The organism is Amycolatopsis sp. NPDC021455, assembly GCF_040640995.1.
Lineage (GTDB): Bacteria > Actinomycetota > Actinomycetes > Mycobacteriales > Pseudonocardiaceae > Amycolatopsis.
This window is the reverse complement of the sequence record NZ_JBFACT010000004.1, coordinates 284,026-335,978: the sequence shown is the minus strand read 5'-3', so window position 1 is coordinate 335,978 and position 51,953 is coordinate 284,026. Positions and strand designations below refer to the sequence as shown.

75 protein-coding genes and 1 tRNA gene (2 of these 76 only partly in view) are annotated in these 51,953 nt (G+C 66.1%); 25 read left to right on the top strand and 51 right to left on the bottom strand.

The genetic code is table 11. The annotated features are described in order from the left end of the window. Together AB0G28_RS09085 and AB0G28_RS09080 are read left to right on the top strand one after the other, a co-directional pair. A protein-coding gene (locus AB0G28_RS09085) for a hypothetical protein (protein ID WP_361085089.1) crosses the window boundary here: on the top strand, positions 1-148 show its end. 290 nt of this gene lie to the left of the window's left edge; the window shows 148 of its 438 coding nt (coding positions 291-438); its start codon lies off the left edge, out of view; the stop codon is at positions 146-148. An 821-nt stretch (positions 149-969) separates the two neighbouring features. Next, positions 970-1,308, top strand: a complete 339-nt coding sequence (locus AB0G28_RS09080) for a helix-turn-helix domain-containing protein (RefSeq protein WP_361085086.1) — start codon at positions 970-972, stop codon at positions 1,306-1,308. A 25-nt stretch (positions 1,309-1,333) separates the two neighbouring features. Here the strand turns inward: AB0G28_RS09080 and AB0G28_RS09075 are convergent, their stop codons facing one another. From AB0G28_RS09075 to AB0G28_RS08905, 35 genes are all read right to left on the bottom strand, one after another. Further along, entirely contained in the window at positions 1,334-1,669 is a 336-nt protein-coding gene (locus AB0G28_RS09075; protein ID WP_361085083.1) for a hypothetical protein, read from the bottom strand. A gap of 8 nt (positions 1,670-1,677) precedes the next feature. After that, entirely contained in the window at positions 1,678-2,619 is a 942-nt protein-coding gene (locus AB0G28_RS09070) for a GH25 family lysozyme (RefSeq protein ID WP_361085080.1), read from the bottom strand. Between the two features lie 4 nt (positions 2,620-2,623). Beyond that, positions 2,624-3,049 carry a hypothetical protein gene (locus tag AB0G28_RS09065; protein WP_361085077.1) on the bottom strand — a complete coding sequence of 142 codons (426 nt, stop codon included), beginning with the start codon at positions 3,047-3,049 and terminating at the stop codon, positions 2,624-2,626. A 290-nt stretch (positions 3,050-3,339) separates the two neighbouring features. Beyond that, the gene (locus AB0G28_RS09060; RefSeq protein WP_361085074.1) at positions 3,340-3,723 is read right to left on the bottom strand and encodes a hypothetical protein; all 384 of its coding nucleotides are present in this window, start codon (positions 3,721-3,723) and stop codon (positions 3,340-3,342) included. Then, entirely contained in the window at positions 3,720-4,277 is a 558-nt protein-coding gene (locus AB0G28_RS09055; protein WP_361085072.1) for a hypothetical protein, read from the bottom strand. Before AB0G28_RS09055 ends, AB0G28_RS09060 begins: the two co-directional genes overlap by 4 nt. Continuing rightward, positions 4,274-5,422, bottom strand: coding sequence for a hypothetical protein (locus tag AB0G28_RS09050; RefSeq protein WP_361085069.1), 1,149 nt, complete (start codon positions 5,420-5,422; stop codon positions 4,274-4,276). Before AB0G28_RS09050 ends, AB0G28_RS09055 begins: the two co-directional genes overlap by 4 nt. Continuing rightward, positions 5,423-6,598 carry a hypothetical protein gene (locus AB0G28_RS09045; RefSeq protein WP_361085066.1) on the bottom strand — a complete coding sequence of 392 codons (1,176 nt, stop codon included), beginning with the start codon at positions 6,596-6,598 and terminating at the stop codon, positions 5,423-5,425. Positions 6,599-6,602: 4 nt separating this feature from the next. Further along, positions 6,603-6,896, bottom strand: a complete 294-nt coding sequence (locus tag AB0G28_RS09040; RefSeq protein ID WP_361085063.1) for a hypothetical protein — start codon at positions 6,894-6,896, stop codon at positions 6,603-6,605. A gap of 26 nt (positions 6,897-6,922) precedes the next feature. Further along, a complete protein-coding gene (locus tag AB0G28_RS09035; RefSeq protein WP_361085060.1) occupies positions 6,923-7,867 on the bottom strand; it encodes a hypothetical protein in 945 nt (314 codons plus the stop codon). A gap of 10 nt (positions 7,868-7,877) precedes the next feature. Further along, a complete protein-coding gene (locus AB0G28_RS09030) occupies positions 7,878-15,044 on the bottom strand; it encodes a hypothetical protein (protein WP_361085057.1) in 7,167 nt (2,388 codons plus the stop codon). A 3-nt stretch (positions 15,045-15,047) separates the two neighbouring features. Beyond that, the gene (locus AB0G28_RS09025) at positions 15,048-15,344 is read right to left on the bottom strand and encodes a hypothetical protein (protein ID WP_361085054.1); all 297 of its coding nucleotides are present in this window, start codon (positions 15,342-15,344) and stop codon (positions 15,048-15,050) included. A 149-nt stretch (positions 15,345-15,493) separates the two neighbouring features. Continuing rightward, complete coding sequence (locus AB0G28_RS09020) at positions 15,494-15,898, bottom strand: hypothetical protein (RefSeq protein WP_361085051.1); 405 nt, start codon at positions 15,896-15,898, stop codon at positions 15,494-15,496. A gap of 29 nt (positions 15,899-15,927) precedes the next feature. Then, positions 15,928-16,140 (bottom strand): hypothetical protein, encoded by a 213-nt coding sequence (locus AB0G28_RS09015; protein WP_361085048.1) that lies wholly within the window; start codon positions 16,138-16,140, stop codon positions 15,928-15,930. Between the two features lie 76 nt (positions 16,141-16,216). Next, a complete protein-coding gene (locus AB0G28_RS09010; protein ID WP_361085045.1) occupies positions 16,217-17,155 on the bottom strand; it encodes a hypothetical protein in 939 nt (312 codons plus the stop codon). A gap of 60 nt (positions 17,156-17,215) precedes the next feature. After that, positions 17,216-17,593: a hypothetical protein gene (locus AB0G28_RS09005; protein WP_361085042.1), complete on the bottom strand. Its 378-nt coding sequence runs from the start codon at positions 17,591-17,593 to the stop codon at positions 17,216-17,218. A 4-nt stretch (positions 17,594-17,597) separates the two neighbouring features. Continuing rightward, positions 17,598-17,930, bottom strand: a complete 333-nt coding sequence (locus tag AB0G28_RS09000) for an HK97 gp10 family phage protein (protein ID WP_361085039.1) — start codon at positions 17,928-17,930, stop codon at positions 17,598-17,600. Between the two features lie 3 nt (positions 17,931-17,933). Continuing rightward, positions 17,934-18,257 (bottom strand): hypothetical protein, encoded by a 324-nt coding sequence (locus tag AB0G28_RS08995; RefSeq protein ID WP_361085036.1) that lies wholly within the window; start codon positions 18,255-18,257, stop codon positions 17,934-17,936. Beyond that, positions 18,248-18,721, bottom strand: coding sequence for a hypothetical protein (locus AB0G28_RS08990; RefSeq protein WP_361085033.1), 474 nt, complete (start codon positions 18,719-18,721; stop codon positions 18,248-18,250). The genes AB0G28_RS08995 and AB0G28_RS08990 overlap by 10 nt, the downstream gene beginning before the upstream one ends. 13 nt (positions 18,722-18,734) lie before the next feature. Then, positions 18,735-19,958 carry a P22 phage major capsid protein family protein gene (locus tag AB0G28_RS08985; RefSeq protein WP_361085030.1) on the bottom strand — a complete coding sequence of 408 codons (1,224 nt, stop codon included), beginning with the start codon at positions 19,956-19,958 and terminating at the stop codon, positions 18,735-18,737. 67 nt (positions 19,959-20,025) lie between these two features. Next, positions 20,026-20,589, bottom strand: coding sequence for a hypothetical protein (locus AB0G28_RS08980; RefSeq protein WP_361085027.1), 564 nt, complete (start codon positions 20,587-20,589; stop codon positions 20,026-20,028). Between the two features lie 65 nt (positions 20,590-20,654). Then, positions 20,655-21,452, bottom strand: a complete 798-nt coding sequence (locus AB0G28_RS08975) for a hypothetical protein (protein ID WP_361085024.1) — start codon at positions 21,450-21,452, stop codon at positions 20,655-20,657. Continuing rightward, positions 21,452-22,843, bottom strand: a complete 1,392-nt coding sequence (locus tag AB0G28_RS08970) for a phage portal protein (protein WP_361085021.1) — start codon at positions 22,841-22,843, stop codon at positions 21,452-21,454. The genes AB0G28_RS08975 and AB0G28_RS08970 overlap by 1 nt, the downstream gene beginning before the upstream one ends. A gap of 4 nt (positions 22,844-22,847) precedes the next feature. After that, complete coding sequence (locus tag AB0G28_RS08965; protein WP_361085018.1) at positions 22,848-24,134, bottom strand: hypothetical protein; 1,287 nt, start codon at positions 24,132-24,134, stop codon at positions 22,848-22,850. Positions 24,135-24,189: 55 nt separating this feature from the next. Continuing rightward, positions 24,190-24,531: a hypothetical protein gene (locus tag AB0G28_RS08960; RefSeq protein WP_361085015.1), complete on the bottom strand. Its 342-nt coding sequence runs from the start codon at positions 24,529-24,531 to the stop codon at positions 24,190-24,192. A 12-nt stretch (positions 24,532-24,543) separates the two neighbouring features. After that, positions 24,544-24,750: a hypothetical protein gene (locus AB0G28_RS08955; protein WP_361085012.1), complete on the bottom strand. Its 207-nt coding sequence runs from the start codon at positions 24,748-24,750 to the stop codon at positions 24,544-24,546. After that, a complete protein-coding gene (locus AB0G28_RS08950; RefSeq protein ID WP_361085010.1) occupies positions 24,747-25,079 on the bottom strand; it encodes a hypothetical protein in 333 nt (110 codons plus the stop codon). Before AB0G28_RS08950 ends, AB0G28_RS08955 begins: the two co-directional genes overlap by 4 nt. Beyond that, positions 25,076-25,462 carry a hypothetical protein gene (locus tag AB0G28_RS08945; protein WP_361085007.1) on the bottom strand — a complete coding sequence of 129 codons (387 nt, stop codon included), beginning with the start codon at positions 25,460-25,462 and terminating at the stop codon, positions 25,076-25,078. The genes AB0G28_RS08950 and AB0G28_RS08945 overlap by 4 nt, the downstream gene beginning before the upstream one ends. 34 nt (positions 25,463-25,496) lie before the next feature. After that, positions 25,497-25,862, bottom strand: coding sequence for an endonuclease VII domain-containing protein (locus AB0G28_RS08940; protein WP_361085004.1), 366 nt, complete (start codon positions 25,860-25,862; stop codon positions 25,497-25,499). A 115-nt stretch (positions 25,863-25,977) separates the two neighbouring features. Further along, complete coding sequence (locus AB0G28_RS08935; protein WP_361085001.1) at positions 25,978-26,307, bottom strand: hypothetical protein; 330 nt, start codon at positions 26,305-26,307, stop codon at positions 25,978-25,980. After that, positions 26,304-27,152, bottom strand: coding sequence for a hypothetical protein (locus AB0G28_RS08930; RefSeq protein ID WP_361084999.1), 849 nt, complete (start codon positions 27,150-27,152; stop codon positions 26,304-26,306). The genes AB0G28_RS08935 and AB0G28_RS08930 overlap by 4 nt, the downstream gene beginning before the upstream one ends. Before the next feature lie 4 nt (positions 27,153-27,156). Beyond that, entirely contained in the window at positions 27,157-28,602 is a 1,446-nt protein-coding gene (locus tag AB0G28_RS08925; RefSeq protein ID WP_361084996.1) for a hypothetical protein, read from the bottom strand. A 13-nt stretch (positions 28,603-28,615) separates the two neighbouring features. Continuing rightward, the gene (locus AB0G28_RS08920; RefSeq protein ID WP_361084993.1) at positions 28,616-29,053 is read right to left on the bottom strand and encodes a hypothetical protein; all 438 of its coding nucleotides are present in this window, start codon (positions 29,051-29,053) and stop codon (positions 28,616-28,618) included. Between the two features lie 9 nt (positions 29,054-29,062). Then, positions 29,063-30,127: a hypothetical protein gene (locus AB0G28_RS08915; RefSeq protein WP_361084990.1), complete on the bottom strand. Its 1,065-nt coding sequence runs from the start codon at positions 30,125-30,127 to the stop codon at positions 29,063-29,065. After that, positions 30,127-30,510, bottom strand: a complete 384-nt coding sequence (locus tag AB0G28_RS08910) for a hypothetical protein (RefSeq protein ID WP_361084987.1) — start codon at positions 30,508-30,510, stop codon at positions 30,127-30,129. The genes AB0G28_RS08915 and AB0G28_RS08910 overlap by 1 nt, the downstream gene beginning before the upstream one ends. Further along, entirely contained in the window at positions 30,510-30,716 is a 207-nt protein-coding gene (locus tag AB0G28_RS08905) for a hypothetical protein (RefSeq protein ID WP_361084984.1), read from the bottom strand. The genes AB0G28_RS08910 and AB0G28_RS08905 overlap by 1 nt, the downstream gene beginning before the upstream one ends. Positions 30,717-31,651: 935 nt before the next feature. Between AB0G28_RS08905 and AB0G28_RS08900 the strand changes: the two genes are divergently transcribed. From AB0G28_RS08900 to AB0G28_RS08880, 5 genes are read left to right on the top strand one after another with little or no spacing between them, the layout of a single operon-like run. After that, a complete protein-coding gene (locus tag AB0G28_RS08900; protein WP_361084981.1) occupies positions 31,652-31,936 on the top strand; it encodes a hypothetical protein in 285 nt (94 codons plus the stop codon). Next, entirely contained in the window at positions 31,933-32,196 is a 264-nt protein-coding gene (locus AB0G28_RS08895) for a hypothetical protein (RefSeq protein ID WP_361084978.1), read from the top strand. Before AB0G28_RS08900 ends, AB0G28_RS08895 begins: the two co-directional genes overlap by 4 nt. Then, positions 32,193-32,633, top strand: coding sequence for a hypothetical protein (locus AB0G28_RS08890; RefSeq protein WP_361084975.1), 441 nt, complete (start codon positions 32,193-32,195; stop codon positions 32,631-32,633). Before AB0G28_RS08895 ends, AB0G28_RS08890 begins: the two co-directional genes overlap by 4 nt. A gap of 1 nt (position 32,634) precedes the next feature. Beyond that, entirely contained in the window at positions 32,635-33,156 is a 522-nt protein-coding gene (locus AB0G28_RS08885; RefSeq protein WP_361084972.1) for a hypothetical protein, read from the top strand. Positions 33,157-33,172: 16 nt separating this feature from the next. Continuing rightward, positions 33,173-33,601, top strand: a complete 429-nt coding sequence (locus tag AB0G28_RS08880) for a helix-turn-helix transcriptional regulator (RefSeq protein ID WP_361084969.1) — start codon at positions 33,173-33,175, stop codon at positions 33,599-33,601. A 253-nt stretch (positions 33,602-33,854) separates the two neighbouring features. Here AB0G28_RS08880 and AB0G28_RS08875 read toward each other — a convergent pair whose 3' ends face one another. Then, positions 33,855-34,256 carry an HNH endonuclease signature motif containing protein gene (locus AB0G28_RS08875; RefSeq protein WP_361084966.1) on the bottom strand — a complete coding sequence of 134 codons (402 nt, stop codon included), beginning with the start codon at positions 34,254-34,256 and terminating at the stop codon, positions 33,855-33,857. Between the two features lie 944 nt (positions 34,257-35,200). Between AB0G28_RS08875 and AB0G28_RS08870 the strand changes: the two genes are divergently transcribed. The 13 genes from AB0G28_RS08870 (at position 35,201) to AB0G28_RS08810 (ending at position 42,161) form a co-directional block, all read left to right on the top strand. Further along, a complete protein-coding gene (locus AB0G28_RS08870; RefSeq protein WP_361084963.1) occupies positions 35,201-35,386 on the top strand; it encodes a hypothetical protein in 186 nt (61 codons plus the stop codon). Between the two features lie 102 nt (positions 35,387-35,488). Further along, entirely contained in the window at positions 35,489-36,025 is a 537-nt protein-coding gene (locus AB0G28_RS08865) for a hypothetical protein (RefSeq protein ID WP_361084961.1), read from the top strand. A gap of 78 nt (positions 36,026-36,103) precedes the next feature. After that, positions 36,104-36,976 carry a hypothetical protein gene (locus AB0G28_RS08860; protein WP_361084959.1) on the top strand — a complete coding sequence of 291 codons (873 nt, stop codon included), beginning with the start codon at positions 36,104-36,106 and terminating at the stop codon, positions 36,974-36,976. After that, positions 36,976-37,464 (top strand): hypothetical protein, encoded by a 489-nt coding sequence (locus AB0G28_RS08855; protein WP_361084957.1) that lies wholly within the window; start codon positions 36,976-36,978, stop codon positions 37,462-37,464. The genes AB0G28_RS08860 and AB0G28_RS08855 overlap by 1 nt, the downstream gene beginning before the upstream one ends. Before the next feature lie 73 nt (positions 37,465-37,537). Beyond that, a complete protein-coding gene (locus tag AB0G28_RS08850) occupies positions 37,538-37,858 on the top strand; it encodes a hypothetical protein (RefSeq protein WP_361084954.1) in 321 nt (106 codons plus the stop codon). Positions 37,859-38,288: 430 nt separating this feature from the next. Beyond that, positions 38,289-38,798, top strand: coding sequence for a hypothetical protein (locus AB0G28_RS08845; RefSeq protein WP_361084951.1), 510 nt, complete (start codon positions 38,289-38,291; stop codon positions 38,796-38,798). Between the two features lie 139 nt (positions 38,799-38,937). Then, the gene (locus AB0G28_RS08840; RefSeq protein WP_361084948.1) at positions 38,938-39,096 is read left to right on the top strand and encodes a hypothetical protein; all 159 of its coding nucleotides are present in this window, start codon (positions 38,938-38,940) and stop codon (positions 39,094-39,096) included. Further along, on the top strand, positions 39,093-39,746 hold the full coding sequence (locus AB0G28_RS08835) for a hypothetical protein (protein ID WP_361084945.1): 654 nt from the start codon (positions 39,093-39,095) through the stop codon (positions 39,744-39,746). Before AB0G28_RS08840 ends, AB0G28_RS08835 begins: the two co-directional genes overlap by 4 nt. Before the next feature lie 118 nt (positions 39,747-39,864). After that, entirely contained in the window at positions 39,865-40,554 is a 690-nt protein-coding gene (locus tag AB0G28_RS08830; RefSeq protein ID WP_361084943.1) for a hypothetical protein, read from the top strand. Between the two features lie 45 nt (positions 40,555-40,599). Continuing rightward, on the top strand, positions 40,600-40,896 hold the full coding sequence (locus AB0G28_RS08825) for a hypothetical protein (protein ID WP_361084940.1): 297 nt from the start codon (positions 40,600-40,602) through the stop codon (positions 40,894-40,896). A 191-nt stretch (positions 40,897-41,087) separates the two neighbouring features. Next, positions 41,088-41,555 carry a helix-turn-helix transcriptional regulator gene (locus tag AB0G28_RS08820; protein ID WP_361084938.1) on the top strand — a complete coding sequence of 156 codons (468 nt, stop codon included), beginning with the start codon at positions 41,088-41,090 and terminating at the stop codon, positions 41,553-41,555. A gap of 37 nt (positions 41,556-41,592) precedes the next feature. Continuing rightward, entirely contained in the window at positions 41,593-41,925 is a 333-nt protein-coding gene (locus AB0G28_RS08815) for a hypothetical protein (RefSeq protein ID WP_361084936.1), read from the top strand. A 162-nt stretch (positions 41,926-42,087) separates the two neighbouring features. Beyond that, positions 42,088-42,161: transfer RNA gene (locus tag AB0G28_RS08810), tRNA-His, on the top strand. 47 nt (positions 42,162-42,208) lie between these two features. On the opposite strand, the gene AB0G28_RS08805 is transcribed toward AB0G28_RS08810, so the two are convergent. After that, positions 42,209-42,355, bottom strand: a complete 147-nt coding sequence (locus AB0G28_RS08805) for a hypothetical protein (protein WP_361084934.1) — start codon at positions 42,353-42,355, stop codon at positions 42,209-42,211. A gap of 80 nt (positions 42,356-42,435) precedes the next feature. Between AB0G28_RS08805 and AB0G28_RS08800 the strand changes: the two genes are divergently transcribed. From AB0G28_RS08800 to AB0G28_RS08785, 4 genes are all read left to right on the top strand, one after another. Further along, positions 42,436-43,047: a hypothetical protein gene (locus tag AB0G28_RS08800; protein WP_361084932.1), complete on the top strand. Its 612-nt coding sequence runs from the start codon at positions 42,436-42,438 to the stop codon at positions 43,045-43,047. Between the two features lie 8 nt (positions 43,048-43,055). Further along, on the top strand, positions 43,056-43,520 hold the full coding sequence (locus AB0G28_RS08795) for a hypothetical protein (protein WP_361084929.1): 465 nt from the start codon (positions 43,056-43,058) through the stop codon (positions 43,518-43,520). A gap of 221 nt (positions 43,521-43,741) precedes the next feature. Further along, positions 43,742-44,002, top strand: coding sequence for a hypothetical protein (locus AB0G28_RS08790; protein ID WP_361084926.1), 261 nt, complete (start codon positions 43,742-43,744; stop codon positions 44,000-44,002). Between the two features lie 599 nt (positions 44,003-44,601). Then, positions 44,602-44,877, top strand: coding sequence for a hypothetical protein (locus AB0G28_RS08785; protein ID WP_361084923.1), 276 nt, complete (start codon positions 44,602-44,604; stop codon positions 44,875-44,877). On the opposite strand, the gene AB0G28_RS08780 is transcribed toward AB0G28_RS08785, so the two are convergent. Next, positions 44,878-45,240: a hypothetical protein gene (locus AB0G28_RS08780; protein ID WP_361084920.1), complete on the bottom strand. Its 363-nt coding sequence runs from the start codon at positions 45,238-45,240 to the stop codon at positions 44,878-44,880. It lies immediately after the preceding gene. Between the two features lie 193 nt (positions 45,241-45,433). Beyond that, positions 45,434-45,673 carry a hypothetical protein gene (locus AB0G28_RS08775; RefSeq protein ID WP_361084917.1) on the bottom strand — a complete coding sequence of 80 codons (240 nt, stop codon included), beginning with the start codon at positions 45,671-45,673 and terminating at the stop codon, positions 45,434-45,436. 108 nt (positions 45,674-45,781) lie between these two features. Between AB0G28_RS08775 and AB0G28_RS08770 the strand changes: the two genes are divergently transcribed. Next, positions 45,782-46,180: a hypothetical protein gene (locus AB0G28_RS08770; RefSeq protein WP_361084914.1), complete on the top strand. Its 399-nt coding sequence runs from the start codon at positions 45,782-45,784 to the stop codon at positions 46,178-46,180. 31 nt (positions 46,181-46,211) lie between these two features. Here the strand turns inward: AB0G28_RS08770 and AB0G28_RS08765 are convergent, their stop codons facing one another. From AB0G28_RS08765 to AB0G28_RS08710, 12 genes are all read right to left on the bottom strand, one after another. Continuing rightward, positions 46,212-46,913: a DNA cytosine methyltransferase gene (locus AB0G28_RS08765; RefSeq protein WP_361084911.1), complete on the bottom strand. Its 702-nt coding sequence runs from the start codon at positions 46,911-46,913 to the stop codon at positions 46,212-46,214. A gap of 235 nt (positions 46,914-47,148) precedes the next feature. After that, on the bottom strand, positions 47,149-47,865 hold the full coding sequence (locus AB0G28_RS08760) for a hypothetical protein (RefSeq protein ID WP_361084908.1): 717 nt from the start codon (positions 47,863-47,865) through the stop codon (positions 47,149-47,151). Between the two features lie 240 nt (positions 47,866-48,105). Further along, on the bottom strand, positions 48,106-48,270 hold the full coding sequence (locus AB0G28_RS08755; protein ID WP_361084906.1) for a hypothetical protein: 165 nt from the start codon (positions 48,268-48,270) through the stop codon (positions 48,106-48,108). A gap of 127 nt (positions 48,271-48,397) precedes the next feature. Further along, complete coding sequence (locus AB0G28_RS08750; RefSeq protein WP_361084903.1) at positions 48,398-48,940, bottom strand: hypothetical protein; 543 nt, start codon at positions 48,938-48,940, stop codon at positions 48,398-48,400. After that, a complete protein-coding gene (locus AB0G28_RS08745; protein ID WP_361084900.1) occupies positions 48,937-49,155 on the bottom strand; it encodes a hypothetical protein in 219 nt (72 codons plus the stop codon). The genes AB0G28_RS08750 and AB0G28_RS08745 overlap by 4 nt, the downstream gene beginning before the upstream one ends. Then, positions 49,152-49,403, bottom strand: a complete 252-nt coding sequence (locus AB0G28_RS08740) for a hypothetical protein (RefSeq protein WP_361084897.1) — start codon at positions 49,401-49,403, stop codon at positions 49,152-49,154. Before AB0G28_RS08740 ends, AB0G28_RS08745 begins: the two co-directional genes overlap by 4 nt. Then, positions 49,403-49,819: a single-stranded DNA-binding protein gene (locus AB0G28_RS08735; RefSeq protein ID WP_361084894.1), complete on the bottom strand. Its 417-nt coding sequence runs from the start codon at positions 49,817-49,819 to the stop codon at positions 49,403-49,405. Before AB0G28_RS08735 ends, AB0G28_RS08740 begins: the two co-directional genes overlap by 1 nt. Beyond that, entirely contained in the window at positions 49,819-50,100 is a 282-nt protein-coding gene (locus AB0G28_RS08730) for a hypothetical protein (RefSeq protein ID WP_361084891.1), read from the bottom strand. The genes AB0G28_RS08735 and AB0G28_RS08730 overlap by 1 nt, the downstream gene beginning before the upstream one ends. Continuing rightward, the gene (locus AB0G28_RS08725; protein ID WP_361084888.1) at positions 50,097-50,288 is read right to left on the bottom strand and encodes a hypothetical protein; all 192 of its coding nucleotides are present in this window, start codon (positions 50,286-50,288) and stop codon (positions 50,097-50,099) included. The genes AB0G28_RS08730 and AB0G28_RS08725 overlap by 4 nt, the downstream gene beginning before the upstream one ends. Further along, entirely contained in the window at positions 50,285-50,935 is a 651-nt protein-coding gene (locus AB0G28_RS08720) for an ATP-binding protein (protein WP_361084885.1), read from the bottom strand. The genes AB0G28_RS08725 and AB0G28_RS08720 overlap by 4 nt, the downstream gene beginning before the upstream one ends. Further along, positions 50,935-51,879, bottom strand: a complete 945-nt coding sequence (locus AB0G28_RS08715) for an HNH endonuclease (protein ID WP_361084883.1) — start codon at positions 51,877-51,879, stop codon at positions 50,935-50,937. The genes AB0G28_RS08720 and AB0G28_RS08715 overlap by 1 nt, the downstream gene beginning before the upstream one ends. Positions 51,880-51,937: 58 nt before the next feature. Further along, positions 51,938-51,953, bottom strand: the final stretch of a protein-coding gene (locus tag AB0G28_RS08710; protein ID WP_361084880.1) for a DUF6551 family protein. Its footprint extends 752 nt past the window's final position; the window shows 16 of its 768 coding nt (coding positions 753-768); its start codon lies off the right edge, out of view — the gene reads right to left on this strand; the stop codon is at positions 51,938-51,940.

Here is a 51,953-nt window from a genome sequence, read left to right as displayed (position 1 = left end):
CGTCGACCGGATTCCGTACCCCGAGGCGCTCCAGAGTGACGTCGAAGTGACGATGGCCGCCATCGATGCCGCCAACTACGCACTCCACCCGACCGTTTGGGACACCGATGACCCGGCAGAAGCTCGTGCAGGCATCCTTGGCGTCTGACCAACCGGCCGACGCACCCGACGCGGGCCACCTCCGGTTCCGCACGCACGCGACGCCTGGGCAGCGATCGGCCTACGCCTCCGGTCTTTCGACCTACCAGATCAGTGATCTGTGGGGAAACCTCGGTACTTCATGGGTTCGCCGGCGACTCATCGCCTCCGGTGTGACGCTGAGGCCGGTTGGTTCCAACCAGCGGCCGAGCGCTGCGACGGTCGAGCATTACCGGAGGGTGGCGCGGGACGAGCTGGCAGCGGAGGAGCAAAACTTCAGGGCGTCGATGGCGAGCAGGGTGGAAAAGGGCAGGATCGCCGTGCCGTTCCTGCCGAGAACACAAGAAGAGCCCCCGTCGCTCAACCCGGGGTCGTGTAGCCGGGGAGCGACGGGGGCTCAGGGTGGACCGGCCGAGGGGGGCGAGCCGGTCCGCTTGGAGGCGGATAGGGGATGCTAAGAAGCAAAGGGGGAACGTTGACACAACCGAGCGGCGAACGCGGGACCCCACGGGACCCGGAGGCGATGAAGGAGGCCCACCTCCATGGGGTTCCCGTTGCCGGTATCGCCCAGAATGCCGGACTTTCCTACTCGTGGACGCGTAGGAAAATGCTGAAGACTGGTGTCCGCATCAGAAAGCGAAAACCGCGAGATCTCCCCATCCCAGAGGAAAAGATCGTGGCGCTTTATCGCGACGAGGGGAAGAGTATCCAGGCAATCGCCGAAAGCCATCCAGACCTTTACTACAAGCGAGTCCGTAACGTGCTCCTCGCCAACAACGTGACACTGCGGCCATCAACTAGGGCAGTCAAGCCTCAACCTGGGTCGTCGAAATGAAAAAGCGATTCAACGACGACGAAATACTTGCCATTGCTCGCGACCGCGACGAGAACCGCCTTACGGATGGCCAATTGGCAAACAAGTACGGTTGCTGTAAAGCCACCATTCACAAATGGGTTCTTCCGCTCAGCAACTATACACCGAGAAAAGGGCGCCCGTTTGCGCTATCCCCAACCCAGGTGGACGAGATGGCAGAGTTGTACAACAGTGGATACAGCATTGCGCAGTGCGCCAGGAAGTTCCACGTCGGCAACGAAACCGCGCGCAAACGTCTGGTGGAGCACCCCGACGTGACGATGCGTGGGTTCGACGGCAAACCCCGACGCGCCTGACCAACGTGGAGCCCGCCAGTGCCGCTCAGACGGCTACTGGCGGGCTTTCTGCCGTGTTCCGGACCGCGTACACGAGGGCGGCACCAACGGCCGCGGTGACGAGCTGCCACCAGCTCGTCGGCCCGGCGTCGGTGACGAGGTTGGCCGCGGCGGTGAGGCCCGCCATGATGGCGGCGACCACGAACTTGGTCACCGCCGCCCCGGGTACGTTCGGGGCGGCGAACACGGTGAGCGCGGAGGCGATCGCGATCAGGACGTTGATCCACTCCAGCGGAGAGATCACCTGGTCTCCGGTGAGCGCAGCGAGGACCGCGGAGGCTCCGGCCGCGAGGACGGCGGCGGCGGCTTTGGCGTAGGTCATGGCGGCGATCACCGGAAGGAGAGGCTGCCGGAGCGTTCGGGGTGCCCGGCGCCGTAGGAGTAGATGATGCTGCCCTGCGTCGCGCCGTTGACGACGTCGATCTTCCAGGGGCGGAGCCGGTCGACGCGGAAGTCCTTCTCGTAGGACCACTTGTAGTCGAAGTTCGTGCCGTCCGGTAGTCCGTCGCCGGCCTGCCAGATGCCGTGCACGACGAGGTAATCCATCGGACAGTTGACACGAATCGTGCGGGCACCTGCGGGAATGTCGAACGACAGGCTTCGGTGGTCGCCAGGATCGAGCTTCATGATGGTCTCCTCGTCATCGGTGAGGCTCAGCGAGCTGCCGGCGGTGCTCGCGGTGCTGAGGAGCAGGGCGGGCAGGTCGGCGGTGTAGGACAGGTCGACGCGGCCGGTGGTGCCGGGCAGGGTTCCGGCTGAGGTGAACTGGTGCAGGTCGACACGGCCCCGGTACGTGCGGATTGAGCGGCGGATGCCGTCGTTGACGCCGTACTCGGCACACCAGGTGACATCCCAGTCGTAGGGCCAGGTGTCCGGGGTGAGGCTGGCCAGCCACGAGCCGGAGGCGTAGAGGGCGACCTTCGGGTAGCTCTGGTGGACGCGTTCCAGGAAGGCCCGCGCGAAAGCGGGACGGGCAGCGACCGGCATACCCGCGGTCTCCAGATCGAGGGCGGGCGCCAGCTGCCCGCCGAAGCGCTTGTAGAGGCCGATGAAGACGTCGGCTTGGCGGACCGGGTCGCCGGGCTGGGCGAAGTGGTAGCCGCCGTAGGGGATGCCCGCGGACTTGCATCCGGCCACGTAGTCGTCGGCAGGCACTGCCGCCGCGCCTTCGCCGTCGCTGTATTTGATGTAGGCGGCATCCACGACCGCACGCAGGGTGGACCAGCTGGTGACGGGGTTGTACCGCTTGTAGAGGTCGACGACGAGCGCCATGTTTTCACTTTCCGATCTGGCTGCAATCCCTGGGGGCGTACGCCTTTTCCATGTAGGCCCGAAAATCCGCGATCTGCTTCTTCCGATCCGGGGTTTCGTTTTGGGGCTGTTTCTCCGCGAGACTCAGGACGTAGTTCCAGAGGTCGCGGCTGGTCTGTCGGGTCGCGTTGCCGCTGTTGCAGCTGTCGATCTGGTAGTTGCGGTTCGCGTTGGCGAGTGAGTTGGCGTTGTTCGCCTGGCCGGCGACGATGATCACGACGACGGTGAGGATGAAGTCAAGGAGGAGTGAGACGGCGAGGGCCCAGATGTAGTGTCGGTTCCGCTTGCCGTAGGTGCGCAGCGCCCGCATTTCGTCGCCGAGGTGCTCCATGGACTCGTTGAGGCGCAGTGCGGCGGCGAGGGTTGCCTGCCGGTGAATGGGGTCCGTCATTTCTTTTCTGTCCTGTAGGCTGACTGGAGCATCGAACTCATTTCCTGAACGACGACGTCCAGCTCTTCGAGGATGAGATCCGCTCGCGCCGTGAGGCGTGCGACTTCGGCATCCTGAGACGCGGTCCTGGACGGCGAGGCATGCCGCTGGGTGTTCCGCCGAATCCATTTCATGGCTGGTCTCCCAGGAACATGCGCAGTCGCTGGGTCATCTCGCCCATGACTTCATGAAGTTCGTCGAGCAGCTTTGCGGCTCTCGCGGTCAGAGCCTCAACTTCCTCGGGACGATATTCACGGCCGACGCTTTTCGCGTCGTCGCTTTTCGGGGGTGGTGTTGGTTCCTTCATTCGCTCGGATAATCTCCTGAAGGATCGGGATCATGGCCTGTAGTTGCTGGAGCTGTTGAAGCACAGGAAGAAGCGCGCGCGTGGTGGCGATAAAGTCTCCGACCACGGGGAGTAGCTTTTCCTGGAGGACGGACGCCATCGCATCTCTTTGAGCGTCCGCGACTTCTTTCTCTTTCAGGATTCGGTCCCGTTCCTGGATGAGCTTGTCCACCGACGGCTTCGTCCAAAATGCACCGACAAGGAGGCCGACGACGACAAGGCCAAGCACGCCGTAGTTGACCCATGTCGTGACGTCGTTGATGCTGGCGGCATCGGCGAGGGCGATCATATCGCCGAGATGTACTGGAGGGTGATCAGCGAGTAGACGCCGAGTGATTGCTGGACCAGCGTGCCGGTCCCGCTGGTGTAGACGCTCCAGTACAGATAGTCGCCCTGGTACAGCGGTATCCGCGGGTTGACCGCGTCAAGTGTGGTGCCCTCGGGCGCGCCGCTGTTCTTCGCAGTTGCAGCAGCGATCGAGGGGCTCACAGACGCGGGGTCTTGGTGGACGTGGATCGCGAGAGAGTCGCTCGCGCCGGCGTTCTTGACGGTGGCGTGGTAGTGGATGGAGTAGTAGCCATCCGCCTGGATGACGAAGCGCGGGGGGACACTGAACTCGTCCACCCATCCCAGGTCGTCGAGGACGCCGGGCCGGGCTTGTACGCTGTCGGCGTTCAGCGCCCAGTGGGTGACGAAATTGTCCCCTGTGGACAGTGGCACGTCCTGGGTCATTCGAGCTTGGGCGTACGCGGGCCCGGGTCCTGGGGTCCGCTTCATCTCGGCGAGCTGTTTACGCAGCTCGTTGATCTGGTCTGCGAGGCTGCCGACGCCGGGGAGGGTCACAGAACCTCCAGCGTCGTTTCGAGGTCCAGGTTGATCGTGGCTTCGGTGTTGTCGCTGAATCCGATGACCCGGCGTCGGTACATCCCGTCGCGAATCCACGGGTGCCCGCTGACCCCCAGCAGTACCGCATCCCCGAGGCCGACCATGCCGATCACGGGGCTCGGAGACCACGCCTCGTCGGTGCTGTCAACGCGAATGGAGCACTTCCACGTCTCGGTCGGGGCGGAGAATTTCTTCAGGTCCGCCGAGGCGTACCCCCTCAGCGTGCCCAGCTCGGTGGCGGTGGTGTGGTCGCCGTCAACGAAGTCCGTGGCAGGGAAGCCCGAGCTGATCAGGGTGAGGTCGGTGGCGTAGCCGACCATCAGGGCGCGCTCTGACCCGCTGCCACGTACCCACACGGTCGTGCAGGGCGAGGCGGAGCCGTTGACGTCCACATCGATGGCGCCGAGTGCGCCGCCGTAGTCCCAGACGGACGTCGAGGACTGGTAGCCCAGCTTCCCCGTGGAGTTGCGGGCCACGAGCATGTCCCATTCCACATGAGTCCCGGCGGAGTCGAGATGGGGCGAGAAGTCCATCTCCGGGCCGTTGTCGCTCTTGGCCAGGTCGGTGAGCCGGTCCCACACGGTGGCCAGGTCGTAGCCGAGGTAGTTGCGGACGTGGGCACTGGATGTCGCCGGGGTGGGAATGTCGATCGGCAGGAAGTACCCGGAGCCCGCAACCGCGTTGGCAACAACCTTGAGTGCAATGTCTCCGAGGGTCTGCCCTTGGACGCTGAGGTCGTTGTCGACGTGCACGATGTTGGTGGCCGGGCCGGTGTACTTCCGCAGCACCCGCCGGTCGAGTAGGCCTTGGATGCCAGTGCCGGACACGCTCAGGTTGCGGGTGTTCTCGTCGTACTGGTAGGTGAAAACCGGTCCGCCTTGGACGATCTGGTCGTCGTAGAGCACCAGCCACGAGTACTTCCCGGCCGCGGTCAGCGAGTGCAGGTCCACGGAGACGTTGGCTCGGTCGTCGGGCAGGACGTTGATGGTCCAAGATCCCTTGTCGGTGATCTTCCTGCTCCAGCTCGGGAGATCCCTGGGTTGCACGTCGGCGACGATCAGCCCGGTGACGGTCTCGGCGATCATCGTCCGCCAGGTGCCCACCTACACCGCCGGCGGCTGAGCGATCGACGGAAACACCAGGCAGGAGATGACGTTGTGGCCGACGTCGTTGCCGCTGAACCCGAAGCCGGAATACTGGCTGTCGTTGGCGCGCATGCCGCAGGAGAGGACGACATCTGTCCCGGCAGTGAACGGCCCGTAATGCATTGGCGGAACGCAGGGAACGTGGTCGGTGTCGCCGGTGGCGCCGTAGCTGTCGAACCGAGTCCAGTTGACATCCGTACCGTTCGGACTGCCGATGTTGATGCGGAGATCGGCCGCGCTGCGGGCCGACAGTGTGAGCTTGGCCCGTGCGGTCGGGTAGACGAAGTACGGCACCCCCGGGTACGGGATCGTGACGCGGCAGATTTCGCGCTGGGCGCCGTAGCCGGAGGTGAAGATGTAGCCACTGGAGGGGGCGGCGGCGTAGTACCGCAGGCAGTTGATCGCCCCGCGCCAGCCGGTACCCGAGCCGTAATAGACCTGATGCTGGAAGCCTGGGGCATGAACCCAACGCTGTTCCCCGACATACGAGCCGGCTTCGGCGAAGGCTGTGCTGGTGGTCTTGGCGTCGTCGCCGTACAGCGCGCGCAGTCCACCGCGGGCAACCAGGCCTGGACCGCGCAGGTCGGTGATCATGGCGGTGGTGATGGTGCTGGTGTTCTTGTTGACCAGTACCGCGGCAAGGGGATGCCACCCGTTGGTCGGGTCCGGGGTCGGCTGGACCGGGGTGCCGCTCGACGGGTCGCCCTGCCAGATTTCGACGGTGAACTTTCGCTCGCCGGCCGCGGACGCGATCGCGGTGTTGAAGTCGTCGTAGACCCTCGCGACGATCAAATCGATGCGGTTGGTGGTGGAGCTGGCCGGAGTGAGACTCAGGGTGGCCTGACTATCCAGGGCACACATGTACGCACCCTGCCCGGGTGAGTTGATGACCGCGTTGCCCATTTCGACGGTGACGCCAAAGCTCCCACTGGCGGGCTTGACCTTCATGGCCATATGGCCGACGCTTCCGGAGTCGCCGGAGGCCATGATGCCGCTGCGGTAGTCGATGTAGCTGAGGTTCGGTCGCGGCATCAGGACCGAGTCAAGCGCCAGGCGGGCATCGGCGAGGCCGACGCGGCTTTGCACGGCCCACGGGTCGTAGGCGGACTGGACGACGGAGCCGAGGGATACCACGGACCTATCCCTCCTCGGGGAATGTGCTGATGATCGGGCGGAGCTGGCTGGCGCGCAGGACGGCATCCGTCATCGGGGTGGTGCCGTTGAGAAGCCAATCCCCGATGTGGAGCTGGTAGTAGCCGAACCAGCGGACCACGTCGCCGTCGAGGCGGGCGCCGGTGTCGGAACCGTAGGCGTGGTTGATCCGGTCGATGAACCATTGCGCCTGCGCGGTGTCGGTGTAGCGGACACAGTCGCGGGTGTCGACAACCTGGTAGTAGGTCGGCGGGTCGGGCTGGTCGGAGTACGTGCCCACTCAGGTCTCCTTGTGGGGATTGGGTCTCAGAACCAGCTGGTGCGGTAGGAGACTTGGACGTAGCCACCGGCGTTGCTGGAGCCGGAGTGGGCGAGGGAGACGGTGAGTTCCCCGGGCACTCCTCCCCTGGCGGGTGGGATGAAGAACTCGTCGAAGTGCGTCGGGTACATGGCGGCCCGCACGGAATACTCGCCGTTGTAGAGCACGCTCGGCGCTGAGGGATCAACGACGATGGAGGCGCCCGCGGCGAGAGAGTCGTTGTACTGCATGGAGAAGCCGGTGTTCGTGGTGAGCACCGGCACGTTCAGTGGGCCGTAGAAGGCGTAGACGGGGCTGGCGGGTGCGGTGCCGGCGTTGCTCAAGGTGATGAAGCCGGAGCCGCTGAACGTGCCGAACTGGAGCCCGTCGTCCGGTGCGCCGGAGCCGAAATACAGGCCGGGTTCGGTGTCGGGCGCCACGACGGCCGTGTAGTCCAGGCCGTCTCCGGAGTCCTGCGGAAGGCCGACGGTCTGGATTTGGAGGTCGTTGCCGTACTTGCGGGGGTCGGGCGCGACCAGTTGGATCGAGAATTCGATCCCCGGTTCGGAGACGACATCCAGTGGGGTGCATAGGATCGCGTCGTCGAGGAAGACATCCAGGCTCATCGGCCCCAGCTCGGAGTAGCAGGTGAGCTTCCCCGGGGCTGTCGGGTCGGACAGGACGCCGAGCAGATTCGTCTCGGCTTGCCGCAGCGTGGTGTAGTTCTCGGCGTACATCCGGCCCGTGAGAGTGACGATGCGTTCCTTTTTCCATCCGGGACTGCGGTAGGCGCCGTGCCGGTTCAGCCGGGGAGTGAGGTTCGCGTTCGTCGCCGGGGTGCCCCAGAATCCTTCCTCTTTGGTCAGAATCCATTGCACGCCTTGGGCGTCACGGATGTCGGGGCTGTAGTGGAAGGTGATGTCTTCGAGGGTCCACACGTGGGCGCCCTGCATTGGGCCCTCCTTACAGCCGAGTCCCGATGGCGAGGCGACGATCGATGACGCTGGCGATGTGCTCGGGAGAGGCGTCGGTCCTTGCGTTGACGGTGATGCTGCGGTTCCCCCCGCGATCGAGGCCGGCGAGGGTGCGGATGTCCTGCCACTGCTGCGGGGTCAAGACCGCTTCGGGCTGGCCGGTGTGGTTGCCGCTGACGCTCATCCCCGGGGGCAGCCACCCGCCATCGTCGTACCAGTGGGGGCTGCGGGAAAGCCAGGTGCTGTAGGCGTTCGCCGGAGTCCCGTACCGGTCCTTGATGTACCCGAGGCCCCAGAGGATCTGGGTGGCGGGGTTGGTGCGCCAGTCCGGGGCGACGCTGCCGTACTTCTCGGCCGGGAGCGCCTGGGCGATGCCGTAGGCGCCGGAACTCTTGTTGAGCGCCTTGTAGTCCCAGCCGGATTCCCCGTTCCACAGGGAGATCAGCGGGGCCATCTGGTCCTGGCCCCAGCCGAACCGCGCGAGCGCGCCGCGGGCGAAGTTCTGCGCGGCCTCGACCGCCGGACCGCCCGCGACGGTATTCACGGCCACCTTGTCCACCGCAACCTTGGACAGCTGATCGGCGGCGTAGTTGACTTCACCGCCACCGAGCTGGGCCATGATGTTGCCCGGGTAGCGACCCAGGACGTCACGCACCATGGCCCGGGTGTCGGTGAACGCCGACGCCACCAGCGCGGCCGGGTCGAACGTGCCGCCACCGGAGACGAAGGTTCCGCCGGCGATGGGCAGGCTCGACTGGGTGGTGAACTGCCAGTCATCCGCGCCGTGGGCGTCGGGCCCGAACCGGACTTTGTCACCGGTGCTCTCGGCGTTAACGCCGCCGAGAGTCCCGGCCGTGTGTACGGGGCTGGCGCCGAGCGAGAACGCGCTGGACAGACCAGGCACGAAGCCCGACCACGGCTCGCTGGCGGCCGTGCCGAGCCGCTTGTACGGGAAGTCCCCCCGCAAGACGTTCGTCAGCGCCGACATGAAGCCCGAGCAGTCGTAGCCTTGCGGGCCGACACCTCCCCAGATGTAGGGCTTGCCCCGCTGGGCGGCGGCGAACACCTGGGCGCGGGCGACGAGGGCGTTGAGGGCGCTGCCGGTGTCGGCCACGAGTCCGCCCTGGGCGTAGCCAGCGGCCTGGAGTGCTTCGGCCTTGCGTCCCCGCAGGGCTTCCAGGAACGGCAGGATCCGCTTGGTCAGGTCGGCATCGAGGACGTACTCGCCGTTGGACAGTCGCGCCAGGATGCTGTCGGAGGTGCCCGTCCCCGGGCCCTTCACCGGGCCACCCTCGCTGAACGGGATGGCCACGGGCGCGAGGTGGTGGTTGAGGCCGAAGGAGGCGTCAAGGTAGTTCCACGCGGCGATCAGACCGCTGTTCAGCGGGCCGGTGAGGATGTCGCGGGTCGGCGCCTGGGCGTACCCGCGCATGGCCGACCAGCTGGTGTTCACCCAGTCCGCGGTGGACTGGAACGCTTGCCCGGTCTGGCCGAGCCCGGCGCGCAGGATCGTCAGCTGTCCGGTGATCTGGGCGACCGATGTGGCGGTCGCGGCGACCATCGCAGCGGTGGTGGTCGTGACGGTGGTGTTGGTGACCCCGTACTGGGTCTGGAGCGGGGTCAGGGCGGCGGCGAGCGCATCCACGGCCGGGATGACGGCCTTGTCGATTTCGTCGACCTGCGGGGCGAGGGCGGTCGTGGTGTACGCGATGGTTGCAGCCTGGAGGGCGCCCAGGGCGGCGGTGAGCGCGCCGGCCGCGTCCGCCGCACTGGTCAGGGAGTCCGCGGAAGCCGAGGCGTCCGGCGTGGAGCTGGAGGACGGTGCGGTGGTCACTGATCCCGGAGCGGCCACCGCGCCGCCAGCAAACGCTAGCAGTGCCCCGCGGGCCAGCGGGGCGAGGGCGTAGCCCATCCGCTTCGCCGTCTCCATGAGGATTGCCAGAGACCGTGCGGACTTGTTGATGGGGATGAATGCCTCGTCACCGACGGGGCGATCACCGATGACACGCATCGTGTTCGGCGGAACGACTGCGGCGACGCTGGCAGACATCGGATTGAGCTGGTTGAACCCGCCGGCGGCGTAGAACTCGATGATCCGGCCGATGGCGTTGACCATCCGCAGATTGGTGCCGAGGATGCGGGTGTCGCCATCGACGCCGGTGTAGCCGATCTTCCCCGATCCCGTGATGAACGGATGCAGCTCGATGGAGTTGTTACGAGCCTTGAAGGCGTCCAGGTCAGCCTGAGCCTTGGCGTAGATGACGGCGAGTTCCAGCGTAATCGGCGTGCCGTCGTTGTGCGCCACGAAGTCATCGGCCTGCTTTTGGCCAATGTCGGTGTTGGAGAAGACCTTGAAGGTGCCGTCGGGCAGCCGGACGATGTGGTATCCGAGCTGGATCAGCGCTTCTTCGGCGACGCCGGTGAGGGCATCCACGTGCACCGGTACTTCAGGCGGAAGCTGCTTCAGCGAGGAGAGCACGTCGGAAACCTGGCTGGAGGCGGTCTTGTCCCCGGACAGCAGAATCGTCGTGGCAATGTCGGGCGGGACGAGGTTGTAGAAATCGAGCAGCCGGTTGATCTGCTTTTCGGTGAGCCCGTTCTGCTTGAGCGCTTCCTTGACTTTGTCTAGATAGGGGGCCATCGCGTCAACGGCGGCCTGGTACGCCTCCGGCACACTCTTGCCCATGTCGCGCGCCTGGTCGAACGCGGCCTTTCCGGTGGCCGCCATGTCGGCGGAGAGGTCACGCACGACACGGCGGAGGTCAGAGCCGGACTGGCTCGCAGTGTCGATCTCTCCGCTCGCGGCGACGAAGCCCTGGCTGAAGTCAACGACGTTGCCCTTGGCGTCCTTGAAGCCTTCAATCAGCGTCCGAATATCCGTGTTGATCTTGTCGGCTGCGTCGCTGGCGTCGGGCGCGTGCCCCTTGAGCTGGTCCAGGAAATCGATGACGGCCTTGCCCTGCTCGCCGACGTCCTTGGACGCGTCGGCGACACCAGCGAGCTTCTCCTTGAACCCGTCTGCGGCTGTCTTGGCAGCCGTCATCGAGTCGGCAACCTTGTCGGAGCTTGCGCCGGTTTCACCAAGGGCGGCGGCGAGGTTCTTGTTGTCCTGCACCGCACCCGCGAAAGTTCCCCCGGCGCCGTTGAGGATGTCCAGGAGCTGCTGTGCGGAGAAGCCGGTGTCGTCAAGGGCTACGGATTCGCCGTTCGCCGCGGTCCGGACGTGGTCGAGACCGGCGACGAGTCCGCCGATGGCGCTCGTGGCCGAGCTGTGCCTGTCCACGACGTCTTGGAGCTGCTTCCGGATGCGTCCCATCGCATCGTCGTTGCCGAGGTACGCGTCGGTGAGGTCGTGGACCGAGATGCCGAGTTTCCGTGCATCCTCAAGCAAGTCGCGGTTGCCGTCATGGAGTTTGAAGTTCTGGAGCGCAGTGGCGGCCTTCTTACGCACGCTGGCGTCGATGACGCCGTTGGATTCGCGCAGCGCCGCGGCAAGGTCGCGCTCCCGGTCCGCCTGTGCGGCGGCATCCTGGCTCGCGTCCTCGTGGGCCTGCGCGAGGAGCCCGAGACCAACCACGGCGCCGGTGATGGCGATGCCCCATGGGCCACCGAGGACGCCGAGCAATCCGTTCGGCCCGATGAGGGCGCTGCGCACACGGGTGCCGATCACGTTGGCGACGCCGCCGGCTGCCGAGGCGACGTTCGTCAGCCCGGTGCGCATGGCCTCCACGGGGCCGGCGAACCCAGTCCGGAAAGCGTTCCCCACCCCCGCCGTGACGTTGGCCAGGTCGGAGAACGCGCCGCGCAGCCGGGTGACGAACCCGCCGGTCCGGTCGAGGCTGCCGGAGACGGTCTGCTGGACGCTGTCGAAGTCACGCAGCCGCGAAGTGGTTTCCTGGTAGGCGTCCCGGGCGTTGATCAGCGGCTTGAGCACCGAGTTGGAGAGGGTGTTGCCAACGGCGTCGAGGGCTCGGTTGCTCTCGATCACGGCGCGCATGAAGCCGGTCTGGATGGCGTTCCCGAGGCCGTCGAGGGCTCGATTGCCGTCGATGCAGGCGCGGATGAATCCGGTTTCCAGGGCGTCGCGAACCCGGGTCGCGCCGCGCCCCATCGCGTCGAGTGCCTGATTGCCGTCGATGCTGGCCCGGACGACACCGACCTCAACGGCGTCGCGCACTCGCCCTGCCGTGCGCGTCAGCGAGTCGAAGCCCGCCAGGGTGCGGTTGATGCCGACAGCCAGCCCATCGAGCGGGTCTCCGCCACCGCGCAGCGAGCCGAAACTCCCGACGAGGTCCCCCAGCGCACGTCGGCCCGCTTCTGCACCGTTGGCGATATTGATGCCGATCGACCGGCCCAGACGTGCGGCGGTCGCGGTGGCCGTCTCGAACGAGTCGCCCAGCACGATCGACGCGTGGGCGAGCTTGCCGGTGATGGTTTCGACGGTCGAGCCGATGGCGGGCAGAAGCTGCGTTCGGAAGGCTTGGCCGGCCCGGCTTGCGGCGGTGTCGAGGCTGCCGAGGGCGCTGCGGGTGCCGGTGTTCAATCGCGTGGCGGCGTCGTTGGCCGCGTCGAGAGCTTTCCCCACGAGGCCCATCCGGGAATGCGCGTCGATCCATTCGCGCGTCCGCCGGGCACCCTCGGTGTAGTCCTTGGCGATGTCCTCAGCGGCCTGGCGCATCCGCGCGACCGGGTGAGCGATGGCGTCTGCGGCATCGGCGAACCGTCCGGTTCCGTCGGCGACTTCCTGCAGTCGCTCGCGGGCGTTGCGCAGCGGCCGGGTGAGAAGCCCGAAGCCCTGGGCACCCTTTCGGAACGCCCCGACAGTGCCGATCACGGACCGTCCGAGGTAGATGAACGCGGACGCGACGAGCCCCACGATCGTGATGACGTTTGTCATGATCGGGTGCGCACTGACGAACCCGTCCATCAGCCGGGCGATGCTGTCGATTGCCTTGATCAGGCCGGAGCCAACCAGCGGGCCGAGCGCGTTGGCGAGATCCCAGACGGCGACCGTGACGTCCTTGAGCGCGGTGAAGATTTCCTTCAGGCGGTCGCCCATGTCGTGGAAGAACCGCGTGAGTTCGCCGGAGTCGCGCTTCCCCTGAATGAATGCGTCGAACGCCGCCGCTCCTTGGGCCGCGATATGCGCGAAGTTGGTGAGCATGGGGCCGGCGGCGACGGTGATGCTGCGCAGGGCATCGGCGAGCGAGAAGGCCGTGGTGCCCATCGTGTCGATGAGCTTGTTGTTGTTCCGCGCGATCGTGGCGAAATCCTTGCGCCACGGGCCGCTGGTCACCATTTCGGCGCCCTTGATGGCGAGATCGCCGATGACGTCCGCGGTCGAGGTGAGCGCGGTCTTCACATCGGGCCCGAGCGTGATCAGCTGGGCCAGCGCGGTCTGCATCTTCGGGAGCAGGGTGGCCTGAACCGCGTCGCCGATGTCGTGCAGAGCGGGCTTCACGTCGCGCTGGAGGAACAGTGCGAACTCTCGACCTTCGGGCGTCAGCTTGGACAGGACAAGGTGGAGCTTGTCCATGGCGGCCGTGCCGTCCTCGCCCGCTTTCTGGGTGGCCTCGGCGAGGTTGCGCTGCGCGTCGGCAACCGCCTTCGTGGCCGCCTGGTTGGCCCAAGCGGCATGTTCCTGCGCCTGGCCGACGGCCTGAGCCGATGCGGCTACCTGCTCCTGGCTGCGGGCGACCTCGCGGGCGCCGTCGACCCGCAGTTGCGTCAGCTGGCGTTCGGCGTCTTGGACCCGCACGGTCGCGGCGTCGGCGGCCTTGTGGGCGGCAATGACCGCCTTGTCGCCCTCCACGCCGGTCTTCGCGGCGTGGTCGGACTGCTTCTGAAGATCGGCGTAGCGGGCACGGACTTCGTCGACCGACTGAGCGGCCTGGCGGGCGGCAAGGTCCGCCTCGCGATACTCCAAGGTGGATGGACCGACGCCGGCGTCCTTGAGTACCTGGAGCCGGGCCTGCGCCTTCTCCAGCGCCAGCGAGGCGGACTCTTCGTCGAGGGCGGCTCCCTTCAGGGAGATCTTGAGATCTTCGATGCGCTGGAGCGCTTCTTCGCGTGCCTGGTTGAGCGCCAGCTGGGAGTCGCGCGCGTCGGCCTGCGCCGCGGCAAGCGAGCGCTCCCCGTCTTCTACTCGGCGGGTGGCGGTCTCGCGGGTAACCGACAGCTGTTCCTCGGCTCGCGCGAGACTCTGCCGCGCGGCCTGAACCTGCTCAGCACCGGAGATCGCGGTGTGATCGGCGGACGCCTGAGCCGAGGCCAGGGAGCTTTGGGCGGAGGCGATAGCGTTGGTCTGGGTGATGCGCTGCCGGGCGTTGCGGGTGGCCCGCCCGATGGCTTCGTCGTCGACCGCCTGGTAGGCCTTGACCGCGTCGGAAACCCCGTTGAACGCGGCGAAGAGCGCGGTGAACCCTTGCCCTGCGGCGCTGGCAGCCGGGCCGATCGCAGCAATCGCGGCGGCGGCGGCCGGCGCGGCGAAGCCCGTGGCGGCGATGCCCGCGGTGAGCAGGGCCATGATCCCGATCGCGCGGGATGCCTCACTGGACTCGACTTGGACGTTGACCTTCTTGCCGTCCAGCCGGTCGGCTTCCTGGTTGACCTCCGCCAGGTCGGCCGTTGCCTTGGCGGTGTTCGCCTCGACGTCGACCTCGACCTTTTCGCGCCGCGCCTGGATGGCCGCCAGGTCGGCGTCGAGCTTCGCCCGGTTGAGGTCGAGGTCGACACCGATCTTGGGGGTCTCGGCGTCCAGGGCCGCGAGCCGTGCACGGACGTTCGACTCGTCGAGGTCGAGCTTCGCGAGGATCGCGACGTTCTTGGCGCTGGCCTCGCGGATCTTGGCATCGAGCTGCCGGGAGTCGAGGTCGACTTTCGCGGTGACTTTGAGATCACGGGTTGCTCGGGACAGTTCGCTGGCGACGACGGAGGTGTCGACCCGGGGCTTGCCCAGGTCGATCGTGGTGCCCTTGGCGGCGCGCCGCGCGGCGTCTTCGACCGCGGCACTGAGCTGGTTGGGGTCCAGCCGGGCCGGGATCTCAATGGGACGGAGCTTGGCAACCCAGGTGTTGATCGCCTTCTGGGTGTTGTCGAAACTCGGCAACACTTGCAGGAAGGCGGTTCCGACGTCATATCCTCCGCGGACGGCCACGGGCTACCTCCCCCCGGTCATGTGTTGGACGAGTCCTTCGAGGCGTTCGCGCTTGCGTCGGACCTTGAGTCGCTGGCTGGCGGTCTCGGGCCGTGGTGCGCGGTTGGGGAACTGCACTGCGGCCTTGCGCTTGGAGTTGACCGCGATGAGGGTTTCGTTGATGGCGTTGAGAACGTCGAAGACGTTGTCGAGCCGAAGGACGACTTCGTCGTAGCGGACGAGCGGAACCTTGGCTTCCCGCTGAGGTTCCTCGTCGAGCAGACGCACGGCCAGTTCGGCGTATTCGTCGTCGTCGTCCACGGCGGCGCGGTAGAGCGAGTGCCGCGGGAGGCGCTCCAGAATCCGCTCCAGCTGCCCCCATGGGCGACGACGACGGAATACGTCGAGCAGGTCCCAGCCTCGTTCGAACAGGTCGTACTCGATCTCCGGGCCGAACCGGTCGATCAGTTCTATGCGGCCGACGAGTTGGCGCGCGAGCTGCCACGCTTGCGCGTGGTGGTACGTCGCACTGGCGGCGCGGACGATTTTCCCGCGTCCAGCTCCTGTGGGGCATCCGGGTCTTCGGGTGCGAAACCGAAGGCACGCAGGACATCCAGGAGAAGTTCATCCAGGACGTAGCCCGGGGCGTCGGCGGACAATTCCGCGACGCGTTCCCCGCATTCCTTGCCCAGCAGGGCGACGAGGAGGGCGTCCATGTCGCCGGACTGTTGGGCTTCGGCAATCGCCTTGCCCTGGCGACGGGTGGGGTACTGGATGATGTAGCACTCATCGTCAGTCAGGGGCAGCTCGACGCACCGGTCGTTTCGGCTGCCCGATTCTGCGACGTAGGCGTCCCAGCCCTTCAGCTTCCGCATTGTTCGTTCCTTGGGTGGGGTGTGGGGGCTTACTGGTCGGAGGGAGCGTCGTCTTCGCGGACGCTCTCGTCCGGAGCCTCGGTCTCATCGGCGGTTTCGTCGGCGGTGTCGTTGTCGCTCTGATCGGCGTCGCCGACGGGGCGGTAACCGCGGCCGTAGATGAGGTCGTTGTATTCGCCGGGAGAGGTGACAGTGACGGTGCGCCCCTTGGGTGACACCAGGGTTTCTCGGTACTCGCTCATGGAACTCCTTCAAGCTGGGGGTGAGGGGGTTGGGGCGCCGGGTTCCCACCCAAGACCGGCCGGCGCCCCAACCAGATCAGGAGACGGTGACGCTCGGGCTGGTGCCGCCGGTGAGGCCGGAGCCGTTCGCGGTCATCGCCGGGACGTTGACGCCCGCGTAGGCGCCGCTGAAGGTCACCGCGTACGGGCCACCCGCCGAGCCGGTTACGGACACGTCGCCCGGAGCGATGTTCGACAGTGCCTCCAGAGCGGTCTGCACCGTGGAACCCGTGGCGTTGTAGGCGATCGTGCCAGTGGTCTGGCCGTCGAAGGTCAACGTGAACGTGCCGCCCGTCGGGGCGCCGGTGACGGTGACGTTCTGGACCTCGTTGGCGAAGCCCATGTCAGCCAGCAGGCTGGCGATTCCAGGGCCGCCCCACATTTCGCGCATGGCGTATCCAAGATCGTCATCGACGAAAGCGGTGAAAGTCAACGGATACCGAAGCTCGTCGCCCTTAGTCCAAGGCTGCTCGGCGTAGTCGGAAATCGCCGCGCGGGGGCAGAATCGGGCGAAGTAAATGGTGTCCTCGCCCGCGCCGTCGCTGGCGACGGCGAGCAGTCGCCAGTATCGAGTGGACGGCACCCGGGACCGGTTGAACGCAACCTCGTGCGTGGTCGAATCCGGCGTGATCGCCGTCAGGTCCACGTTGTGAAACATTTCCAGCGACAGGAGCTTCGTCTCCTGGGCCAGAACAACCAGGCCGGTGACATCCGAGGAGATGTCGCGTCGGGTCGGCTCACTGGAGCCGTGGGATCGGACGTCGTCGCTGGAGACGTCGCGAGTCCAGTTGATGCCGTCCGATTCGGTGTGGTGGCCCAGGGATCGCCACGCGGTCGGCAGGGTGATGAGGTCGCCGCCGGAGCCGGTCGTGATGGCGGTGATCGGGTCGGCGGACTCGGGAGCAGCGAAAATCGCCGCGTCCTGCGCCTTGCGGATCAGCTTCTGCTGACGTGCAGCGAGCGTTCCGATAGACATGAAAGCCCCTTTCGGTTGGGCTGAAAGAGACAGCCCCGAGTGGGGCTGGAATTGGCTGATTTACCGAGCGCGGCGAAGTGCCAGGCCGTACGTCGCGACGTACCGCTGGGTGTTGCGGTCGTCGTAGGCGACAAAGGTCGGTGCCGTCTCGGTCCAGGCTTGGTCGATGCTGGCGTGCCCGATTCCCGTTGCGGGAGAGGCGAGGATGATCTGCCTGCATGTCTCAGCCAAGTCCGCCGCTTGCCGGCGGGTCGAACCGAAGACGTCGACCTGGATGCGCGGGGTGTCGGTGATCACGTCATCGAATCCGCCGGTGCGGCGGATCACGATGAGCGGAGGTGTGATCACTTCGGGTGTGGCGAGAACTGTGGGCCCCGCGGGCTCCAGCAGTTCCATGGCGAGATCTTCGATGTCCGGGAACGCGCCGAGCAGCTCCACCACATCACCTGACCTGGTGCTTCGGGTCCGCGGCGCGGATGCGGTCCAGGAGCTTCGTCATCGGCCGTGGCGGGTTCTTGATGTGGGTGTTGCCGTGCTCCAGTGCGGAGGCGTAGCTCACCCGCGCGGTGATCTGAACCCCAGCTCGCGGCAGGCCTTTCACTTCGGCGGTGATGGCGTGCACGGTGATGTTGCTGGCGTAGGCGCCGGTGTCGTGTGGCGCGGACGCGCGGAGTTCGGTTGCCCAGTACTCGCCGATTTCCAGCATGTGCTGCCGGACCTTGCGTCCGGTGGCGAGGCGGGTGAACCCCGCCCGGTTTGGTACGTACTTGCCCATGGTTCACCCCCGGGCACGGTTGAGGTGGACAAGGACGCCGGCATTCCAGGAGCCGGGGTATGGGGAGTCCCAGCGAGCGGGCAAGCCGGTGACTTCCCATGTGGTGCCGTCGGCCAGCTCGATGACGTCCTGGGGCTCGACACCGATCCAGTGGGGCGCGTACAGGTCAGCATCCGCGTTGACCGTGGTGGAGCGGTTGTCCACTTCGGTCGAGTCGCGCGGGGCGAACATGCACTGCCCGACATGGAATTTCGCGATGAGATGGCGGTCGCCGTACTTGTCGAGCCGGTACCGGGAGACCGTGACGGTCTGCGGATTCACAGCCACGGCTGATCCTTGTCGTAGCCGACGGGGAACGGTTCCAGCCCGTACTGGTCATCCATGTAGAGAGTGGAGTCGTAGTCCTCGCCGCGGGTAGTCCGCATCGTCCACAACCCGCTGGAGGTCTGCCGGTAGCGGCGGCAGATCTCCACCTCGGCCGGCGTCAGGTAGACCCCGACGTCGGCCGATTTGATGGTGCGCGAGAAGGGGCCCGTGGTTTGGCTGATCTCCCCATCGGGGTTGCGAAAGGTCCGTTGGGCCGCGCCGAGAGTGACCCGGATCAGCGATGGCGGGGCAACGATCTCCCCCCCAATGCCGACCCAGTCCCGGCGCGTCTCTTCCCGCACCAGGGCGGAGGCGTCGTCCAGAGCTGCCTGCGCCCGGACGCGTTCAGCGCCAAACAGCTCGCCCGGCTCCAGGCCCAGGCGCGCTTCGAGATCGTTCAGCGTTGCGAGCGCAGGCAGCAGCATCGAACTCTCCCTACTAGAGAGTGAACTTGATGGCCCGGACGAACTGACCCAGCGCGTCACCGCCGGTCTGGGTAGCGACCGCGACGGCCGGCGAGGTCCCGCCGGTAAGGCCGGAGCCGCTGGCGGTCAGCTGCGCGGCGTCGATCCCGGAGAGGTCGTTCTTGAACGTCACGGTGTACGGGCCGCCCGCGCTGCCGCTGACCGCAACGTTGCCGCTGCCGATGGTGGACAGCGACGCCAGCGCGCTCTGCACCGCGGTGGCGGAGGCGTTGTAGGCGATACCGGAGGTGGTCTGCCCCGAGTAGGTCAGCGTGTACGTGCCACCAGTGGGAGAACCGGTGATCTGCACGGTCTGCACTTCATTCGTGGCGCCGTCGGCGACGTGGTTGGTACCCGCATAAAGATCAATCAGCGATCGATCCTGGACCGCCCGAAAGTCGTAGTCGCGAATCCACCGCATCGCGAGTCCCGCATAGCTCTGCGAGGATCCGTAGGAGGCGCCATCGGGCACCATCGGCGCCTTCATGGAAAGCACATACGCGGTCTTGTGGAAGCAGAACCCCACATCGGGCGGGAGCGCGTTGGACACGTAGATCGGACCGAATCCCGCGACGCGGCCGATGGCGGCGTCGCGCAGCGCCGAGTCCGAGCCGGACTTGTCGGCCATGCTCAGGTGCTCGGACTTGAGGAACACGCCTTCCAGGTCCGCGCCCACGACGCAGGTCCGTTCCGCCATGGGGACGTTCGCCTTGTTGAGCGCCACCCGGGCATCCACCAGGGTCTTGTACGGGTCGGCGGTGTCGACGTCGAGAGTGGTGGCGTAGGTGGCGCTGACCATCTCGTTGGCGAGCTTGTTTTCCAGGCCCTCGGCAACGGCGCGAACCTGCGGCGCGAGGATTTGCTGGCCGAAGTTGGTGATGTCGAGGGCGAGTTCCTCGTCGGTGATCGGGACGGCGTTGTAGATCGCCTCGTCCAGCGTGACGTCCACCTTGTGTTCGGTCAGCTCATCCATGGTGATGATGCCGTTGCCCTCGGACGCGGTGGGGCGCGCTCCGCGGAGAGGCCGGGTCCGCGCCTGGGTGCGGGCCGGGACGCGGATGGAGATGGTGTCGCCGCCGGCTCCGGCGAAATCACCGCCCGCGTCCCGCCACACGAGGGCGGGGAGGATGATTTCACGCTCCAGGAGACCGAGCGCCGCGGCGGCGATCTTGGTCCCCTTGAGGTAGTTGTTTGCCACGAGAGACCTCCTTTGAAAGGTCGTCAGGACCGCCAGCGGCCTTCGCGGCTAGCCGTGCGGTGGAGATTCAGTGGCGGCCGATCAGGTCCGCGAGCTTCCGCGGGTCCTTTTCTTCGGGCTCTTCACCCGGATCGCCGCCGCCGGAGAGGTTTTCCTTCGGCTTCCCCGGCAGTGTCTTCTTGGTGTCCTGAGTGGACGGTGCGAGCAGGGAGAACAGCTCGTCTGCGTCGGCTTCCAGTTCCTCGTCGGACTCGCCGTGCAGCCGCTTTGCGACGGCCTTGATCTGGGCGAGGGAGGCGCCTTCGGGTGCGCGTTCGATGGCGGTTTGGAGCTTCCGGGCGTTCGTCTCGGCCTTTGCGGCACGAGACTTGGCCTCCTCGGCGGTTTCCTGGAGTCGCTGAGTTTCGGTCTTGTCCTTGTCCTCGAACTCCTTCAGGCGGGCCTTGAGGTCGTTCATTTCCTTGCGCGCGGCGTTGCGCTCGCGCTTCATGGCCTCAAGTGCCTTCTTGCCGGGGTCGCCGAGCTTGTCGGCGTCGCCCAGGTCTTCGTCCGGCGTCTCCTCCGGCTTGGTGTCGGGCTTGTCGTCCGGCTCCACGTCGGGCTTGTCGTCGGGCTTGCCGTCGTCGGCCATGGGTTTCCTTCCCATTGCGGGATAGCCGCGCGTCCATTGCGGACGGCGGCTCGTCGGTTAGGGGGTCAGCTGGTTTGCAGAGGGATGCCGGTTCGCCGGCTTCCCTCGTAAGCGCGGCGGAACGCGTTCAGCGCGTCGGGTTCGTTCTGGATCGTCTTCCAGAGGCGCTGGAATTCACGCCCGCGGCCGGGCCATTCGGCGGTGCGGGACAGCTGCGGTTCAACGGTGCAGTGGCAGTTGTCGTGGTACTTCTCGCCGGGCTGGCGGCTGGGGGCGCCGGCGGTGGCGTAGAGCGCGGAGGCGCGGGAGAGGTAGACCGGTCCGCGGCTGGCGAGCATCGCGCAGAACGCGCACGGGTTGGCTGCGGTGACCCGGAACCACTTGATGTGGCGGTTCTCGGTGTCCCCGGCGGCGATGAGGGCGTCCCGGCCGCCGTTCTGGACGTGCCGTGTTGCGGCGCCGGTGACAGCCGTGACGGCGGCTTGCTGGGCTTGCTCGGGTGTGCGGCCGATGCGGGTGTCGTGCTTGATCTTCGCGGGGCCGGTGGCGATGAGGGATGCCCGGATGGTGTCTTCGTTGGCGGGGATGCTGCGGAGGATCGCCGGCTGATCAAGGGTGCGGGGGCCGATCTCGGCGGCGCGGAACCGCTGGTAGTAGTCCAGGGAGATCACGGCCGACTGGGTGCGGTAGCCGGCGATGAGCGCGAGGACGGCGTCGACCCACCCGGCCGCGGTGCGGTCCAGGCGCAGCGGGTCGAGCAGAGGCCAGTACCGAAGAAGCTCATCCAGGAACAGCGCCTGCATGGCAAGCTGGTGGGTCCGGTGCGCCTCGGTGAGCTGCGCCCCGGCGAGGGTGGCAGCCACTACAGCTTCGCCGGAACCGTGGGCGGCGGGGCGTCGACGGGCTTGGCCTTGGCCATGAGGTTCGCGGCCATCGCGGCGACCGGGTCTGCCTCCTTGGCCATCTGCTCCCACTCGTCCACGTCGCTCTTCTCCACGCCGGGGATGCGGCCCCAGAGGGCCTTCGGGGGGATGTTGAGCATCTGCGCGGCCTTGCCGAGGGCATCGACGGCTTGGGCGATGGAGCGGATCTCCATGTCCTGCCAGGTGACCCGGCCGAAGACGTCGTCGGCGTAGTCCTGGTGGCCTTCGAGCTGGGCGGCGAGCCGCAACGCCTGGACGTGGCTGCGGCCGAAGGACTTCTGGCGTTCGGTGACCTTCTGTGTCAGGGATGCACGAGCGGCGGCCAGGGCTTCCGCGCTCAGGTTGACCAGCTGGCCGGTCAGGGCGTGCGTGGGGGTCTGGCTGACCGCGGCGAGCGCCTCGATGTCGGCGCGCCAACTGTCGATGAACCCGTTCAGTGGAGTTTCGTCGAGGACGCCGAATTTCGTGTCGGGGTCCTCGGCAACCAGGAGATCTTCCTGGCGTAGTTCGAGCTTCTTGCGGTTGGCGGCCTCTTCGTCGTCGGGCTGGGCCATGCCCGCGACCGTGCGGATCTTCCAGGAGGAGAAGTGCTGGGTGATCAGCCGGTCGAACGCGGTCTTGTTGATCCGGGAGGCCGCGGAGATCAGCGGCTCCACTTCGCCGTCGCAGCGGCCGTCGAGGTCGAGCATGTTGGCGTAGCGCACCCACGGGCAGACGCCGGCGTCGTGGGTTTCGACGCTGATCCACTCGGGCTTCGCCCCGACCCCATCGATGGAGACGTAGTGGACGTCGGTTTCGTCGTAGAACTTCACCAGGGCCCCGCCCTTGGGGGCCTTCTCCACCTGGATCGCGTACATCGGCCAGTCGTCTTCGGCGGGATCGGCGTAGACCGCGAACGCCCGCCGTGGGGAAACCCCGCGCAGAACGGACCGCTTCCCTTCGTGGTCGGTACCGGGGAGCACCTTGACGAAGCTGTAGCCATAGGCCAGCGCCGCACGATGGACGGGAATTTGGCGTTGCCCCATACCGTTGGCGTGCCAGGTCCGCCATGGCGGGGACATCTCGGTATCCAGTGCCTCGCCATCCAGGGGTGAGCGGTAGCCATCCACGTACATGCACTGACTCGCGCTGGACACGACCAGTCCCAGCCAGGGAACTTTCGACATTTCTGCGAGCCGCTTCAGCTCCGGTGTGGCGCGGCGCGGAAGCTTGATGTCCTCGGCCTTCCAGCGGTACCAGGCGTCGATGCGGTCGAGGCGGTCCTTTTCGGTCTGCCACTTCGGGTACAGGCTGTCCCGGACCAGCTCGACAACGGCCTGGCGCTGCATCATCTGACTACCAGACCTTCCCGCTTCGGAGTCTCTTCTTGTCGGGGTTGTTCAGGACGAGCCTGCGCAGCATCCGGGCCCCGACCATGCAGACGGCGAGGTCGATCTTCCGCTTGGATTCCCGGTGTCCCTTCCACAACGAGACCCCGTACTTGTTGGGGTAGCGCTTGGCGTTGCGGGCGTGGGCGCGGAGCCGGCCGTCTCCGTCGTGGAGCAGGGTGTGTTCGCCGATTTCGAGGGCGCACCGCTCCGCGGCGGCGGTGAACTGAGCAGTCCTGGCGGGGCTGGTCATATCCCACATGATCGAGTGCCCGCGGTGGGCGCCGCCTTCGGCCCAAAGCTGAAGTTTGTGGGCGAAGCGACGGTGCCAGTCGTCAAAAAGACCGTCCCAGTAGCGTTCCTGGGTTTCGTCATCCAAGACGTGGCTCGGATCGCCCCAGAACGCGACAACCCGGTAGGTGCTGAACGCCGACTCCACGACCGCATCCACGGCGTGGCGGGGGGTGATCCAGCCGGCGCCGCGTAGGCCGGGCGGGCGTTGCCACATCCCTAGGACAGACACCAGCCCGTCGGAGAGCCGGCAGGCAACGACCCCGGTCGCATCGTCGCTTTTGGACATGTCGGCGAACAGAACGACCTCGTCCTTGGGACCGAGGGGTGGAACATCGTTGCCTGCTAGGCAGAGGTCGAAGTCGCGCGGGTCGATCCAAGAGTCCTCGCTGGCGACAACCTGGTTGTACCAGAACCTTCGGGAGCGGCTGGGCGGATTGCGGCGGTCCATAATCGCCGCAACGATCCGTCCGGTGTCGAGCCAGTACGCATCGCCGCGGACCGCCTCGATGACCGCAGGCGCCGCCTCGGCGTTCAGCGGCGCCTCCGGAGGCGCTTCGAGTGAGTCATACATGATGCCGGCATCGATGCCGAGCGCGCTGGCCTCTTCCCAGGCTTCCCGGGTTTGCTGAGCCGTGGAATCCTCGGCGGGCTCATAGGCGTTGGTGATCCCGACGATGCGGGCCGAGCCGTCGGCCGACTTGGTGGCGTTGCGGTCGATGACACTCGCCATCTCATGGCCTTCGTTGTTCGCCAACCAATGGTGGGTCTCGTTCTTCACGACGAAGGTCGGCCGGCCCCCTTCGAGAGCCCGCGGCGAGGACGTCACGGCTTCAATTCGCGCGCGGCCGTGATCGGCATAGATGATCTCCTTGCCGAGGTCGATGCTGTAATGCTTGAGCGCGCGTTTGGTGAAGATTTGCGGAAAGAGCGTAAAGGTATTCCTGGTTTGGTCTTTTGACACCGCAGCTACTTGGACCCACGCCTCAGGATGCGGTTTCGCGACCGGTTCACCGTTGTCATCGAAATGGGAGAAGCGGCACGGTCCGACGAATTCTACGGCACACCAGGTCGAGATGAGGGGATCTGTCCTTGCCCCATCCTTTGAGGCGCTGCACCACCCCCTCGCGGTACAAGAATCGACCGGTGTCGTCGATCGCGTACCACCAGAGCGTCAATCGGGCTTGTTCGTCGGTGTAGCGCCAGGGTCGGCCGTCGCCGTGCTGGAGCCAGTCTGCGGTCCAGCCGAGAACCTGCCATCCCAGCGTGAGCTGCGGGAGGATGAACTTGCCATCCTCGTCGCGTTTCCAGCTCGGACCTAGAGTGACCGGGACGTAGACGGGCTCTGCGAGCGCGGTCATGGGACCTCCGCGCTATTCGAGGAATCTGGCTTCGGTGGCGCCGTTGTGGCCGTGGATGGCCATGGCGTCTTCCAGGGACGGCCAGACGGCGACGCTGGAGTGCTCGCCGAACCAGCAGAGGGTGACCTGGCCGTTGGACCACTGGACGCCTTCGGCGACCACACCGGTGCCACTGAGGCCGGTGACGTCCTCGTGCCGGACGAGGTGGAAGGACTTCACGGCAGGACCGGCCAGGTCCAGTACCGAGGGCCGGAGCCGCATTGGACGGAGGTAACCCAATGCAGGTCGTTGCCATCGAGGTGAACCTGTCCGTTGACCGCAGACTCGGGCCGATCACCCCAGACGCGCACGATGACCATCGGGTAGACGTCACCCTCTTCGGCACGGTTGCCGGTGTGAATCAAGGCGCCGAGATTCTGGCTGGCCAGGGTGACTCCGGCGGCGTTGAGCTTCGTCGCGCCTGCCCGACGAGCGTTGATCGCATCCGCATCGGCCTGGGTCAGGGTGTAGTGGACGGTACGTCCGATGGTGGGAACGGGCCCGATCATCCGGTGATCCGCTTCTTGTAGTCGTTGATGGCGGTGACGCCGAGGTTGTTGGCAGGGGTGTCGCGTCGCTGGAGTTCCATGCGCAGCCGGCGGCGCGCGCCTTCGGTGGAGAGCAGCTCCGAAGCCGCGGACATGATTTGGCCGAACATGTTGGCGCTCATGTATTCCCGACTGACGCAGCGGGACATGGCTTCGGCGACGAACCGGGCGGTAGCCCAGTCCGAGGGCTGAAAGAATGCGTGCTGTCCGGATTCGCCGAGGCTGACGAACCAGTCCCGGGCGATCGGGTGCCAGCACTCGTCGGGCTCGGGGATGGGGACGGGATCGGGACTGCCGACTCCGGTCTGGCGGTCGGCGAGTTCGGCCTTGGACCGGTGGCCCATGACTTCTTCGCTGCGCTTCGGGATTGGCCCTCGACTACCCACGAAGACCACCCGCCTCGACGAGCACATCCTTGGCGGCCATCAGGTACATCGTCGCCGCGACGAGGAGACCGACGTTGTCCTGGAACAGGCCAAGGCACCGATTGCACTGAGGGCAGAGCAGGCCGCGGATCTCACCCGTGTCGTGGTCGTGGTCAACCACCAGCTGGCTCTCCTTGGAGCAGATCGCACACCGCCGCCCCTGGCGCTCGGCAAGCTCGTCGAGCTGTTCCAGGGTCAACCCATACGTTTGGCGGTAGTAGCGGCTGCGCGCGCCGGGCTTCCGGCAGGAACCGCCGTACTTCTCGCGTTCGTACGCAAGAACGCACGGCTTGCAGTAACTCTGCAATCCGCTGGCCATGCGCGTGGAACGGTAGAACTCCGTTGTTGGCTTATCGGTCTCACATCGAGGACAGAGCTTGCTGTCACCTCGTTGGCCCATTGCGGTGCCTTTCGTCGAGCAGCGATTGCCGCTGCTAGTACACGATCACGTGGTTCTCCGCGCGGAGAACCGGAGTCAGCTCTTCGGCGGTGATGCGGATCCACACCTGGTAGGTCCCGGCGTCGCGCTGACCCGCCGGCGAGCCGGGGCCGACGGTGAAGATGACGCGGACGGCGCGGCGGGCGGTACCGAGCACTTCCCAGTCCGCGGCGTGCCAGTCCTCGTCCGCCGGGTCGGTGCCGGTGGGTGTGATGGCAACCTCCACCGGCCACTGGGACGGATCCAGTGCCTCACCGGAGTGGAAGGCTGTAACGGGGAGGGCCAGGTCCTCCAGGGACAGGCGCGACACGGCAACGTCCGTCATCGCCTCACGCTCCCGAGGTTCCAGTTGCGGCGGTTGATTCCGGCGATCCATTGCGCGGCAACAGAGCCGGCCACCATCGTTGCGGTGGTGACTGCGCGCCCGCTCGCGTGCCAGCTGCTCGTGGCGGTGAGGTCGAGATCGGCGAGGACGACGCGGACTGCGATGGACTCCCAGGTGCCCTCGGCGGTGAAGGTCGCCGCGACGAAGTAGGTAGCGGTCGCGGGCGTATGAAGGGTGGCCTCGGCGTCGAGGTCCGCCGCCGTCGTCGTCTGCCGAAACGCCTGAGCGCCGAGTACGGACATCCCGGCGAGGCCGATGACCGGGAAGCGGATGGCCGTGGGCGACGATCCGAACACCGCGGTTGCGGAGAAGTCGCCGGAGGCAATCGTTGCGCGGCCCAGGTTGGCTGTGACCACACCCGAGCCGGTGAGGTCGCCGGCGGCGTGGTGGATCGCGAGAGCGGTTGCGGTAACCGAGGCATCCGCCGTGAGGTCCAGCACGGCGCGAGCCGCGATGGTGCCGGTGGTGCCGAATGAGGCGGTGGCGGCGAGCTGGCAGTTGAGGAACCCTTCCCGGCCACTGGCAGAGGTCAGCGACGCGGTGGCGGTGAAAGCGGCCGACGCCGGGGCCGTGAGCTTCGCGGAAGTGCTGACCGTGCCGGCTCCGGCGAAGGTGGCTGACGCCGCCCGTACCGGAAGGGCTGTCGCCGACGTGGCACCGGTTCCCACGAGATTGAGCGCGCCGGGCGCGGTCCTGACGGCCTCCGCGGGGAATGTACCGGCGGCATGCCAGGAAGCATCGGCGTCGACCTGCTGGGCCGACGCGAGGAGCAGGGTGAGCGTCATCGGACTAAATGATCAGCATTCGGAACATGGTTGTCGGCAAACCGTAGGTCAGCTGATAGAGCCATCGGATGGTTGTGGTGCCGTCGGTGTAGCTTGCGATGCAGAGCTTCCCGGAGTTGTTGTTGATCGACGATGAACCCAAGTTCGTCGAGGTGAATGCTTCCATCACATTGGTGACGCAATTGAACCGGAAAAGCGTGTACGGTGCACCTGTCGAAATCGGCTGACTGAAATAGATGTACTCACGTTCGATGACGGAGGACCAGCCGTTACTCGGCGAGAAGCTTTGGATATTGGTTGCCGTGCCACCGCCACGCCCATAAGCGGTTTGAATGTTGTTCCACGAATTTGCTGCAATGTCGTAGATTGCAAGGTTCGCCGAACCGGCACCGGCGAAGCTGTAGATGTATCGACAGTTCTTGATGTTCGTCTCGTCCGCCCACGATCCGGAGCCGGTGTCGGAGGTGACGCCGACGAATGACAGACAGCCGCCAGAACCCGCGGTCGTTGTTCGCGCGACCGCGGGTGAGAGCGTAGACCACGTGTTTCCGGAGATGCTGTAGCGGTAGAGCGCAACCGCGTTGTTCCCCGCGGCGTAGAGAAAGTCGTCGTTGGGCTCGATGACGTAGGTGCTGGTGGCATCCGGCGTGGTCGTCCACGCGGCGACGGTGAGCGCGGTGGCGGTGTTCGCGGTGATCGTGCGGACCTGTCCCGCGCCTGCCCCTCCGGTGATGCGAACCTGGGAGTTCACGAACTGCGAAGCCGACCAGTTTCGGGTGGAGTCCGTGAGCGTGGTGGAGGTCGCGGCGGTCGCGGTGCTGGTGACAACCGCGTTTCCCAGCGCCGGGGTGGCGCAGAAGAGCAGGTTGTTGGTTGCGCCCATGCCAGTGACGGAGAGGGCGCCCGACCACGTGTTGGTCGCCAGGTCGTAGTAGCGCATTCCGGCGGTGCCGGAGCTGTTGAGGCACCACCAGCGTCCTGAGAGGATCAGGTAGACGCTCGTGTTGTCGGGGGTGACGCTCCACGCCGACGTAACGGTGACGACGGAGTTCGCGCCGTAGGTGTTGCGCAGGATGGTGCGTTCCTGACCCGCGCCGGTTCCGGCGGTGATGCGTATCGTGTATCCGGCAAGGCTTTGCGCGAGGTTCGCCGTCGTCGTCACGGTGGTGCTGGTTCCCGCGCTGGCAGTGCCAGTGGGCCCGCCGGGGTGGTAGACGACGGCGCACGCCCAGGTGGTCCAACTCGTCAGTGGGGAGGCCGGCAGGGCAGAGACCGCGTCCTGGCGCGGGTCGTACAGAAAGACGCTGCTGGTTCCGTTGACGTAAACCTGGAGCTGGTCGAACTGGGTTGATGCGGCGCCGAGTGCATCGAGTTGCCCCGCTGACAGCGTGCAGCACATCTCCCACTGCTTGCGGTGGAGCAGGGGGCGAAGGTTTACGGTGGTGGCCATGTCGCATTCCCCCTCACTGAACCGCTATTCCCCGATACAGGTCCGAGGCTGGGCCGTTGATGGTTGCCATCCCAACCAGGTCCGCGGGAATGGTGACGGTGCTTGACGATCCAAGGCTCGCTAGGCGGGCAACTGTGGTGACTGTGGTCACGGCAGGAATTGCGAGCGACGTATTTCCGATGGTGTCCAGCGAGACTCGGGTACGGCCCGCGCTGTCCGGTACCTGCCCGCCTGGTCCGCCACGAAGGATCTGGAGCGTTTCACAGAGTTCTTCCAGGACTGTCAGTAGCGCGCCCCCGTCGATGGTGACGGGCATGGGGGCGGCGGCGGATACGTCGGTCGCGGTGCCGTCAGCGCCGAAGGTGTTCTTCACTCGCTGGTAGAGGACTCCGCCGATCTCGTCGGCGGCGACGGATGAGCCGGTGGCAGGGAGGGTGACGTTGTCGACCATGGCGCCCTCCTAGACGGACAGGATGGTGTCGATGCCGTAGGTGATGGACCCGGAGACCGTGGCGGTGACCAGCACCGTGCGGGGGACCGGCTCGGCGGCGGTGGCGCCGCTGGCGGCCGTGAGGTGCGGGCAGATCCGGTACACAGTGACTCCCGTCGTGGTGACGGCGCTGCCAGTGATCAGGGGGTAGGTGTAGCTGCTCACGGTGCTACCGGTGATGGTGAGGGTCACCGAGCCGCCGGAGACCGCGGAGACGTTGAGGACGATCGTGAGGCTGCGCGCGTTGTAGGTCGTGACCGACTTGCCGGTCTGCGTCGTGGTGGTCCCGGCGGCGACGAGGGCGGTGGACACGTTGTTCCGCATCCGGTCGATCGCGTCGTTGTTCAGTCCGTTGTGAACCATTGGCACCATCGAGAGCATCGGCCGGGCCGTGCCGATGGTCCCGCCGTCCACGGTGCCGCTGGTGTACCCGGAGATGGCGACAGAGGGGGTTCCGTTCAGGGAAACGGTGGTGGTGTTCGGCGCGGCGGGCTGGGTGTGAAACAAGACAATGCCCGTCGACGTGCCGGACCCGCGGACTCGGAAGTACCGGGTCGGGAGCACGCCGGTGAAGCCGCCGCCGGAGAAGGTAGTGGAGGACACCTGACCGCTGGCCGACGAGGTGACCTCGGCGACGTACTGAAGGGTGACGCCGAACCAGTTCGTTCCGTCGTTGCTGCCCTCAAAGTAGATTGTCCCCGCGTTGCTGACGATTTGCACAGTCACCGTCCGGAAGTTCCCGGCGTCGGTGCTCGCGTAGTTCCCGGCGCCGGAGGCGGTCCACGGCACGGAGAGGTAGGCGCCGGCGAAGAGGGCGGCGTTTTGCCCGGCGGAGGTACCGTCTGATCCTTTGAGGACGTTGGCGGTGTTGGTGTTGTCCGTGTGGGTGGTGGGCAGGCCGCTGGTGGTGGTGACGGGCGTCATCACGCCGTCGGGGCCGAACGTGTTCTTCACGTTCTGCACCTGGACGCCGCCGCCGAGATCGTCCGTGGAGACGATGGCACCGGAGGCGGGGAGCGTGATGTTGTCGACCATCAGCTGAGGCCGACCGTCAGCGCGCTCACCGCGAAGCTGAGCGTGTCCCCGGCGCCGGTGGTCTTGGAGGCCGCGAGCGAGCCGAACCAGGCGCGGCGGGGCGTGCCGGAGCTGTCGTAGATCTCAGCGCCGACCACGGTGGCCGCGGGCATGTTCGTGAAGTTGATGAGACCGGTGTTGGACGCGGTGCCGGCTGAGGCCGCGGAGAAGGTCACCGACTGTCGGGCGTAGCCGCCTCCGGTGACCTCGGTGCCCGCGGAGGTGGCGGAGCCATTGGCGGTCACGAGAGCCAGCTTCACCGGCGCAGTGGGGGCGGTGAACGGGGCGGTGCCCAGGCTGGCGTCGAGGAGCCGGTTGGCCTCCGCCTCAACGAGATTGGACATCAGATGCCTTTCGTCTGGAGGTAGGCACGGAGTTCGGCGCCGGTGAGGCCGCCCGCGTCGACGAGCTGGTCCGTGCACGACGGACAGCCGGCGATCTTGTGGCAGTCGAGGTGCCAGGTGACTTCGACGTCGCCGGGCAGGGCGATGACGTGGCGCGGGTCGGTGTCGGCCTGGCCGCAGCCGATGCAGGTGCGCAGCAGATCCACACATCCCCCTTTCGAATGACAAAAGCGCGGTCGGCTACGGACCGTGAAATGGGTGAGGTATCCGGCCGGTGGCCGATCCACAATCGAGTGAGTGGCCACCGGCGGAGACGGGACCGGCGGCTCAGCTAAGAAGACTCAGCGTGAGGCAGATATTGAGAGCCAGGTTCAGCATCGGTCACCCCCTCACGCCTTATCTCCAGGAGCGTGCCCGGGGGCGGCACCAGTGGCCATTTCGTGCAAGACGTTGCACATTCCCTTGGGGTCGACCACGTACTTCTCCAGGTGGTGAACGCACCTTTCGAAGTCGCCAGGGGAATTCCAGCGGATCTTCAGGGCGCCTTTGCCGAAAGCCCAGTACCGCTTGAGCTGTGCAGCGTCACCCGGATGCGTGTCAGCCACGGAACCTCCCTTGGGGCGGTACGCTCCGCGAATGCGACAAGGCACCGCGCGATGCGAAAACTGGGTGATCGACGAAATGGGGCTGGAGCACCTGGACGGCGTGCGTTGGCACGAGGCGCCCTTACCTCGGCGTTGGCACCGGTGCCGGCCGCAGACCCGGGCCGTCAGCGGGGGGCACCGGATCTACCGATGCGCCTGTGGCGGCTTCAGCTACGACGCAAAGACCTGGGTGACGAAGAATGACCGACGGAAAGGCCGGCTTATCCGTGTGTAGCCCGTGGACAGACCTCACGAGGTCGCCGGACGGCAGATATATGTGCGGTATCTGCTTCGACTGGTTCGAGCTGGATCAGCTGTACGTGGACGAGAATGGACAGAAGTGGGACATGTGTCGGCCATGTGGACGACGCGAAGATCAACAGCGCCGTGACGTGACCGCGGGGTAATGAAGAACAAAGGCCCACGTCAGGCATTCGCCGTCGAACATGGGTACGCTCCCGTCTGCGAAGCCCACACCTTCTGTCGAACGGAGAAATGTGACACCCATCGACGACGAACCCGCGGAAGCCAACCTGGTCATCTGCGAAGCCAACGGGTTGCCGTACGGGACGGTCCGGCGCTCACCCGTGGCCGCTTTCGCACACGCGATCCTGTGCTGGCAGGAAACCGCCACGCCGTGGCAGTGCGTCGATCTGTACTCCGCCTTGGAGATGCTCACCGACGAGGCCGTCCGAGACTGGCCCATCGTGGACATCCCTGCATCAGACAGCGTGTGGGAACGTATTGCCCCGGGGACGCCGGAGGCCCAGAGACCCGCATGAGGGAAGCGGAAGAGCTGCTCGCCCTGATCGGACAGCTACCCCAGATGCTCGACGCCGCACCCGCGGACGTGGACGTCGACCAGTTGCGACGGCGGGAACGAGAAGAAGTGCACCGGTGCCTGCGATGCGGTGGCCTCGCCATCGTCGCCCTGGTCGCCAGTACCACCATCGGCGCCCGCTGGGTCGATCTGTGCAGCGACTGCTACCGCTGGCTCCGCCAGTACTACGACCAACCACATGCTCCTGGAGATCCCGCATGACCGACACGCCCGAGATCAACATCATCCGCGTGGGTGACAGTGAGAACCGCGGTGGCCTCTACAACATGCTCATCCCCGGCGGCTTCGAGCGCGCGGCGGCGCTACTGCCGCTGATCGACATCGACCCGGAGACCGGTCCCGCCTTCCGACTGCGCGACGCCTGGCTGGAAATCGCCCCCCTCGTCGCCTCCGGCATCGTGGTCCACGTCTACACCCGCATCGGCGGCAACAACCGCCCCGACTACGAGAACGAGATCGAGCAGCTGCGAGGAAAGCCCACCTACCTGCGTGATGCCGATGACTCGTTCGATAGCACGTACGCATCGTTCTACTTCGGGTTGCCGACCGAGCACGCCGCCGCATGGCGGGACGTCGCGCAAGATCCGATCGACACCGGGAAGCGGTGGCGCACCTTCCTGGCGGCCCTGAAGGGATGACATGAACGAGCTGGATGCCGCCGTGGCCGCAACCCTCGAACTGGTGAAGGTCGGTGTGGTTGTCGTGCGCGGCCCGGCCGCCGTCGTGGACGCGCTCGCCGCGAACTGGGCGCGCGACCGTCGCAACGATTTCGACATCGAGGTGTCGGCGGATCTGGTCCCGTGGCGCAGACGCGGCGGCGTGGACCTGCACAGCCTGACGCCCGTGTTTCTCCAGGCGCTCCGCGGCTGGGCTTGGCCCCTCCCGGAGACCTTCGCCGGCCGGGTCGCCGAGTATCGAGAGCAGGCAGCCCGAAGGAAAGTGCTGATCCGGCTCCGCAACCCCGATCAGGCGGCCCAGGTCCGGCCCTGGACGGCGGGCTTGCCGGGCAGCGTGGTCCTGGTAACCAGCCGCCGCCTCCTGGGCGGGCTCGTCACGGAGGGAGCCGCGTTCCTGGACCTGAACTTGCCGGAAGGCCACCCTGACCGCCTGACCTGCGGAAAGTATCCTTTCCACACGGGCGGGAGGGTCAAGCGAAGTTGACGGCCGAGGGGATTTGATGGCCAGCAATCGAACAGCCGGCGAGCTGATCCGGGAGGCCATCGAGAACGGACCGATCGGCCTCTCCCAGAAGACCGTCGCGCGCCGGGCTGGCATTTCGGAGAAGCACCTCAGCCAGATCATCCGAGGCGGGGTCCGGATGTCCGCCCGCGTCGCCGTCCGGCTCGAAGGCCCCCTGGGTGTACCCGCGATGGACTTGTTGGTCGCGCAGGCCCTGGCCGACGTCGCCGTGGCGAGGGCGAAGCTAACCAGCACCCCGCCGCCCGAAGGCGCAACCCTCGTCCTATGCACACCCCTGCCGGACGGACGCTGGCACGCGAGCTACGAACACGGCGCCAACGAAACCCACGTGCTGCTGCCAAGAGGCGTCAAGCCAGCGAAAACGTGGACCGCCGACTTCCAAGCCGAAGCCGAAGCCGGCTGGTGATGTAGGGAAGCCAAAAGCCGGCGCCACCAACGACGCCCCCGGGGAACTTCCTCGGGGGCGTCGTCGCGTCGAGCCCGAGTTAGGGCACCCTACGTAAACGCGATACCTGGGGGCAAGGTCAACAGCTATGCCGAACGGTCTGTGTTTTGGCTGGTGGGGAGGGGTCCCCCACCCTGTTTGTGCTGGTCGGCGGGGTGGTGCTTGATCACTGTCGTGTGTGGACGGTGTGATCAACTGGTGTCGGGTGGGGTGATCACTGACCGGGGTGGTTGTCGCGTGTGGACTCCGCTGTGTCTTCTGCGGGTCCCGGGGTGGCCGCCTGGTGTGTTGACCCTCGGGTAGCGGGTGATCTTGTTAGCGGGCTGCTGAGGCGGTCGAGCGGGTGCGCTTCGGGGGGCCGGTGGCGGAGTGCGCGGAGCCGGGCTCGGGCCGCGATGGCTTCGGTGGTGGTCTTGGCTCGATGGCACTCGGTGTGGGCTGGGCGCAGGTTGCTGAACCGGTGATCATCACCAGGGATGACGTGATCCACTTCGGTGGCTCCGGTGTGGCCACACAGGTGGCACCGTCCTCTGTGGACGCGGAGGACGGTGGGCACGATGCGGGTGGACCAGTCGGCCGGTAAGCGGCTTCGACGGTTACTGCTCTCCCAAGCCATAGGCCTTTGACCTGCGGTTTCTGAGTACGTTGGTAACGGCCTGATAACAGTGGCAACTGGGATGCAACGTGTTGCCACGCTGCGGCGACTACACCAACGAACAACAACTCAACACCGCAAGCCGAGGCCGAACGGCCCGCCCGGAGCCAGCCCCATCACGCGGGCCCGCTCCACCAGGACCAGGACCCCCCGACTTGCCGAGCGGAGCGGTTGTTTGCGCTCCACACCCGCGCATCGGGGTCCGATTCCCCGGAGCAGCGGAGGAGCAAACTACAGAGAAGGTTGCTGAGCGCTAGCGCGTGAGAAGTAGTGCGAGTGCGTGAGGGCTTGAGTCCAGGGGCCACCCTGGAAATTCCGTCCCATTGCGCGCATGAAAGCCAGTGAGCGCTATCGATAAAAGGCCAACGGTGGGTGCAGAGCCCCCAACCCGTGAGGGTGACTTACTCAGCAGCGACGCGGCCCGGGAGGGACGCGGCAAGCGTGACGCGGTGAGCCCGTTAGATCACGTGATAGCTATCGCCGGAAGATACAGGCCATGCGGGTTTCCTGCGTGGTGGCGACGCACGGGGCAGGCAAAGCCCCGGTGTAGGGAACGAACGGCGAACCGGTTAAGGGCATCCGGGAATGCAAAAATGCCCTCGCCGGTGCCGGTGCCGCGTTGTGACAGAACGCGCGCGGCAGGCACCCCGGCGCACGGGTCCTACGAACCCGGTTCGATGCAAGATCACTGGCCATTCTGGCGAGACGTTGACCAGGGCGCGCACGGTGTGCGCGCGTCCGTTTCGCGGGCCATTCGCCGAACTGTCAGGTGTAGGGACAAGTGTGTCCGGTTCGCAATGCTCACGGTGGAGTGCGGGTCAAGCGTGACTAGGTGCTAACGCTCACGGTCACGCGGTACCCGCACTCACGCCGTGTCCGTTGTGGACAAATGAGAGGAGAAAGACATGTCCGGTTACCCCTGCACCCGGAGTGTCCGCGTCGAGTTTCCCGACGACGTCTTCGTGGACGGAATCGACGGACTGAACACCGGTCACGCGCTCTGGCGCGCCCGGTGCAACTGGGATGGCGCCGTCATCACCGACCTGGGGCCGTTCGACTCGGCGGCGCACCCGTTCAAGTCGGTGAACTGAACGCAACGCTCTCAGTGGGTGACGGCTTGCCCGTCCCCCGCCGTGTCCGTTGTGGACAAATCGAAGGGAAGAATTCTCATGGCACTGGAGAACAATGGGTTCGTGACCATCGCGGGTATCGACCCATCGGCGGAGAATGGAAGCGACATCTTTCCGGCACACGTCGTGGACCACGGCACCCCGCACCCCGGCTTCGACCGTGCGACGGCCGAACGCGTCGTCGAATGGACCAACCGCGCCAACGACAACGCGACGTGCGGCGAGCGGGCAGCGTGGGACGGTGACACGGTCGTCCTCACGGCGTTCGACGACTGCGCGCCCGGTGAGGATCTGGGCGTCACCAGGCACGCGCCGGACGAGCACGGGCGGTACTGGATCGGGTCCAACGGATGGGTCTGGGAGTGGGTCAACCCGAAGTGGACGAACGCAGACGACGACGCGCGCTGGTGGGAGAGCACCGGATGTGACGGCCTCTTTCTCCTGTTCAACACCTCCGCCCACCTCAACGACGGCGTGCCCGAAGTCCAGCCCGGGGAGGTTCAGGCGCACATCGCGGAATGCGAGGCATGCGCCGGGAACGGCCTCACGGTGTCCGTGGACGCCGACGACGTGACGGCCACGCTCGAAGGGCTGAGCTAGCCGCTTTGGTCGCGCGCATCGGGGGTGCGCGCGGGCCATGGCTGCTAGGCGCAGACAAGCCGAACGGAAAGGTATGCAATGGAAACCCTTGCCATCGCGGGTATCGAGTTCACGGACGCGCAGGTGTCCACCATGGTCGAACTGTGGGAGAACCTGATCTCCGTGGACCGGGTCGTGGGGTCGACGCGCGGCTACTACGGGACCGACATTCACCTCGCGTCCGAAGTGACGACGGACTACCCCAACGGGAACGCCTATCGGATGCCGAACGCGCGGGAGATTCGCGCGCTCGTCCTCGCGGACGGCGAAGCCACGAAGTACCCGGCGGAGTCCGGGGACGACTCGAACCCGTGGGGCCACACCGACGGCATGGAACCCGTCACGCTCACCCTGATTTCCTGCGGGGACTACCACGGGTCATTCGAGGACGCCGCGAACAACCGCGCGTTGGACGGCATGCCGGGCGTGAACGTGAGCTACCCCAACACCGGCGGCATGGGGTCCATCGAATCCGAGTCCACGGTGGAACTGGGTTCGGTGTCCGCGCTGGTGCACGGACTGGACAACCCGACGGCCGACGACGTGGTCAACAACCTGCGCGCCATCGCGGACACCATGGCGGGACTCGAAATGGGCGAACCGCTGCTGGACCAGGAAAAGTACGACGCGTACGTACTGGAGCAGGCCCGGGAGTGGTGGGACAACGGGTTGGGCCGCGACGTCACCCACGAAATCGAGGCGATGAACCCGGCGGGCAGCTTCGAAGAGTTGCCCGAGCTAACGGGCGGTCGCGACGTGGACGACGCCATCCGTGAGGCGTACTTCGGTTACGACGGCACGGACTGGCAGCCCACGGGCCCGAACACCGCAACCGGTGTGTACAACACCGCGCACGAAGACGCCGTGAAGCACGTGGCCCGGGAGCTGTTCGGCTGGGCGGCATCCGAATGATGGGCTTCGGCGTTAACGACTTCGGCGTGTCAGTCGACGGCGAATCTCTGTACCTCCTCGAGGAGGCCACCGGGGCCATGACCGTGACTGCCACGGCACACGGGTACACGGCGGAGAACGGCTACACGGCGGACACCACGCCCGGATTCTGCTGCGCGGCATGCAAAGAGCCGCTGCGTGCCGTCGCCGTCGAGGGATACGACGAACCCGACTACCTCGACCGGGACGACAAGCCCGAATGCCCGAGGAATCCGGATGTTGTCGACGCGGATGCCATCTACGGCCCGCACACCCCGGAACCGCACCCGCTGATCTGGCTTCGAAACGCCAGCATCGAACTCGACGCGGACGCGGACGCGGTCACGGTGACGATCGAGACAAACGACCCGGGGAACGCCATCCGGGTGAGGATCGCAAACGTGGTCGACGACCGGGAGAACGAGCCCGCCGGCCACTTGGTTACGACCCTGCTGCCAGCCCGTGCGTGACATCGGCGCGGCATGGTCCATTGCGGACCATGCCGACGCCGTGACCGCACGGGTCAACTAGGAAGGGAAGTCAATGCCAGCCACAATCAAGTTTCGCGGTAAGCCTGAAGAGGTTTACAACCTTGACGACACGTTCGCTTACGCCGAAGTCAAAGTGCCGGTGCCCGCTGCGCATCACTGTGACATGCGCAAGTTTCGGGCGCACCGAACCATCGGGGCGTACGCGAACAGTGACCTGTTCCCTGCCGTTCTTAAGGGCGTGCTCGCCAAGATGGGGGTACGCGTGGGCGGGCGCCTCCGCCTGGACCAGCTCCCGAACGGCGTCACCGTAGACACAAGCAAGTTTCTCGCAACGGTAACCATCACGGTTGCGGATGACGCGACGTGGCGTTGAGCGTGTGCCATCGGTGGTGAACGTCCCGTGTGGACGTTCTCTCGCCGTGACCGCATGGTCAACGGAAAGGGAGTTTCTACATGTCACTATTCAATGGGCCTGCCGAACACGCCTCGAACCGGCCGGAGACGTGGGTTGTCGCTCGCGTCGGGCGTCAATGGGCGCTCCAGACGGCGGGAGGGACAACGCTGGGCCGGGCCGAGACGCGGGGCGCCGCCGAATCCCTCCGCACGGAGGGGTTCATTGCGAACCTCTACGCCAAAGAGACGCGCTGGTACGCCGGAGAACCGGTGCCGGGATGGCAGCCGTACCGCGAACGTCCCAAGGTGGACACGGGGAAACCCGCATAACCCGTGCGCCATCGGTCGCGACCGTCTACCCGGACGGGCGCGTGCCGTGACCGCACGGTCAACACGAAGGGAGGGCAGTCATGCCCGGAATGTACGTACGGCGTCTTGCGGAGTCCGGTGTGTGCACCGATTCCCGCACGGCCGAAGAGATGGCAGCGATGTTGCGGGACGGCTTGCCGCAACCGTGGTCGGAACAGGTCTACCGGATCGACGCCCGCACCGTAGGCGTCCGGCGCGCGGACGGCGGCGAGGACAACCCCGCCGACGTCTTCCGCTGGGAGGACCCGGCGGACGACCCGTACGCCGTGATCTTCGGCAAGGTGGACGGCGCCCGAAAGGTGCACATGGCGTACGCCGAAAGCAGAAAGCTCCTGTGCCGCAAGGCCACACATGCGGACGTGGTGCTGTGCGGGCCGGGCGGCATGTACCCCGCACCGGCGGCGGAAGGACAGGAGGGCACCATTGCCGCGCTCCTCATGGCGGACGTGTCGCCGTCGAACCTGTGCCGTTCGTGCTTCTACCCTCGAACCGTCCTCGTCTACGCCGCCGCATATCGAAAGAAGGATGAGAGCGCCGAAGAGTCCGCGTGACCTCGTTCCCGGCCGATCCACAGGGTCGGCCGGGTTCGTGGCTACACGGCCAACAAGGAAGGGACAAGCAGTGAAGACCATCCCCCGGAACCACAGACGCAAAATTGCCGACATCAAGGAGCGTGCGACGCGGTGCGTTGTGAAGAGCCTCCGCAACGACTTCGCGGCCGTCGAGTGCCCCCCGTCGGCCGCGTGGGCCGATCTTGAGCGGTACGACTTCGCCAGGCTCGTCGAGTGCGACGACAAGTGGAACGTCAGCGTGCACGGCAACCTGTGGTACGAGCTGCGCGAGGCGTGAGCGCGACGATGGACCAGCGACGCATGCGGGCGCGGGTGTTGATGTCGTGGTGGGACTTAGGCGACCGCGTGGTTATCACCCGTGCAGGCATCGAGTCTGGCGCCGTGGTTGCGGAGAAACCGGGCTACCTCGGGGACGCTCCCCTGTGGCTCACCGGCGACGATGGCAAGCGCATCGAGGTCACGACGGAAAAGCTTGTCACGGAAGAGTTTCGGATCAGAATGGAGCGGCCCATGGGCAGGAAGCGCGCCGAGCCTCCGACGCGAGACGAGATCTACGAGCGGCTCCAGGTGGTCGAAATCACGACGTCGGACGCGGGAGCCGCGACCATCGCCGTGTTGGACCCGGCCACAGAATGGTGCGGATACCTCGTCCAGAAAGACCGGGGTCCGGCTGACGTCATCGTGTGCAACCTCCGCGGTCAGTACGGGCGGCCGATTCACGGACCTTTCGGGCCGCTCGAACTCCTAAAGTCGTCGCTCGTTTTCCAGGTGTACACGCGGGCCACGGTTGGCGCGTCGTGCTCGCACCGGAAACGGTCGCAGGCGAGGAATTGTCGGTGCGGCGACTACACGGCGTGCTGCGACAAGGACTTGGATGAGCACGTCGCGGCGGCGGCACTGCTCGACGACGGGAAGGACCACGGGTAACTCCCGAGCGCCGCATTTAGCCACGGAAATATCCACGTGATCACGCTCGCGCCCACTGTTCCCGCGGTGGGCGCGGGCGCGGCTACGTGGCCGAATCCAACAACGAAAGGAACCGGATGTGAACACCAACAACTGGGCGCGCTACGTGCTGGGGGTCGCGGAGCTGACGCTCTGGGCTTCCGACGTGCTGGCCGACGAGGCGATCGCGACGGACATCGAGGTGACTCGGAGTGCCGCCACGGTGGCGCTGGGTTGCCCCGAGTTCGAGCCGTTGCACCCGTGGGCCGCACGGGTGCTGGAGTCCGACGCGCAGGCCGCAAGCGGTCCCTCGAACCGGCTGGCCGCCGACCTGGTCATCTCGCAGAAGGTGCTGTTGCTCCGGCAGAGACCCTTGTTCACCGAGCCGAACCCGGGGGTGTTGCCCGGGGGTGACGTGGGCGGAGACGTTCAGACCGGCGACTCGCACATGCGGCGATTCGCCGCGCAGCTCGACGGCTGCCACTGGGCCGTGGTGGACGTCTACACCTACCTGGGCACGGCGGACGTCATGGGGAACGGAGGGCCGGTGTTGTGGCGGCAGGACGAGTACACGATCTGCACCGACCCGAGCCGTCCGGGCGACACGGAGGTGATGGCGTCGTCGTCCACGTTCGACACGGGTACGCCCGCACCCTGCGAGGACGACGCCTACGACTACTGCGCGGACCTGCCACTGGCGGCGGTGATGTGGTCCGCCGCGCTGGAGGAGTGCTGGACCCCGCGCGGCCGGCAGGCCACGATCGAGTCGGACACCGACGCGGCCGGCTAGCGGCCTCCGTCGGATTCGACGATTTCGAAAGTAGGGGTCAGAGGGATGACGGGTACCGAGGGGTCAGAAATCCAGACCGAGCCGGCGACGCTGGAGGATCTCGACCGCGCGGTAGCCGAAGTGGAGAAAGCCCAGACCGCCGTCGATGAAGCACGCGCGGAGTTGCAGCGCGCAAAAGACAAGCATCAGGAAGCGCTCAAGGCTGCGGCGAAGGCGCGCAAGAATCGCGCAGATGTTCTACGTCGTTTGGGGCCATCCTATGGGGCGAGGGAGCTGGGCCGCCGCGCGGACATGAAACATCAGCAGGTCAGCCGCGTCATGTCGAACCCTGACGCCACCTGATAGGGCGACCCGTCGCGGTTGCCGATTATTCCCACAGAGTCCCCCGATCGGGCAGCATGACCAGCGGATACTACCCTCGGTCATGATCGATTTACCCCGAATGGAGCAACGCTATTGGTAGATTTTGCCACGGATACGGGACTAACGTTCCCGGACGTTGCAACGTGGTGCGCGAGATCGGACGGTGACGAATGACAACGTTCAACAAGCACGAGCAGGACTACCGCACGGGCAAGATTGCGAAACTCGTCCGGGGCCACATGAGAAGCCAGGGCATGTCGCAGGAGCGACTCGCCCGCCAGATCGGCGTGAACGTGGCAGCCCTCCGCAGTCGTTTGATCTACCGGACGGGCGCGGTGCCGGACTGGCAGATGCTGGCCAGCGTGTCGGTCGCCCTCGGGTTCGATCCGCGGTGGCTGCCGGGCCTGCTCGACGGGACCTACGGCTTCGACGACGACCCACACGATCTGCCGGACACGCCTCCGCAGCGGGTGGCACACAGCACGCACGGGCCGATCACGACGCCGGAGACGCGGGAAGCAGCCCGGGATCGGGAACTCCGAGTGGCCAAGGTCAAGATCCGACAAATGGAGCAGCGGATCACGGATCTGGAATCGTTTGTCCATGCTCGGCTCGGCGAACAACGTCGAGCTGGCTGAGGAAGGGAGGCCGCCAATGAGCGGCGGAGGATCGATAATGGCCGCCATGTTCGCCGGCGGCCTGGTGGCGGCCGGGGTGGTCGCCTGGCACGCCGCCACCCAGCCGGACCTCACCGACGTGTCCGGTACGGCGGTGGCATCCTGCGACCTGCTGATGACCCGGCCGTTGCCGCAGGTGTACACGCTGGATGGCGAGCACCTGGACGGCAACCCGCACGTGGAAGAGCCGCTGGGGACCGGCCCGTGCCGGGCGGGGTTCATCATCACCGGCGTGGAGCGTCAGCCGCACTACCGGGTGACTATGGGGAGGATGTCGGCCGTCGTTGACGACATCACCGCGGCCGGCTCGGTGGAGCTGGTTGAGCCCTGAGCGCTGAGGGAGCGCATTCAACGTCCGGTTCCGGCGGCCGGAACCCCAGCTCGAATAGGGGTCCGGCTGCTCCTGGTCCAACTCCCGACTCGGGTTCAGCCGAACCACCGAAGTCGACGGCCAACAGTTCGGTCCCGAGAAGGTAGATAGCAATTCGCACGAGCCGCCTTAGCTCAGGTCGGTAGAGCGCGCCCCTTATGAAGGCATGGTCGCGGGTTCGAATCCCGCAGGCGGTACAAGCACGTCCCCAATGGAGGAGCACCACCCGATAATGGAATGCCGTTTAGGCAGCGTCGTTGTCCACGCGCGCGGTGAGCAGCTGCCAGCGCAGATCCGCGACACCGTCACGGGTGATCCCCATGCGGTCGCCGTGCATGTGGTACCCGACGTGGCCAGCTTTGGCCAGATCGGCCAGGAGTTTAGCGCGCACGTTGAGGAGGTCTGCGGCACGACGTAGAGAAAGGCAGTCGCACATACAAGACCCTTCAACGTCACGAAAGTTCTTGATCCATGGCAACAGAAACCATCGTCCGCAAGACGTGCGACTGGTGCAAGACGCGTCACGGACGTAGCCGGGACGCTGCCGTCTTCGACGAGCAGTTCGGCCTCTTCGGCAAGCAGTGCAAGATCGACCTATGTGGCGACTGCTACACCGAGTTCGACAATAGCTTCCGTCCATGGTTTGACGCGGCACAGCATCTCGGGAAGCAGCCCAAGCTGGAGATCCCGCCAGACATGAACCCGTTCCCCAACGTGGGCGTCTTCACAGACCGCGGGTTCCAGCGACCGGACCCGCGCGTAGATGTCGTCTGGTGGCGGACACCCGCAGGCGCGAATACGGCGACCAAGGCCGAGTACAAGGCGGCCCGCGAAACGATCTGGAAGTGGGCAGAAAACGAGAGGGTGGACGGCAAGCCGCGCTTCGGGAAGATCTCGAAAACTCACACTGGCGTACTGCCCGACAAAATCGGGTTTGCGTGGACGCGGGAGGTCTGGGTCCCCATGCAGGCGCTGGCTGAGGAGACCGTCGAAGAAGAACAGGCGTTGATCCCGCCGATCGGCACACCGCCCGCTGCGGCGAAGCCTCGGCGACGGCGGGTAACAGCCGGAAAGGCGAGGTGAACGGGATCATGCCCAAAGCCAAGAAGGCGCCCGAGGAGCCGGCAACCGACAAGGAGAAGTACCTGGACGACCCCTTGTATCGGATGTGCAGAGAGGGCCACACCTGGCGGCGAAGTGGGTGGCAGCAGATCTACAACCACCCTCGCGCCAACGTTCAACGCACGGCGCAGTGTATGAACAAGGTTGGGAAGCGCCAGTGCAAGTTCCAGAAGGTTGAGCTGGCGTTCCGGCACCCGGACGGCGCCGTAACGATCCTGAAGCCCGCGCAGAAGTACGGCGATAAGGACTACCTGGTCAAAGGTATCCGGATCTATCCGCGCGATGTGCGAGCGCACGAGATCAACGCGGTATTCGTGGCCGAGGAAGCGAAGCAGGAAGCGGCACGCAGCCGCGCACGGGTCGGCGGGTCGTCGCCGAGCGCCCGCGTTCCCCGGAAGGCGCCCGCGGCGCAACGCCGACGCAAGAGCACCTGACCAGGTTTTGCGCAGGGGGTACCGCGCAAAACGTTACCACCGTGCGCACCCCCTGCGCACCATTCGCGTTCGCGGCTATCGTCGCCGCGCGCGCTGGCGCATATCAACGCATTTCATTGTTCGGGGGCGCAAACACGAGAGGTTTTCACGTGCCCAAATTACGAGTGGTTTCCTGTGCACTGCCGCCGAGTCTCCGGCCGAGTGAGCCACGCCGTCGCTGGTTGCAAGCCATCGCCGACGGTGAGATGAAAGCCTTTTTGGTGAAGACGGTGCGCCGGGGCCACGAGTTCGTGACGTGGATGCCGCAGGGCGACAGCTGGGCCGTCACCTGGTTGATACGAGACGAGGTCGCCGGACTGTGGGAGACGGCCGTGGACATCGCACCTCTGGGGGAGCTGCACCGGATGTACCTCACCGACCGCGGTGAGGTCGTACTCAAGGAGATGGAGCGGGTTCTGGCCGCTCGGGGAAGGGGAAAGTAATGGCGGATTCGCTGAAGCCGACGGGATGGTCGAATGGCCTCCTGGGCAGTGGGCTGGTACTGCTGTTCATCGGCGTCGTGGTGGGCCTGGTCCCGCACTCGGACAACACGTCGGCTCCGTGCGGGAGTGTGTTGTTCGGAGGTTCGGTCCCGGAGGACCGGGTTCTGGCGTGCGAGTGGGCGGTGCGGGGGCCAACGTGGTGGCTCTGGCTCCTGGTTGTGGTCGGGGCGCTTGCCGTGCTGTGCGGGCTCATCACACGGCGCCGGCCGGCACGCGCGTCGTCGTAAAAGGGGGCAAGGACCGGGGCTCGGCACCCCTGGAGTGCCGGGCCCCGGCAGCCGAAAGGATAGTCAGACGGGCATGGAACTGCACCGAAGCCGGTATGGGATCGGCCGTGACTCGCGGCAGGACGGGCGATGGTACGTCTGGGCCGGAACTCGACTGCTCGGGTTCGCGGACCTCAACACGGAGAAATCCACCCCGAAGTGGCGGGTGTGGGCGCAAGCCACGCCCCGGATCAAGGCCTGCGAGATTCCCGGCGGTGCACGGAGTGTGGACGAGGCGATTCGGATTCTGGGCACCGGAAAGGGGTAGCTGTCATGGCGCAAGGAAATCCGGCGGAGTTCGTTCGGGCCCAACTGGCGCTGGGGGGCGTCCAGGCGCAGGTGTCGGCCCGGACGGTGGCATACCAACGACTGAGCCACCATCCCGACTGGTCGGTTTCGGTGTACTGCGCCGCCGAAGCCAAGGACCCGGCCGTGCGGCTGTTGCGGGCTCTCGGGCTGCACCGCTACCACGATGAACCGATCAACGAAACTCAGGTCTGGATACAGATGCTGTTATCCGCCGAGGCTTGGCACGCGATCCAGCCGTGACTACCGCTTGCGACGCTGCGACCGCAGCCTTCGGCGTTCGGAGACGAACTGGCGCAGGTCGTCGACGCGGTACCTCGGTCCATCCGGTGTCGCAATGACGCGCAGGCCTTGTTCGCGCCACGCGTAGATCGTGCGCCGGGCAACCCGCATCTCGGCAGCTGCGAGATCCGCGGTCAAAAGATCGGTGTCAACGTAGGTACTCCGCGATGGGACCACCCATGGTTGTCCCATCGCGGCCATCGCGGCATCGAGGTCGGCGCAGACATCGGGGTCTACCCGCAGCAGATGGTGGCGGTAGATCTGCGCTACTCGCCGGGCGCGTTCAAGTACGGTGTCGGCCGGCCAGGGCCAGGTCCTGCTCATGCCCACGCCTCCGGGGGCACCGGTGGTGGGAACACATCCACGACGATCCCGCGGGGGAAGAGCCTTTGGAACGCAGCAACGGCATCCCGGGGGGTCGCGGCATGCAGCTCGAAGTACCTGGCGGTCATCCCGCGATTGGTGGACAGGAACTTGACAACGTAGAGATCGGTCGTCGGGTCGCTGGCTATCCTGCTCATTCGTTCGCCTCGACGATTTCGTAGGTTGAATCGAACACGTCCGGCTTGCAGGGGTAGAACTCACCCTTCACGCCGCGGATCACCCAGTCTCCCGGGGACACCTTCATCGGCCCCTCCAGGGTATTGATCCTCACCTCGTAGTCCATGCCGCGCCACACCGCAGCGATATACCCCGGACCGACACAGGAACGCACCCACTGCACAATCAGGTCAGGATTCCCCTCGGTCCACCTCATGGCCTGGACCTCGACTGGTCGCTTGCGGAAGAGCGCAGGCCGCTCCAGTGGCCCCGCATCTCGTGTTGTGGTCACCCCGGCAGGCATGCACTCGTCTCGGAGGCGGCCGTGGAGGACGCGAACGGCGTGTACGGCTTGCTGCGGTACGACTCCGTTCCCGATCAGCTTCAGCTGCTCGTTTCGGCTGATGCCCGGAACGTCGGTGACGCGGCCAGGGATGCCCATCATCCATTCGGCGAGGGCTGGGTTGAGCACACGTCCCCCGCGGGCGCCGATCACGGTTGGCGCCGGCGGCGGGACGCCGATGATTCGTTCCCATCGGCGGATCGCTTCGGCGTAGACACCCCAATCCTGGCCGCCGTCTCGTTGAGCGGACGAGAATTCGTCGCGGCCACTCCCGTGCCCGACTTCCAGTCCCGGGTGGTCGGAGTGGGGAGGAGCGTCACGGCAACCATGGGCAACATCGGATCGCCTGAGCTGCCGCGCATGTTCGGCCCCCCCTTGTAGCCGTCGGTCGCTCGCGGTGTCGGGAGCATTGTCAGGAGGCATCCGGAATCTCCTTGTGCGTCAGAAGGTTTGTCGCTGTCTGGAGGTTCATCCCGCCTTCGCGTCCCTGCCTTCCCGGGCCGGTTGCACAGTTGGCGTGAGGGGTCGGCAAGAGTCCACTCGACTTCATCGGCGAGGGTTGGGCCATGCCCCCCCCCGCTTCCTCTTCTCCGGATGCTGCGAGCCGCCGTTGGTTGCTAGCTGCGCTGTCGGCGTCTTCAGCAACGACGAAGAGGCGCTTCCGAAGGTGGGGGGCTCCGACTTCGGAAGCGGCCACAATCCCCCACGTGAGGCGATACCCCAGGTCGGCAAGGTCTGCGGAGACAGTGTCGAAGCCACGCCGAAGATGTCCGGGGACGTTCTCCAGCACGACGATTCTGGGTCGTAGTGAGCCAATGGCGGTTTTGATCCAAGGCCAGAGGTGGCGGGGGTCTGCGGTACCAAGGCGCTTCCCTGCGTCGGAGAAGGGCTGGCAGGGGTAGCCAGCGGTCAAGATGTCCACGGGCTCGACGGTGGCCCAGTTGACGGTGCGGATGTCGCCGAGATTCGGAATGTCGGGGTGGTGGTGGTTCATCACGGCGATGGGGCCGGGTTCGATGTCGGACCACCACGCCAGCGTGGCATCGAACACCTTCTGCACGGCGAGATCCAGTCCACCATAGCCAGTGCAAAGCGACCCGATGGTGACCGTCATCCGTTCGGGAACTTCCGTTCGCTCAGCTCCGTCGGGCGCTTCATGGGGCGCATCCACTCCGGCACTGGGACACCGGGCGCAGCCTGGACATGCTCGATTGCTTCCAGTGCGCGCCCGCAGACGCAGTTTCCGGCGCCGGAGTGGATGTCGCGGGCGTAGACGTGCGGGTCGTTGTACTGCCCGGGAAAGGGGCCTTGTGCACCTTCCCAGCCAGGCATGATCTCGGGAGATCGACTCATGCGACGTTCAGTCCCTTCTCTTCGCGGTCGACAAGGATCAAGCAGAGGCGTTCGTATTCGGTCCAGCTGTAGGTCCTGTTGCAGTCGCGGCACTCAATCAGTTCGCTGCCGTCCTCGCGGACAAGGTCCATGGCGTCGCATCGGGGGCAGGGAACCGGTAGGTGGTGCACGAGCTTGGTTTGCCCGAGGAAGAGCCGCGCTTTGTAGCTGAGTGACAGGAAGTTGAGTGCTCCGTCCAGGCCGTCGCGGGGGGCGACGTAGCGGTGGCCGTACTCCCAGATGATGTGCTTCTCGTCGCGGAGGGCCAAGAAGGCGCTCAAGGAGTTGCCGATTAGCCGGCATGCGCGGGTGAGGCGCCAGCCCGGCCGGGTACCTCCGTGGGGATGCCAGTCGACGTTAAGCACCCGGGCGAGGCTGCCCGCCCAGGCGTCGGCCTCCTCGACCATGCTGCGTTGCAGGGCTTCGATGTGCAGTCGAATGGGGACGGGGAGATCCTTGGTCATCCGGACGGGTTCGCCGCCGACGGTGGAGCCCCCTCCCAGGATCGCGTTGAGCTGGACGTAGTCCTGCGGAAGGGCCTGGACCGCCTGTTCAACGTGCCTGGCGCAGGTGTCGCAGAATCCGTACTCGGCGGGGATGGCGCGGCCGACGATGACGCCATCGACCTCTTCGCGGTTGGCGCAGAAGCGCCCGCGGCGACAGCGGTGGTCCATTTCGTCCTCCGTGAGGTAGGCTCCGAAATGGTTCAACGCTTGGCTGCTGCGAATCCCGTAGACGAACCCCCCGGCCCCCTTCCCCGGGGGGTTCGTCGTGTCACTTGGTCCGGGATGCCACGATCTGACCGAGGATGGCGAGCGCCTCGGGTTGAGTGAAGCCTTCTCCCAGTAGTGCAACGTACAGCTCGCGTAGCTCGTGCGCGGCCATTCGGATTTCGGCTCGGGGTTCCACGTTGTTCATCGCTCTTCGTCTTCCCGTTGCTGTTCACTGCGCACGAAGCAGAATCCCATCGCACCGGCACCGAGGGCGGCCCAGAACACTTGGCCGCACATTGTCCAGATGAACAGGCCGATCATGAACAGGGTGAAGCCTAGGCCGGCGTAGAAGCCAGTACGGGTCATGAGTTGATATACCTCTCTGCGCGTTCGCGGAGCCAGTGGCCCTCCGGGAACCGGTGGAACCGGTGGCCGCATGCGTCGCATACCCAGAACAGAACGCCGTCGTAGGCACCCCGAATCTCCATGCCGATCACTTCGTCGTAGTCACAGAGTGGGCAATTCTGGTCCGTGTGTCGTCTTCTCCATATCCGGCGTCGATCAGCAGTTGCACGACGTCCGCCAGCAGCATCCGGACGGGAGGCATTCGTCGGCCGCTGAACTGGTAGGGGTAGCGGTCGGGACGCAGCGGGTAGCGGCCCGAGCTGGCCAGCTGGCTGAGGTCGGCGAGGGTGAGCCACGCCCACCAGTCGCCGGGCTGGGACTTTCCCTGCCGTCGCTGAACGAAGACGCCGAATGCTGCGCCGGCCGCCAAGGTCATGCCCCGAGTCTGGTTCAGGATGCCGTCGACCTGCGTGTCGGTCAGGGCGGCAACGTGCTTGCACTGCCAGACGATGTCACCTGTACCGCGGATGTCGCCGCGGTCGGCGCTGACGTGCTCGCCGGCGCGGAAGCCGGTGACCACGGCGCGTTCGGCGTCGGGCCACCAGGTCCGCAGGTACTTCGCCAGACCGAGTTCGGCGCGGATGCCTTTCTCGCGCGCAGCTCTTCCGCGCGCCTGTGCTGTGTCGGTCACGTCTTCTCGCTTTCCTCCCTGGCAGCGCTCAGGATCTCGGCGATCTCGCGGGCCCAGGTCCCGCGAGCGGTGTTGGCTTCCACGAGGGCGGAGTGGATGTCGCGAAGCGCGGTTGCGGCGTTGAAGGTGGCGGCGTGCATGGCGGCGAGGATGTTCACCATGTCCTTGGCGTGCCGCTCCAGGGCGATCAAGCTGGGCGGGGACTCGTCCCTCACGGACGGTTCCTTTCGGTCTTTCGTGGCCATATCAGGCCGCGGTGGTAGTTGCAGATGTGCCGGTCGACGGCGTCGATGCATCGCCGCCACGGGTGGGTGTCGGGTCGGTAGCGGATGCGGTCGGTGAACCGGTCGAAGTGGTGGGTTCCGCTGCTGCGTGGGCAGACGTCGCAGCGCCAGCGGTAGGCCGCGCCCCGGTTGCCCCACGTGTGGGACCGGGGCACGTACCAGATCCGGATGAAAGCCATCAGAAGGGTTGGTTGTCGCGTGTCCACTGATCGTCGGCGGACTGCGCCGAGCGGGTGGCCTTCTGCACTTTGCAGGTGGCGTACCGCATGGACGGGCCAACCTCGTCCACCCGAAGCTCAACAACGGTGCGCTTCTCGCCCTCAGACGTCGTGTAGGCGCGTTGGACGAGGTTTCCAAGCACCAGGACGCGGTCACCCTTGGCGAGGCCGTCAGCGACGTTCTCGGCGGCCATGTTCCAGACGCTGCATCGAAGGAAGAGGGCTTCGCCGTCCTCCCACTTGCCGGTCTGCCGGTCGAACGTTCGCGGGGTGGACGCCACGGTGAAGTTGGCGACGGCGGAACCGGATGGGGTGAAGCGGATTTCGGGGTCTGCGGTCAGGTTGCCGACGACGGTGATCTTCGTTTCACCTGCCATTACAGGAACTCCGTCTCGGGACACTCAGCCCAGGCGATCGACTTCTGATCGTACTGGGTGCGCAGCAGTTCCAATTCCTGCCGAAGCCGGTCCCGGCCGGCGTCCGGTACGGCGGCGATGCAGGCGTTCTGATACGGCGAGTCGGGCGCTGAGTACCAGTCGCCGAGGATCTCCGTGGGGATGAGTCGCATGATGGCGCGGAACTCGTGGATGTAGGACGCCCACTTCAGCTGCGACAGACGATCGTCGGAGTTGCCGATCGAGATGTAGACGACACTCACTTCGCCTCGCCCTTCCGGGCCCGCTGGTCGCGTCCCTCGTGCACGAGCTTCTCCACCAGGCCCTCGTCCTCGGCGATGGATCGGACGAGGTCGCGGGCATTCTTGGTGGCCGCGAAGCCCGCGGAGATCCCAAGGAGGACGGCGGTGATCAGCCGGACGATGTCCGTGGCGTGCTTGATGTTCTTCATGATTCCTGTTCTCCGCGGCTGAACAGCCGCCGGCGGTCGGGCCCGGCGAGGACGGCGCGGGTGGCCATCTCGGACAGGCGGGATGTGACGCGGTCGCCGAGGGACATCTTGAGGTTGGCGACCGGGACGTTGCTGGTGATCAGAGTGGTGAGCTGGTGTTCGTAGCGGAAGTTGATCAACCGATAGTTGATCTCTTCGGTCCACTCGGTGGCCTTGGCGGCTCCGAGGTCGTCGACGACGAGGACCGGGATCTTGGCGAGCTTCTCGAATTCGGCTTCGGGGTCGACGCTGGGCCGGGGGCGTAGCCGGGCGTAGGCGTCGGCCGCGGTGGTGAAGCTCCAGCCGCAGGCGGCGCCGGAGAGCGCCAGGGCGGCGATAGCGCCGTACGCCTGGAAGGTCTTGCCGGTGCCGGTTGGGCCGAGCAGCAGCAGGGACGGCCCGGTACGGATCACCGGCATGTGGGGCTGGCGGACGTTCGCCAACACGTCGGCAACCCAGGCCGTGACGGCAGGGGCGGTAGGCATGGCGCGCCGGTACCGCTCCGGCAGTCGCTTGGCGAGCCGCTCGGCACCGTCGCGGATGTTCTCCGCCATGACGACCGGATCGGCGCCGAGAGTGTCCGGCAGCGTCGGAATCGCCGCTGTCATCACAGTTCTCCGTAGTAGTCGTTGGGATCGTTCGGGTTGCGGAACCCGAGGTGGCCTTGCGTAGGCGCGGGATCGTCGTCCCAGCACCCCTGACTCAGCCACGTTGACGGGTGTTTCGTGAAACGGGGGTTCTCACCGCGCCGTTCATCGGCGTAGCGCTTCGCTCCGGCTGTGATCGTGGTCGGGTCAGCCCCCTCCCGGACTGCCTTCTTCCACTTCTCATAGGCGGCCTTCTTTCCGACGCGGCGCGGGTAGACGGCGTAGAACTCTTCGAAGCCCGCGTCCGGGGAGCCAGACAGAGTCTCCTTCTTCATTGGTTCGGGTCGGGTCGGGTCGGGTCGGGGGGCAGAAGAGTTTTTAGTACGTTCTAGATCCGGATTGAATCCGTTTTTAATACGGATCGAGGCTCGTAGCGTGAGTCCTGCCTGCTCAGGGGTCCTTTGCCCTTTTCTGCTGTTGCAACTGCGGCATGCCACGACCAGGTTTTCGGTTGTGTTGGGCCCGTCCGGGTCGACATGGTCATATGTGCCGCCTGCTCCGGAGCGTCGATCTGCCCAGTTGACAACCGTCCCGCAGTAGCGGCAGCTGTCCCCGTCGCGGGCGCGGACTGCATCGAGCAGGGCCGTGTCTCGGTGCATCGCCGCGCGGCGGATATCCTTTGCGCGCTTGGCCTTGACTTGCTCGGCCGTTGGGTTGTAGTCGGTCCAGTCGTGGAATTGGAAGCCTCCGCGGGTTCGCTGCCATAGCGCGCGGTCCACGAGTTCCCGGATAGCTGTCTCGGGATCGCCGCAGAGCCGGGCGGGCAAGTTGGCCGGCACGAACCCGTTGGTGAGGTTGCGTGCGGACCAACTTCCGGCCCGGGTCCAGAGCGCCACGGCGCTATCCGAGAGGTCGAAAACCTTGCGGTGGTCGTAGAACCCGTCGTCGATCTTGAACCACACCACCGGACGTACCCTCGATCTTCGATCTACTTAAGGCGGCTGCATGACCGTCGTTGCCCCCTCAGGCGGCCTCGCGC

Excerpts from the sequence above, each read along its gene's own strand:
- AB0G28_RS08970 (WP_361085021.1), bottom strand. The coding sequence starts at position 22,843 with ATGATGCAGCGCCAGGCCGTTGTCGAGCTGGTCCGGGACAGCCTGTAC.
- AB0G28_RS08980 (WP_361085027.1), bottom strand. The coding sequence starts at position 20,589 with ATGGCCGACGACGGCAAGCCCGACGACAAGCCCGACGTGGAGCCGGAC.
- AB0G28_RS08820 (WP_361084938.1), top strand. The coding sequence starts at position 41,088 with ATGACAACGTTCAACAAGCACGAGCAGGACTACCGCACGGGCAAGATT.
- AB0G28_RS08910 (WP_361084987.1), bottom strand. The coding sequence starts at position 30,510 with ATGTCCAATCTCGTTGAGGCGGAGGCCAACCGGCTCCTCGACGCCAGC.
- AB0G28_RS08735 (WP_361084894.1), bottom strand. The coding sequence starts at position 49,819 with ATGGCAGGTGAAACGAAGATCACCGTCGTCGGCAACCTGACCGCAGAC.
- AB0G28_RS09010 (WP_361085045.1), bottom strand. The coding sequence starts at position 17,155 with ATGTCTATCGGAACGCTCGCTGCACGTCAGCAGAAGCTGATCCGCAAG.
- AB0G28_RS08775 (WP_361084917.1), bottom strand. The coding sequence starts at position 45,673 with ATGAGGTGGACCGAGGGGAATCCTGACCTGATTGTGCAGTGGGTGCGT.
- AB0G28_RS08945 (WP_361085007.1), bottom strand. The coding sequence starts at position 25,462 with ATGGGCCACCGGTCCAAGGCCGAACTCGCCGACCGCCAGACCGGAGTC.
- AB0G28_RS08920 (WP_361084993.1), bottom strand. The coding sequence starts at position 29,053 with ATGGTCGACAACGTCACCCTCCCTGCCACCGGCTCATCCGTCGCCGCC.
- AB0G28_RS08890 (WP_361084975.1), top strand. The coding sequence starts at position 32,193 with ATGACCGACACGCCCGAGATCAACATCATCCGCGTGGGTGACAGTGAG.
- AB0G28_RS09070 (WP_361085080.1), bottom strand. The coding sequence starts at position 2,619 with ATGGCGCTCGTCGTCGACCTCTACAAGCGGTACAACCCCGTCACCAGC.
- AB0G28_RS08930 (WP_361084999.1), bottom strand. The coding sequence starts at position 27,152 with ATGACGCTCACCCTGCTCCTCGCGTCGGCCCAGCAGGTCGACGCCGAT.
- AB0G28_RS08780 (WP_361084920.1), bottom strand. The coding sequence starts at position 45,240 with ATGAGCAGGACCTGGCCCTGGCCGGCCGACACCGTACTTGAACGCGCC.
- AB0G28_RS09020 (WP_361085051.1), bottom strand. The coding sequence starts at position 15,898 with ATGCGGAAGCTGAAGGGCTGGGACGCCTACGTCGCAGAATCGGGCAGC.
- AB0G28_RS08960 (WP_361085015.1), bottom strand. The coding sequence starts at position 24,531 with ATGACCGCGCTCGCAGAGCCCGTCTACGTCCCGGTCACTCTAGGTCCG.
- AB0G28_RS09035 (WP_361085060.1), bottom strand. The coding sequence starts at position 7,867 with ATGCAGGGCGCCCACGTGTGGACCCTCGAAGACATCACCTTCCACTAC.
- AB0G28_RS09000 (WP_361085039.1), bottom strand. The coding sequence starts at position 17,930 with ATGGGCAAGTACGTACCAAACCGGGCGGGGTTCACCCGCCTCGCCACC.
- AB0G28_RS08950 (WP_361085010.1), bottom strand. The coding sequence starts at position 25,079 with ATGATCGGGCCCGTTCCCACCATCGGACGTACCGTCCACTACACCCTG.
- AB0G28_RS08875 (WP_361084966.1), bottom strand. The coding sequence starts at position 34,256 with ATGGCTTGGGAGAGCAGTAACCGTCGAAGCCGCTTACCGGCCGACTGG.
- AB0G28_RS08860 (WP_361084959.1), top strand. The coding sequence starts at position 36,104 with ATGGAAACCCTTGCCATCGCGGGTATCGAGTTCACGGACGCGCAGGTG.
- AB0G28_RS08795 (WP_361084929.1), top strand. The coding sequence starts at position 43,056 with ATGCCCAAAGCCAAGAAGGCGCCCGAGGAGCCGGCAACCGACAAGGAG.
- AB0G28_RS08845 (WP_361084951.1), top strand. The coding sequence starts at position 38,289 with ATGCCCGGAATGTACGTACGGCGTCTTGCGGAGTCCGGTGTGTGCACC.
- AB0G28_RS09075 (WP_361085083.1), bottom strand. The coding sequence starts at position 1,669 with ATGACCTACGCCAAAGCCGCCGCCGCCGTCCTCGCGGCCGGAGCCTCC.
- AB0G28_RS08880 (WP_361084969.1), top strand. The coding sequence starts at position 33,173 with ATGGCCAGCAATCGAACAGCCGGCGAGCTGATCCGGGAGGCCATCGAG.
- AB0G28_RS08720 (WP_361084885.1), bottom strand. The coding sequence starts at position 50,935 with ATGACAGCGGCGATTCCGACGCTGCCGGACACTCTCGGCGCCGATCCG.
- AB0G28_RS08940 (WP_361085004.1), bottom strand. The coding sequence starts at position 25,862 with ATGGCCAGCGGATTGCAGAGTTACTGCAAGCCGTGCGTTCTTGCGTAC.
- AB0G28_RS08725 (WP_361084888.1), bottom strand. The coding sequence starts at position 50,288 with ATGAAGAACATCAAGCACGCCACGGACATCGTCCGGCTGATCACCGCC.
- AB0G28_RS09080 (WP_361085086.1), top strand. The coding sequence starts at position 970 with ATGAAAAAGCGATTCAACGACGACGAAATACTTGCCATTGCTCGCGAC.
- AB0G28_RS08990 (WP_361085033.1), bottom strand. The coding sequence starts at position 18,721 with ATGCTGCTGCCTGCGCTCGCAACGCTGAACGATCTCGAAGCGCGCCTG.
- AB0G28_RS08815 (WP_361084936.1), top strand. The coding sequence starts at position 41,593 with ATGGCCGCCATGTTCGCCGGCGGCCTGGTGGCGGCCGGGGTGGTCGCC.
- AB0G28_RS08915 (WP_361084990.1), bottom strand. The coding sequence starts at position 30,127 with ATGGTCGACAACATCACGCTCCCCGCCTCCGGTGCCATCGTCTCCACG.
- AB0G28_RS08850 (WP_361084954.1), top strand. The coding sequence starts at position 37,538 with ATGCCAGCCACAATCAAGTTTCGCGGTAAGCCTGAAGAGGTTTACAAC.
- AB0G28_RS08925 (WP_361084996.1), bottom strand. The coding sequence starts at position 28,602 with ATGGCCACCACCGTAAACCTTCGCCCCCTGCTCCACCGCAAGCAGTGG.
- AB0G28_RS09015 (WP_361085048.1), bottom strand. The coding sequence starts at position 16,140 with ATGAGCGAGTACCGAGAAACCCTGGTGTCACCCAAGGGGCGCACCGTC.
- AB0G28_RS08785 (WP_361084923.1), top strand. The coding sequence starts at position 44,602 with ATGGCGCAAGGAAATCCGGCGGAGTTCGTTCGGGCCCAACTGGCGCTG.
- AB0G28_RS08895 (WP_361084978.1), top strand. The coding sequence starts at position 31,933 with ATGAGGGAAGCGGAAGAGCTGCTCGCCCTGATCGGACAGCTACCCCAG.
- AB0G28_RS08765 (WP_361084911.1), bottom strand. The coding sequence starts at position 46,913 with ATGACGGTCACCATCGGGTCGCTTTGCACTGGCTATGGTGGACTGGAT.
- AB0G28_RS09060 (WP_361085074.1), bottom strand. The coding sequence starts at position 3,723 with ATGATCGCCCTCGCCGATGCCGCCAGCATCAACGACGTCACGACATGG.
- AB0G28_RS08800 (WP_361084932.1), top strand. The coding sequence starts at position 42,436 with ATGGCAACAGAAACCATCGTCCGCAAGACGTGCGACTGGTGCAAGACG.
- AB0G28_RS08740 (WP_361084897.1), bottom strand. The coding sequence starts at position 49,403 with ATGGCTTTCATCCGGATCTGGTACGTGCCCCGGTCCCACACGTGGGGC.
- AB0G28_RS08755 (WP_361084906.1), bottom strand. The coding sequence starts at position 48,270 with ATGACCCGTACTGGCTTCTACGCCGGCCTAGGCTTCACCCTGTTCATG.
- AB0G28_RS08870 (WP_361084963.1), top strand. The coding sequence starts at position 35,201 with ATGTCCGGTTACCCCTGCACCCGGAGTGTCCGCGTCGAGTTTCCCGAC.
- AB0G28_RS08935 (WP_361085001.1), bottom strand. The coding sequence starts at position 26,307 with ATGACGGACGTTGCCGTGTCGCGCCTGTCCCTGGAGGACCTGGCCCTC.
- AB0G28_RS08825 (WP_361084940.1), top strand. The coding sequence starts at position 40,600 with ATGACGGGTACCGAGGGGTCAGAAATCCAGACCGAGCCGGCGACGCTG.
- AB0G28_RS08855 (WP_361084957.1), top strand. The coding sequence starts at position 36,976 with ATGGGCTTCGGCGTTAACGACTTCGGCGTGTCAGTCGACGGCGAATCT.
- AB0G28_RS09065 (WP_361085077.1), bottom strand. The coding sequence starts at position 3,049 with ATGACGGACCCCATTCACCGGCAGGCAACCCTCGCCGCCGCACTGCGC.
- AB0G28_RS08760 (WP_361084908.1), bottom strand. The coding sequence starts at position 47,865 with ATGGACCACCGCTGTCGCCGCGGGCGCTTCTGCGCCAACCGCGAAGAG.
- AB0G28_RS08885 (WP_361084972.1), top strand. The coding sequence starts at position 32,635 with ATGAACGAGCTGGATGCCGCCGTGGCCGCAACCCTCGAACTGGTGAAG.